This is a genomic window from Mycobacterium sp. E1386 (assembly GCF_001672745.1).
Classification (GTDB): Bacteria; Actinomycetota; Actinomycetes; order Mycobacteriales; family Mycobacteriaceae; genus Mycobacterium.
The window spans coordinates 1-45,341 of sequence record NZ_LZKH01000029.1; the positions used below are offsets into that span (position 1 = coordinate 1).

Consider the following 45,341-nt stretch of genomic DNA (forward strand, 5'->3'; position numbering starts at 1 on the left):
CCTCACCTTCGCCCACCCAAAGCGATTTCAGGGATGTCGACCAGGTGGGTCCCCACGCCAGCTCCATGTCGGCGAAGGTGTCGAACAGCTGCTGCGGACGGGTCCGGTTCAACCGCTCGATCGCCGCCTCGACAGGTTCCGCCGAGTCAACGTCCGGCTCTTCGCCGACACCGGGGAGGACGGCGCCGTCGGCGTTCAGCGCCCACTCGGCATCGCGGACGCCGAAGGGGCGACTGTGCACTTGGAAGGTCCAGCCACCGCGGTCCTCGGCGGGATGCAGTGTCAGCTGCACCTCACGAGATTGCTTGTCGGGCAGAATGATCGGCTCGTAGAAGAAGACGTCTCGCACGTGAGCCGGGGTTCCCACCGCCGCGAGGGCCATCGCCGCATACGTCGCGCCCGGAACGACGACGGTGCCATAAATGACGTGATGGGACAGCCACGGCTGCGACTTGACGGACAACCGGCTGGTATAGACGACGTCACCCGAGGCGAGGTCCTTTTCCGCGCCCAAGATGGCGGATACCGCGCCGCCCTGAGCCTCGTTGCCCGCCACCCCGGACGCCTTGGGCCAGAAGTGACGGCGCTGGAACGGATAGGTGGGCAGGTCGAGCCTGCGGCGTGGGAGTCGGTCCAGGGCGGCGAACTCGGGCCGATGCCCGGCGACATACGCGGCGGCGAGCGCTTCGGCCATCTGGCGCCGGGCGCCAGCGCCCTTACGGAGGGAAACGATCGCCCGCGGTGCCGGCATGTGTTCCGGCCAGACCTGCACCGCGGCCGCGGTCAGAATCGGCTGCGGTCCGATCTCCATCAACACCGAGCATCCCAGCGCCGCCAGCGTGCGGACGCTTTCCGTGAACTGCACCGGTTGGCGAGAATGCCGCCGCCAGTATTGCGCGTCCAGCGCGGTTTCCGCCGTGAGCACGGCGCCGGTGCGGTTGCAAACCAGCGGCCGTGTCGGGATGGCGAACTGCAGCCGCGCCGCATACGACTCGAATTCGTCGAGCGCCGGCTCCAGCAGCTCCGAGTGGAATGCGTGGCTGGTGTCCAGCCAGGTGCAGCGGATCCCGTCATCGCTGAAGACCGCGACGATCCTTTCCAGATCGGCGCCCGGGCCCGACAGCACGGTGTTGCGGCCGTTGTAGGCGGCGACCGAAACGCCGGCGGACTGCTTGGCGGCGTTCTCCACCTCCTCGGCGTCGGCGAACACCGCCACCATTCGGCCGCCCTCGGGCAGACTGCCGAAGAGCCGGCCGCGTTCGGCCATCAACCGTGCCCCGTCCTCGAGACTGAACACCTCGGCCACGCACGCCGCCGCGTACTGGCCGACGCTGTGCCCAAGCACCACATCGGGTTCGATGCCCCACGACTGCCACAACCGGGCCAGGCCCATCTCGACGGCGAAGAGCGCCGGCTGAGCAAAGGAGGTGTGCCGCAACGCGTCTCCCCCGCTGCCCCGGTCGGCGTCGAACACCACCTCCAGCAGCGGGCGCGGCAGTAGACCGTCGACCGCCTCCGCGCACCTCGTCACCGTTTCGGCGAATACCGGCTCCGCGTCGAACAATTCGCGAGCCATCCCCGGGTACTGGCTGCCCTGCCCCGTGAAGAGCCACGCCGACTTCGGCGGGTCGGCACACTCGCCGCGCAGCACACCCGGTCGCACCCGGCTCTCGGCCAATTCGGCCAATACGTCACGGGCTCCCTTGACGGAATCGACGACCAGCGCGGCGCGGTGTTCGAAATGCGAACGGCCCACCCCGGCCGTGAAGCACACGTCGGCGATGTCGACCTCGGGATGTGCGTCCAGCCACGTGCCGTAGCGCTGCGCCAACGCCGCCAACGCCTGCGGCGAGCGTGCCGACAAGGGAAGCACGCCGATCCGGTCATCCGAGGCGCCCGGCTCCGGCGCCATCGCATCACCGTCCGGCGGGTCGCCGGCCACCGCTTGCGCAGGTGCCTCCTCGATCAGCACATGGGCGTTCGTGCCGGTGAACCCGAACGAGCTCACTCCCGCCCGGCGGGGCCTGCCGTTGGCCTGCCAGGGGATCGCCCTGTCGACGACCCGCACCGGCAAGGAGTCCCACGGAATATGCGGCGACGGATTCTGGAAATGCAGGTTCTGCGGCAATAGCTCGTGCTGCAGAGACAACACCACCTTGATCAAACCCGCGACCCCAGCGGCCGACTCGAGGTGACCGAGGTTCGTCTTCGCCGATCCAATGAGCAAGGGCCGGTTCGGGTCACGGCCGTCGCCGTAGACGGCCGCGGCGGCCTGCACCTCGATCGGGTCACCCAGCGAGGTACCCGTCCCGTGCGCCTCGAGGTAGTCGATGTCTTTACCGGCAACACCGGCACGACTGAGGGCCGCGGCGATAAGCCGTTGCTGCGCACCCCCGTTCGGTACCGTCAAACCGCTGGAGGCGCCGTCCTGATTGACCGCGCTGCCCCGGATGACCGCGCAGATGCGGTCGCCGCTGCGCTGCGCATCGCTCAGCCTCTTGAGCACCAGAACGCCGCAACCTTCACTGCGCACATAGCCGTCGGCGGCGGCGTCGAAGGTCTTGCACCTTCCGTCCGGTGACAGCATCCGGGCGCGGGAGGCGGCGACGATCGAGGCGGGGCTCAGCAAGACGTTCACCCCGCCGGCCAGCGCGAGATCGCAGTCACCGGAGTGCAACGCCTGGCAGGCCTGATGGACGGCCACCAGCGAGGAGCTGCACGCGGTGTCCACCGCCACGGCCGGTCCTTCCAGCCCGAGCACGAAGGCCACCCGACCCGCGATGGCATTGAGCGCGTTGCCGGTGATGAAGTGAGCTTCGATGCTCTCGACGGAGTCCCGCGACAGCAGGTGGGAATATTCGTTGGCGGCCACGCCCACGAAGATGCCGCTTCGACTACCACGCAGGGCGGCAGGGGAATACCCCGCGCGTTCGAGGCCTTCCCAAGCGATCTCGAGCATCAACCGTTGCTGCGGGTCCATCCACAACGCCTCGCGCGGCGAGATACCGAAGAACTCCGGATCGAATTCGCCTATCCCGTCCAGGAATCCGCCGTTGCGGCTGTAGATCTTGCCCGGTGTCTCAGGATCCGGGTCGTAGTATTCGTCGATCTCGAAGCGGTCATCTGGGATCTCCCGGATCGCATCGACGGCACCGGACAGGACGTCCCAATACGTTTCGGGATCGGGCGAGGCCGGAAAGCGGCACGCCACCGCGACGATCGCGATCGGCTCGTCCGCGGACCCGGTCGACACCGCCGGCGGCTGGGCGGCCGCCTTGGCGGCCGCCTGCGCGGTGAGGCCGAGGACATCGGCGAGCAGATATTCCGCCACGTCGCTGACGCGCGGATAGTCCATCGCCAGGGTTGCCGGCAGTTCCTTGCCCACCGCATGTTCCACGCGGCGCCGCAATTCGACCGCCATCAGCGAATCCATGCCGAGGTCGAAGAATCCGGCCTCCTCGCGAATCTCCGCCGCGTCGATCCGCGTCACCTCGGCAACCACCTCGCGCAGGTAATCGACCAGGAGCTTCTTCCGCTGCTGCGCGGGAGCAACGGTGAGCTGCTCCACGAACCGCGTGGGCCCTGACGAAGGTTCCGGTGCCGTCACCGACTCGGGCACTTCGCGTCCGAGCTCCTCGAGGAAGGACCGCTTGCCCGCCTGCTGATAGAGCGGCAGGAAACGGGACCAGTCGATGCGAGCCACCACCCCTTGTGTCGCAGAAGCGACCATGAGCTCGGCCATTCCGGCCAGAGCGTCCGCGGGCGGCAATGTGCGGACCCCGCGTTGCTCGAGTCGCGCACGCGCGTCTTCGTCGGCCATGCCGGCCGTCCACGGACCGAAGTTGACGCTCACCGCAGCGACACCCTGCTCGCGGAGCCGCCACGACAATCCGTCCAGGAAGGCGTTGGCCGCGCCATAGGCGGTCTGGCCGAAGCTGCCCCACACCGAGGCGATCGAGGACGTGCTGAGGAAGAAGTCGAGCGGCAGGTCCGCAGCGGCTTCGCTCAAATGCCAAGCGCCCCAGACCTTTCCCGCGAACACGCGATCCACTTCGGCATCGTCCAACTGGCGCAGCGGCGTGTTTCCGATCTCCCCGGCGGCATGGACGATCCCGGCGAGCGGCGGTAGTTCTGCCTCCACGGTGGCCAGCAGGCGGGCAACGTCGTGCGGATCGGCGACATCGGCTGTGATGACCCGCGTTTGGCATCCGTACAGTTCGCGCACGGCATCGATGCGCCGTTGCACTGCATCGCTGGGCGAGCGCCGGCCCGTCAATACCAGATGCCCGGCACCGTGCGCGGCCAGGTATCCGGCGATTTCGAGTCCCACCGCGCCCAATCCACCGGTGACCAAATAGGTGGCGTCGGCACGCAACTCGAGCGGGGCCGCGATCGGCCGCCCTTCGCGCCGGCGCAGCCGGGCAACAAAGACACCTTCGCCCCGCAGCGCGACTTGGTCTTCGCCCCGCGGCGCCGCGGCCACCTGGGCGATCAACCGGGTCCACTCATCGGCAGTACCTTCGGACAGATCAGCCAGGCCGCCCCACAACTGCGGATGCTCCAGGGAAGCGGCGCGGCCGAACCCCCACAGACAGGACTGCGCGGGCCGTACGCTGTCGGCCGCGGTGACGCGTTGCGCGCCACGGGTTATCAGCCAGATGGGTGCGCGGATTTCGGCGGCGGCCGCGGCGCGGAAGAGGCGCCGCGTTCCACCCAGAACATGGTGTTGCATCCGCAACAAGGAGCGCATCGATGGCGCATTGCCCCGATCGAGGCCTGCGCAGTGCAGGATGCGTAGCGCCGATTGCTCTGCCGCAGCGGCGCGCAGCGTCGATTCGAGCCGTTCCTCGTCGGCGTCGGATACCGGGAGCCCGACGATCCGGAACGGCTGACCCTGCGCGGTCAGCGAGTCGACCAGCGGTGCGACCGCTTCGGCGTCATCGCCGATCAACAGCCAGGAGACGGTGTCGGCGCGCCCGGCCACGGCAACCGACTTCTCCCAACGGATCTCGTACCGAGCGTCCGCGATGGACGTGGTTTCCCGCTGTTGATTGTGTTGTTGCGCAAGCCTGGTCAACACCTCGGTGGTCTGCCGGCTGGCGTTCGCACCGTCGATCAGCGCGGCAAGTTCCTCGATCCGGCCGTCCTCGAGGAGCTGGACGGCTTCGGTGCGCGTGGCATCGGTTTTCCCGGACGCCTGGCTGGGCGCAACGTCGGTGTCCCGGAACCAGTACCGGCGATGCTGGAACGGATACGTGGGCAGATCGAGCTTGCGCGTCGGCCCCTGCTGCAGAGCGCCGAAGTCGGGCAGGTGACCGCCGGTGTAGGCGGTGGCGAGGGCCTCGATGATCTGGCGGTGGTCGCCGCCGTTTCGGCGCAACGACGCGATCGCCCGCGGCGGCGCCGCCGGGTCGGGCCACGCCCGCACCGCCGCGGCGGTGAGCACCGGTTGCGGACCCACCTCCAGCAGCATGGCGCAGCTCAGATCGGCCAGGGTGGCCACACTCTTGGCGAATTCGATCGGCTGGCGCGCATGGCGGCGCCAATACGGGCCATCGAGTTTCGCGTTCCGGCCGAGGGCGGCGCCCGTGCGGTTGCACACCAGAGTCCGTTGTGGTGAGCGGAATTCGAATCGGCCGGCGTACGACTCGAATTCATCGAGGGCCGGGTCCAGCAGCGCCGAATGGAACGCGTGGCTGGTGTCCAGCACCTCGCAGCGAACATTATCGGCGCTCAACGTGACCACCGCCCGGTCCAGATCCTCCGCGGGTCCCGACAGCACGGTATTGGCACCGTTGTAGGCGGCCACCGAGAGCCGCGGGAACTCGTCGGTGAAGCCCTCGACACGCTCCGCGTCGGCGAAAACCGCCACCATCCGACCGCCCGGCGGCAAACCGCCGAAGAGGCGGCCGCGTTCGGCGAGCAACAACGCTCCGTCCTCGAGGCTGAACACGCCGGCGACGCATGCGGCGGCATACTGGCCGACGCTGTGACCAAGCACCACGTCGGGTTCCAGGCCCCACGACTGCCAGAGCCTCGCCAGGCCCATCTCCACGGCGAACAACGCGGGCTGGGCGTAGTTCGTCTGCCGGAGATCTTCCGAACCGGAGTCGAAAATGACGTCCAGCATTGGCTTTTCGAGCACGCTATCAACAACCTGCGCGCATCGGTTCATCGTTTCGGCGAACACCGGCTCGGTCTCGAACAACTCCCGGGCCATGCCGACGAACTGGCTGCCCTGACCCGGGAACAACCACGCCGTCTTCGGCCTGTCATCGGACGTTCCCCGCACCAAGCCCGGCGCGGGACGGTCGTCGGCGAGCGCCCCGAGCAGTTCGGCGGCGGACTCCGTCGAATTGACCACCAACGCGGCGCGGTGCTCGAAGTGGGCTCGTCCGACGCCCGCGGTGAAGCACAGTTCCGACAGGCTGGTTTCCGGGTGCGCGCTCAACCAACTGCGGTATCGCTCGGCGAGCTGCGCCAAGGCCGCGGGCGTGCGCGCCGACAGCGGCAGCACGCCGAACCTTCGGTCCTCGGTCGCGACGGGTCCCGCGGACACAGCGAGCTGGGGCGCTTCCTCGAGGATGACGTGCGCGTTGGTCCCGGAGAATCCGAACGAACTGACCCCCGCAACGCGGGGCCGCCCGTTGCGCTCCCAGCTGGTGGCCTCGTCCACCACCCGCACCGCAAGCCGATCCCACGGAATGTAGGGCGATGGATTCTCGAAGTTGAGGTGCTTCGGCAAGACCTGGTGCTCGAGCGACAGGACGACCTTGATGATCCCGGCGATCCCCGCGGCGGCTTCCAGATGCCCGATATTGGTTTTCACCGATCCGATCAGCAGCGGGCGAGCCGCATCGCGGCCCTCGCCGAGTACCGCGGCCGCGGCCTGGACTTCGATCGGGTCGCCCAGCGACGTCCCGGTGCCGTGCGCCTCCAGATATCCGACGTCGCAGGCTGAGACGCCGGACCGCTTCAACGCCTCGGCGATGACGCGCTGCTGGGCCACACCGTTCGGGACGGTCAATCCGCCCGACGCGCCGTCCTGATTCACCGCGCTGCCGCGGATCACGGCCCGAATCCGGTCACCGTCGCGGATCGCGTCGTCGAGCCGTTTCAGGACGACGACACCGCAACCCTCACCGCGCACGTAGCCGTCCGCGGCCGCGTCGAATGTCTTGCAGCGGCCATCCGGCGCGAGCATGTGCGCCCGCGAAAAGGTCATCATGGTGGCCGGGCTGAGCAGGACATTCGCACCGCCGGCCAGTGCGAGGTCACATTCCCCCAGCCGCAGCGCTTGGCAAGCCTGATGGACCGCCACCAACGACGAACTGCACGCGGTGTCGACCGTGACGGCCGGGCCCTGCAGCCCCAACCGGTAACTGATCCGGCCGGCCGCCGCGGCAGCCGCCGTCCCGATCGCCATGTAAGCGTCGATCGCGTCGTAGTTCAGCTCGTCCGAGACCATCGCCAGGTAGTCATGGGTGGATAGACCGATGAAAACCCCGGTGTTGGTATTCGCCAAAGCCGTTGGGGCCGTGCCCGAATGCTCCACCGCCTGCCAAGCCGTCTCCAGCAACAGCCGATGCTGCGGGTCCATCAGCATGACCTCACGCGCCGACACCCCGAAGAACGGCGCGTCGAACCCCACTACGTCGTCGACGAAGCCCGCCCGGCGGCTCACAATCTTTCCGGGCGCGTCGGCATCGGGGTCGAAGAATTCCTCGACACCCCAGCGGTCCCTGGGCACCTCTGACACCGCATCACGCCCGTGCCGCAGCACGTCCCAGAATTCCGACGCGTCGGCAGCACCCGGAACACGTGCTGCGTAGCCGACTATTGCGAAACCCGATGCCTTCTCTGCTGAAGCTTCGGCGGTTCCCATGCATCTGTCCTCTCGCATCGACCCGCGTAGGTAGATCCCCGGGGCCGGCCTCCGGCGACGGGTCCGTAGCTCCGGACCAGACCGAGTGACCCGACCACTGCACCACATGCCGACCCGATACGCAGGAGAATCGTTCCCCCCGCGGCGAGTAGTGTCGCCGGATGCCAGACTGCGTCCCACGCCGGGCCGCCCAACACCCTAGTCGGTAGCCCCACCCGTCGCTGAGCACCTCCGGCCCGGCATGTCGGGGACGGTGGGTGCCAAAGAAGCTATCTTGGTCTCGCCACCGGCCGGCCGGAACTGCAGGCCCTCCGGAACGAGGAGAAAACATTGCGCATCGGGAAAATCACCATCGGCTCAATCCGTGATTGGAGGCCGAGCCCAGGCGTTGTCATCTCCTGGCACCCGACGCCCGCCGCCCGCGAAAGGGCCCGGCTAGCGCCGGTCAGCCCGGTGCCCGTCAGCTACATGCAGAGCCAGCATCTTCGGGGTTATCACCGGCAAACGACCTCGGGTCTGGACTATTCGCGGCAAATCATCGCGACCTGCGAAGTCCCCGGACGGTGCGACATCTCCGCCATGAATGACGCGCTCAACGCTTATTTGCGCCGGCATGACACGTACCGCAGCTGGTTTGAACACACCGACGCCGGAGACATCATTCGGCATACCATCGACGATCCCGCCGATATCGAATTCGCGCCCACCGACCACGGCGAAATGGCCGTTGACGACTTGCACGACCATGTGGTGGCCACGCCCGATCCGCTGCAATGGGAGTGCTTCAGCTTCGGGATTATTCAAAACGAGAATCACTTCACCTTCTACGCGAGCATCGACCACGTCCACGGGGACGCGGCGCTGATCGGCATCACGATGGTGGAGTCGCACGCGATGTACATGGCGTTGACGGGCGGCGCCGGGCCCCTTGCGCTGCCCGCCGCCGGCAGCTTTGACGATTTCTGCGCCGAAGAGCGCCGGTACACGTCAGAATTGACCCTGGATTCCCCGCAGGTACGCGCGTGGATCGACTTCGCCGAGAATAACGATGGAAGCCTGCCGGAGTTCCCTTTGCCACTGGGTAATCCGTTGGAGCCCACCAAGAGTGAGATGATCACGGACACCCTGATGGACGCACAACAAACCGCGAGATTCGAAGCGGCGTGCTCGGCGGCGGGTGCGCGCTTCGTCGGCGGCTTGTTCGCCTGCCTCGCCCAGGTGGAGCACGAATTCACGGGTGCTACCACGTATTACGGACTCACCCCCAGAGATACACGAAAGACTTCGGACAACTTCATGACCCAGGGTTGGTTTACCGGCCTGGTTCCGATCACCGTGCCGATTGCCGCCGCGTCCTTTAGTGACGCCGCCTGGGCGGCGCAGAGTTCTTTTGACTCGGGACTGAACATGGCGAAAGTCCCGTACTACCGCGTGCTGGAATTGGCACCGTGGCTCAGCAGGCCCCGCCCTAACTTTCCCGTGACAAATTTCTTGCATGGGGATGCCGCTCCGATGAACGCAGTGCTCGCGGCAGCGGAGATGGGCTACACCAACAACATTGGGATCTACTCCGACGGAAGATATTCGTATCAGCTAACGATCTATACCTTCCGCTACGAGGAAGGCACCGTCATGGCGATAATGTTTCCAGACAACGCGGTTGCCCGAAAATCAGTCGCCCGGTATGTCGCAGCGATGAAGTCCGTATGCATGCGGGTCGCCGATAGCGGGCATTGGGGGCGCGTTGCCTAGCCGGGAGCAGTACGGTGGCTACTGATTTTCTCCGGGCTCGGCCTGCGCACGCGGCCGGGTGCGCAGAGAGGTCGATGTGCGACGGCTAGCTGATCTTGTGGTGCGTTGGCCCGGGGTCGTCATAGGGCTCTGGGTCCTGATCGCGGTCGCACTACCGCTGACGTTCCCGCCCCTGAACCAGATGGCGCAGAAGCACCCGCTCGCGATGCTGCCGAGCGGCGCGCCCTCGAGCGTGGCCGCCCGGAAGATGACCGAGGCGTTTCACGAGTCGGGCGCCGAAAACCTGCTGCTGGTGGTCCTCGCGGATGAAAAAGGCCTTGGGCCCGCCGACGAAGCCACCTACCACAAGCTGGTGACCGCCCTGCACGACGACCGGCGAGACGTGCTGATGTTGCAGGATTTCGTCAGCACGCCGCCCTTGCGTCCGGTGGTGACCAGCAAGGACCGCAAATCCTGGGTGCTGCCGGTCGGCCTCGCGGGCGAATTGGGCACGCCAAAGTCTTATGCCGCCTACCTCCGCGTTGCCGACATCGTCAAACACAACGTCGCCGGATCCCCGTTGACCGCGAACCTGACCGGACCCGCGGCCACCGTCAGCGACCTCACCATCGCGGGCGAGCGGGATCGCCTTCCGATCGAACTTGCGATCGCCGCCCTGGTGCTGGTCGTCCTGCTGGTGGTCTACCGCAACCCACTCACCATGCTGCTGCCGCTGCTCGCCATCGGGGCGTCGATGGTGATCGCGCAGGCCGTCGTCGCCGGCATCTCGGAGATCGGCGGCCTGGGCGTTTCGAACCAGTCCATCGTCTTCTTGAGTGCAATCATCGCCGGCGCGGGAACCGACTACGCGGTCTTCCTCATCAGCCGCTACCACGACTATCTGCGGCGGGGGGCGGACTTCGACGAAGCCGTGCGGCGAGCGCTCAGCTCGATCGGAAAAGTGATCGCCGCATCGGCGGCCACGGTCGGAATCACCTTTCTCGGAATAAGTTTCGCTCGGATGGGCGTGTTCTCCACGGTGGGTGTCTCGTCGGCCATCGGGATCGGTGTCGCCTTCCTCGCGGCGATGACCTTGCTGCCCGCCATCCTGGTGGTGGCCGGGCCACGCGGCTGGGTCAAGCCCCCACGCGAACTGACCGCCCGGTTCTGGCGACGTTCGGGGATACGCATCGTGCGCCGGCCCAGGGTTCATCTGGTGGCCAGCGTGCTGGTGCTGATCATCCTCGCCAGCTGTGCGGGCTTGGTGCGCTACAACTACGACGACCGCAAGGCCCTGCCGTCCTCGGCGCCGAGTTCGATCGGGTATGCCGCGCTGGATCGTCACTTCCCGGTCAATCAGTCCATTCCCGAATACATCCTTATCCAGTCACCGCACGACCTGCGTACGCCGCGGGCGCTTGCGGATCTGGAGCAGATGGCCGACCGAGTTAGCCAAATGCCGAACATCGCCGCGGTCAGCGGCGTGACCCGCCCGGCGGGCACGGTGCCGGAACAGTTCAGGGCCACCTACCAGGCCGGCGCTATCGGCGCTCGCCTGGGTGCCGGTTCGGCTCTGATCAGCGATCACGCCGATGATCTCAACCGACTGCTCGCCGGGGCCAACACGCTGGCCGACAACCTCGGCGATGTGCGAGGCCAGGTCAACCAGATGGTCGCCGGGATGCAAGGCCTGACAGAGGCTTTCACTTCGATGAGGAGCCAATACGGCGGCGACAAGTTGGTCAAGGAGGTCGTCACCGCCGCCAAGCTCGTCAGCAGCATCAATTCCCTCGGCCATACCATCGGCGTCAACTTCGCCGCCGTCAAAGACATGTTCGCCTGGGTGGCCCCGGTGCTGGCGGCGCTCGAGGGCAACCAGGTTTGCGATGCCGATCCCTCCTGCAGCGCCACCCGAGCCCAATTCGAGCGTGTGGTCAATGCGCGTGGTGACGGAAGCCTCGACCAGATCAATGATCTGGCGGGACAACTCCAGGCGTTCCAAGACCGGCAGACCCTCAACGCGTCGGTGGATCACCTTCGTGGCGCGCTCGCCAACTTCGTCAAGGCGCTGCATGCCATGGGTCTGGACCAGCCCGGTGGCCTGCAGGCCGACCTGAACCACCTGCAACAAGGCGCTGACCGGTTCGCCAGCGGAAGCCGGCAAGTGGCTGACGGGGTGGACCAACTCGTCGACCAGATCAAACAGATGGGCACGGGGCTCGGCGAGGCGTCGGCGTTCCTCCTCACGCTGAAACGCGACGCGGCCGAACCGTCCATGGCGGGGTTCAACGTTCCGGCGCAGCTGCTGCACATGGAAGAGTTCAAGAAGGCCGCCAAGGCGTTCATTTCGCCCGATGGGCATTCGGTGCGGTATTTGGTGCAGACCAAACTCAACCCGTTCAGCGCCGAGGCGATGGATCAGGTCAGTGCGATCAGCGATACCGCCCGCGGAGCCCAACCGAATACGTCATTGGCGGATGCGTCGATATCGATGGTCGGATATCCGGTCACGCTGCGGGACACGCGAGACTTTTATGAACACGACATCAAGTTCATCATTGTCGTCACCATCATCGTCGTGCTGATGACGCTGGTCGCGCTGCTGCGTGCGGTCGTCGCGCCGCTGTATCTGGTCGCTTCCGTCGTTATTTCGTACTTGTCGGCGGTAGGTATCGGCGTCCTGACGTTTCAATTCCTACTGGGCCAGCAATTGCATTGGAGCGTCCCACCATTGGCCTTCGTGGTATTGGTCGCCGTCGGAGCCGATTACAATATGCTTTTCGTCTCGCGAATGCGTGACGAATCCCCGCACAGCATGCGTTACGGCGTCATTCGCGCGTTGAGTTCGACCGGCGGCGTGATCACCGCGGCGGGTTTGATCTTCGCCGCCTCGATGTGGGGCCTGGTGTTTTCCAGCATCGGCACCGTCGTCCAGGGTGGCTTCGTGATCGGGATCGGAATCTTGCTCGACACCTTTCTGGTCCGCACCATAACGGTGCCCGCCTTGGCTACGCTGGTCGGGCGGGCCAGCTGGTGGCCGTCACGACCGGGAGCGCGGCGGTCGCGATCCCGCTCACCGGCCGGAAGCGCGGACTAATACCCGTCAGCCGCGAGGCCGACGAGCGATATGCGACACTACGAGACCAAGTCGGGCAGGCGGGACGTGGCGATGCAGAAACTACTCGCAGGGGCTACCGCTGTGGTAACCCTCGGCGTCACAGGATATTTCGGCCTCGGGATGGCGGCGGCCGATGACGCGCCAGGCGACGGTACGCCCGGTGACGGCACCGCGTACGCGCTGGGCGGCGCTCACGTTCCTGGAATTCCCTACGATGAGTACGGCAGACGCCTGGGTGCCGGCTGGTTTCCCAGCCTGAAGCGAGAAATCGTGGCCTACCCGGCGGGGCAGGTCCAGGGCCACGTGCTCGAACGGCTCTTTCCGGGGATTGGCCGGCTGGATGAAGCCTTCCCGGGGCTAGGCGTGGACGGCCCCAGCGTCGGCGAGTCGGTCGCCGTCGGGACCGAGAACCTGGATGCGGCGATCCGCAGGGGTGGGCCCGGAGCCGCCATCGGCCTGTCCGAGGGTTCGCTCGTGGTTGACGCCGAGCAGGCCAGGCTGGCGAACGATCCGACCGCTCCCCCACCAAACCAATTGGTGTTCAGCACATTTGGCAACCCGGTCGGGCATCACGCCTTCGGCGAGAGCTTTTTGACCTCCTTCTTTCCGGTCGGCGCCGTCGTTCCCGCAATGGACTACCGCATACCGCCCCCCGTGGAAAGCCAATACGACACCAAGGCCTTCGTCGCCGCATACGACATGATCGCCGACTTTCCGGACCGGCCGGACAACCTGTTAGCGCTGGCCAACACGCTGGTGGGCGAAGCAACCGGTCATACCGCCGTCGCGTTCACCGACCCGAGCATGGTGCCGCCGCAGAACATCAGGACGACCGTCAACTCCAGGGGCGCGAAGACAACGACGTATCTGATCCCCGAAAGGCACCTCCCGCTGGTACTGCCCCTAAGCTACCTGGGCGTGCCGGAAGACGTGCTGAACCAACTCGACGCGGAGCTGACCCCGATGGTGAACGCGGGTTACTCGCGCAACGACGACCCGCTCACCGCTCCGCTTCAAGTGGATCCGGTGCGGGGCTTCGACCCCGCGGCCGTGATCGCACCGGCCAGTCAGGCCACCTTCGGCGGGGGCGGCGATCCCTTTTCGCAGCTGATGTCCAGCGCCATGGCCGCGCTGAACCCCGGCAACCGCTGACCTCCAAGGGTGTAGACACGCCCGGGCGCACGGCGGCGATAATGACCCAAATCCGCCCACGTCAAAGGAGACGCGATGAGCAAGCCCCCGACAGACCGCCCGCTGCGCGTCATCCAGTGGACGACGGGGAACATCGGGCGACGTTCGCTGCATGCCATCATCGGCAGGCCGGACATGGAATTAGTCGGGGTGTACGCGCACGGGGCGGACAAGGTCGGCGTGGATGCCGCCGAACTGGCCGGGTGGCCGGAACCGACCGGCGTGCGCGCGACGAACGACATCGACGCGCTCCTCGCCCTGGGCGCCGACGCGTGCTGCTATAACCCGTTGTGGCCCAACATCGATGAGCTGGTGCGCTTGCTGGAAGCGGGCGTCAACGTGTGTTCCAGCGCGGCCTGGATTACCGGCGGCAAGCAGACGCCCGCGGACCGCGAACGCATCGCGGATGCGTGCAAACGAGGCGGTTCGACGATCTTCGGCAGCGGCGCGCACCCGGGCATGACGAACATGGTGGGCATGGTGCTCAGCGGCGCGTGCGAACGCGTCGACGAAATCCGGATCACCGAGTCGGTGGATTGCTCCACCTACGAATCAGCGGAAACGCAGACGGCGATGGGCTTCTCGCAGGATCCCGAAACTCCGGGGCTGGCGGAAAGCGTGCGGCGCGAAAGCGAGGTCTTCGCCGAATCGGCCGCCATGATGGCCGACGCGATCGGGGCGAAGCTGGACCGGATGACCTTCGACGTGACCTTCACCGCGGCCACCGGGGATTCGGATCTGGGCTTCATGACAATCCCCGCGGGAACGGTCGGCGGTGTCTATGGATACCACCGCGGCTGGCAGGGCGACCGCAACGTGGTCAGCGTGGGGTTCAACTGGACCATGGGCAATCATGTGGTGCCGCCCAAGCCGCTGGAGCACGGCCACGTCATCCAGGTGTACGGGCTGCCCAACATGCGGACCGTGCTGCACTGCCTGCCGCCGAAGGATTGGACGGAACCCGGCTTCATGGGGTTGGGAATGATCTACACGGCGATGCCGGTGACCAATGCGGTCCCGGCTGTGGTCGCGGCCGAGCCCGGGATCGTGACGCTTGCCGATTTGCCGCCGGTCACCGGCCGGGTGGCCCGGTAAGGGCCCGAACCATATGCGGTTCGCCACATCGGAGGCACCCGGAGGAACGCTTGCGTGCACTAAGGTTTAGAGTGCTTAGCTGAGCAAATTGTCGAGGGACATCGGTGTCGTCGGCGACGTAGGTGAGCTTTGCGGCAGCGCCGGGGTGGCGGTAATGCGGAAGGCGGTCAGGTGGTGGCTAGTCCAGAATCGGGTCCACGTACCGGCACCGTAACCCGCGTCCTGAAACGGGTGTGGATACCGCTGCTTTTGGTGGTGGTCTTGGCCCTTTCGGCGTTGATCGTGTCGCGGCTCCACAAGATTTTCGGCTCGCAGGATCTCAACGCGAACGCCGGCAAGGGGATCGAAATCGTGCAGTTCAACCCGAAGGTCGTGGTGTACGACATCACGGGGCCGCCCGGGGCCACCGCCAACATCAACTACTGGGACGAGAACGCCAACACCCATCAGGTCAACGCGGCGCCGCTGCCGTGGTCGACCACCATCTCGACCACCTTGCCCTCGGTGAGCGCCAACATCATGGCGCAGAGCGACAGCGGTGAGATCAGCTGCAAGATCACCGTCGACGGCGTCGTGCGCGAACAGCGGAGTTCCGACGGCCACAACGCGCAGACCTTCTGCCTGGTGAAGTCCGCATGAGCAACGCGAGCAACGAGACCCAGCGCGACGTGAGCGCGGCCGACACCGGCCCCATCAACGTCAAGGGCCTGTCCAAGGCCGAGCGGGGCCACCGCCCGTACCTGCCGCATGCGATCCGGATCTTTGCGGTGCCGATCATTTTGGTTTGGTTGTTCGTCACGGTCCTGGTGAATGTCATCGTTCCGACACTGGAAAAAGTTGGTGAGGCTCACTCGGCGCCGATGACCCCGCTGGATGCGCCGTCGATGAAGGCGATGATGCGCCTGGGCCACAACTTCCACGAATTCGATTCCAACAGCACGGTAATGATCGTGCTGGAGGGCCAGCAACCGCTCGGCCCCGACGCGCACCAGTACTACGACAAGCTGATTCGGCAACTCCGCCAGGATCCCAAGCACATTCAGCACATTCAGGACTTCTGGGGCGACCGGCTGACGGCCGCGGGCGCGCAGAGCGCCGACGCCAAGAGCGCCTACGTGCAGGTGAACCTCGCCGGTAACCAGGGCACGACGCTGGCCAACGAATCGGTGGACTCGGTGCGCAAGGTGATCGAGGAGAACAAGGCGCCACCCGGCGTGAAGGCCTACGTCACGGGCCCCGCCGCGCTGTCCGACGATATGCACATCATCGGTAACGCCAGCCTGGCCAAGATCACGCTGTTCACCCTGGGCGCCATCGCGATCATGTTGCTGCTGGTCTACCGGTCGATCGTCACCACGCTGGTCCAGCTGTTCATGACCTTTGTCGCCCTGGCGTGTTCGCGGGGGGTGGTCGCGGTTCTCGCGTACCACAACGCATTCGGGCTCACCACCTTCGCCGCCAACATCCTCACCATGTTGGCGATCGCCGCGGGGACGGACTACGGCATCTTCCTGATCGGCCGCTATCAGGAGGCGCTGGCCGCGGGCGAGGACCGAGAAACCGCGTACTACACCACATTCAAGGGCGTCGCCCCGGTCGTGTTGGGGTCGGGCCTGACGATCGCGGGCGCGACCTATTGCCTCAGTTTCTCGCGGCTACCGTGGTTCAACACCATGGGGGCGCCCGTGGCGATCGGCATGATTGTCGTGGTGCTGGCCGGCGTCACGCTGGGGCCCGCGGTGGTCTTCGTCGGCAGCCGCTTCCACCTGTTCGAGCGGCAGGCCAAGCGTGGCCGGCTGTGGCGCCGGGTGGGTACCGCCGTAGTACGTTGGCCGGCAGCGGTTTTGGCCGTGAGCGCCGCGGTCGTGCTGGTCGGCATGATCGCCCTGCCGAGCTTCCACACGAGCTACAACGACCGCCATTACCTGCCGTTGTCGGCCCCGTCCAACCAAGGACAAGAGGCCGCGAACCGGCATTTCTCCGAGGCACGGATGAACCCCGACCTGTTGATGGTCGAATCCGACCACGACATGCGAAACCCGGCCGACATGCTGGTGCTGGACCGGGTGGCGAAAAACGAGATGCGCACGCTGGGCATCGCCATGGTCCAGGACATCACCCGGCCGCTGGGCATTCCGATCCAGCACAGCTCGATACCGTTTCAGAACAGCGTCCAGAGTCAGACGACGATGCAGAACATGAGCTTCCTCAAGGAGCGCATCGCCGACATCCTCCGGATGGCCGACGATCTGCAGACCCAGATCGACACCACGCAACGCCAATACGAGGTGTCACAGGACCTGGCCAACGCCGCGGACGACAGCGCGAAGACCACGGCGGTGACGTCGCAGATCACCGATTCCCTGCGTGATCACATCGCGGATTTCGACGACACCTTCCGGCCGGTACGCTCCTACTTCTACTGGGAGCGGCACTGCTACGACATTCCCGTGTGCATCGGGTTGCGGTCCCTGTTCGACACGTTCGACGGGTTCGACCAGCTCGCCGAGCAGTTCCATTACCTGACGACCGATATCGCCCACACCGCCAAAGCCTCACGCGACCTGACCGCGCTCTTTCCCACGCTGATCACCACGCTGAAGACCACCAGGGGCATCACGCTCACCCTGTATCAGACGTTCAAGGCGATGATCGACCAGATGGAGGCGATGAGCAACACCGCGATCGTGATGGGTCAAAGCTTCGACGCATCGAAGAACGACGACTTCTTCTACCTGCCGCCCGAGGCCTTCGACAACCCGGATTTCCAGACCGGCCTTCGGATGTTCTTGTCGCCGGATGGAAAGTCGGCGCGGTTCTTCATCACGCATCAAGGCGATCCGATGTCGCCGGAGGGCATCGCGCAAGTCGACGCCGAACGCACCGCCGCGCAGGAGGGTCTCAAGCAATCGTCGCTGTCCGACGCCCGGGTCTACCTGGGCGGAACCGCCGCGACGTTCAAGGACATGGCCGACGGCGAGAAATACGACTTGATGATCGCCGTGGTGTCCGCCCTGACGTTGATCTTCATGATCATGCTGATACTTACCCGCAGCGTGGTGGCCGCGCTGGTGATCGTGGGCACCGCGGCCAGCTCGATCGCGGCGTCGTTCGGCCTCTCGGTGCTGATTTGGCAGGACCTGTTCGGCATCAGGATCCACTGGATCGTGATGGCGCTGTCGGTCATCATCCTGCTGGCCGTCGGGTCCGACTACAACCTGTTGCTGGTCTCCCGGTTCAAAGAAGAGATCCATGCCGGCCTCAAGACGGGAATCATCCGGTCGATGGCGGGTACCGGCGGCGTCGTGACGGCGGCGGGTCTGGTGTTCGCGTTCACCATGGCGGCCATGTTGGGCAGCGACTTGCGGGTGCTGGGTCAGTTCGGTTCGACGGTGTGCATCGGTCTGCTGCTCGACACGCTGGTGGTGCGCACGTTGCTGATGCCGTCCATCGCGACGCTGCTGGGACGGTGGTTCTGGTGGCCGCAGGTGGTACACCCTCGCGGCGACAACGCCCGGCGCCCGGTGCCCGCTTAAGTCGGCAGCTGCACGACGACCGCGACGGCTCCGGCACCGACGTGCAACGCCAGCACCGGCCCCAGCGGGGTGATGATCGCCGGCTCGCAGGCCGGTAGTCTGCGCGCCAGCTCGGCCGCCACTTCCTTGGCGCCGTCCGGGTTGGCGACGTGATGCACCGCCAGCGCGGCCGGACTGTCGCCGACGACCCCGCAGACCCGGTCGATCATCGCCTCCGTCGCGTGGGTGACGGTGCGTACCCGTTGGGCCAGAACGAGTTTGCCGTCGTCGATGCGCAGCAGCGGCTTGAGTGCCAGCGCGGTGCCCAGCCATGCCTTGGCGCCGCCGATCCGCCCACTGCGGCGCAGGTTGTCCAGCCGGTGCACCACCATGAACGCGTGGCTTTGTCGTACGGCCGCGGTCGCCGCGGCGGCGACGGCGTCGAGGTCACCGCCGGCGGCAGCGGCCCGCGCGGCGGCCAACGCGATGAAGCCCGTGCCCATGGCGGTCGACTTCGAGTCGACGACCCGTACGTGGGCGTCCAGGTCGGCCGCGGTCCGCTCCGCCGCGCCGCAGGTGCCCGACAGTGCGGACGAAATGTGCACCGCCACCACGCCGTCCCCGCCGCTGTCGGCCAGCGCCTGCTGGTAGGCGTCGGCCAGTTCGGCCGGCGTGGCCGCCGCGGTGGTCGCGTGACGCTTGTAGATGTCTTCGGGGATCTGGTCCACACCGTCGCGCAAATCGACGCCGTCGAGCAGAATGTGCAGCGGCACAACCCGTATCGCCCACTGCTCCAGCAAATCGGCCGGCAAGCGCGCCGACGCGTCGGTCACCACCATGACGGTCACGGGCGTGGCTTCTCTGTCACTACGCCGGCTTCGGCGAGCGCCTTCAGCATCAGCTCGGCAACCGCCTGGTGCGCTTCGAAATTCCAGTGAATGCCGTCGGGATTTCCTCGTCCACTCATGATGTGCTCGGCGACAGCCGCTTTGAGGTCGACTAGGGGAACGTCATGGGTTTGCGCCCACTCGGTGATCGCCGCGGCGGTCGCCGGGCGGCCATGGTGGGCCCTGCCGTAGGTGTCGGCGATGTGCACCGACGGCAGCGAGGCCACGACCGGGATGCCCGGGCGGTTGAAATCGATTGCGCTGCGAGTCTGTTCGAGATAGTCGGCGCTCAGGCGCGCAGGCAGCGCGGACCGGGCCACCGGCGAGAGCCTGGGCTGCAGCCAGCCGTATCCGTCACGTACCCAGCGCCGCACTCGCGGCGGGCGGACGTAGCGGATCAGTTCGCGCAGCGCGGTCGGCAGCACCGACGGCAGCGAATCCATGCCGCCGGTCGCGAAAATGACGGCGCCGGCCCTGGGCAGCGCTGCCCAGGCACGCGGGTCTTGGGTCGCCGCCCACCAGATGTCGCGGCAGGTCCAGCCGATGCGACCAATGAGTTCCACATCCCAACCCAATTGCGCGGCAACGATATTGGGCCAGATGCGCGGATCGTCGGCGGGCAGGCCGCCGGTCGGCCCGTAGTAGGCCAGCGAGTCGGCGAAGATCAGCAGGGTGGGCCGTGCATCAGAGGACATCGTTGGACACCTGCGCCGAAGCGTTCCACACATCGAGGCGCCAGCGGATGCTCTCGAAAGCCGCCCCCGAGTCGTCCGAATGGCCGGAAAGCTGCACCCAGCTGGCATTGCCCATGCCGCCCAGCGTCGGCCAGTTGGCGACCGGAAGCCTCAGCAGCGCGGCAGACAGCGCGGCGATCAGCCCGCCGTGGGCCACCAGCACCACCGGCCGATCGGCGTGCTGGGGTCCACCCCATTCCGGCTCACCGCAGACCAGTTCGGTAACCAACGGCACGCTGCGGGCGGCGACGTCGACCCGGCTTTCGCCACCATGGGGCGCCCAGGTGGCGTCTTCGCGCCAGGCCAGCCGGGCACCAGGGGCCTGCATGTCGACCTCGGTGTGCGTCAATCCCTGCCAGTCGCCGAGGTGGGTTTCCCTCAACCGCGGATCCACCCGGATCGGCAGGCCGGTCCGCTCCCCGAGCCGGATCGCCGTGTCGTACGCGCGATGCAGATCCGACGACACGATAAGCAATGGCTGTAGCTTGCCGAGCACCTCGGCGGCGGCGATCGCTTGCGCCCGACCGAGCTCACTGAGTTGGGAATCCAGTTGCCCCTGCATGCGGCTGCCTGCGTTGAACTCAGTTTGCCCGTGCCGCAACATGATCAGGCGGCGAATCGTCATTGCGTGCCCGCCGAGTCGTCGGGAACCGCGGCCAGATCCACCGGCACGACCGGGCAGTCACCCCACAACCGGTCCAGGGCATAGAAGTCGCGGTCGTCCTGGTGCTGGATGTGCACGACGATGTCGCGGTAGTCCAGCAGCGTCCAGCGGCCCTCCCGGGTGCCCTCCCGGCGCGCCGGCTTGTAGCCCGCCCTGCGCATCTTCTCCTCGACCTCGTCGACGATGGCATTGACCTGCCGCTCGTTGGACGCCGAGGCGATGACGAAGCAGTCGGTGATCACCAGTTGGCCGGACACGTCGATCACGACGACATCGTCGGCCAGTTTCGAGGCGGCCGCGCCGGCGGCCACGGTCGCCATGTCGATCGCCTCCTGCGTGGCGGTCATGTGTTCTTCCCGGCGGGCAGGGTCGATCGGCTCACGGTGTCCTTCGATTGTTCGCCGCGATAGAGCCGGCGCTTGGAGACGTACTGCACGACGCCGTCGGGCATCAGGTACCACAGTGGCCGATGTTGTTCGGCGCGCAAACGGCAGTCGGTCGACGAGATCGCCAGCGCCGGGATCTCAACGAGCGTCAGCACGTCCTCCGCCAGCTCGCCCAGCACGCCGGTGATGTGTTCGCGGCGCAGCTCGTAGCCGGGCCGGCTGACGCCGACGAACCGCGCCAGCTCGAAGAGCTCCTCCCAGCCCTGCCAGGACAGGATCGAAGCGAGCGCGTCGGCCCCGGTGATGAAGTACAGCTGCGAATCGGGGTTGAGGGCGTGCAGGTCCCGCAGCGTGTCCTTGGTGTAGGTGGGCCCGGCACGGTCGACGTCGACCCGGCTCACCGAGAAGCGCGGGTTGGACGCGGTGGCGATCACCGTCATCAGGTATCGGTCCTCGGCAGCGGAGACGTGGCGGTCCTTCTGCCAGGGCTGACCGCTGGGCACGAACACCACTTCGTCGAGGTCGAACAGGTCGGCGACCTCACTCGCGGCAACCAGGTGTCCGTAATGGATGGGATCAAACGTCCCGCCCATCACTCCCAGCCTGCGCAGCTGCTTTTGCACGATTTGCCAGCTTACTTGAGGCGGCGATCCGGCCTGATTCCTCAGTCCGCGGGCCGGCCCGCATCCCGGGACCTCCGGCGAGCGTCACACCGGCGCCCGAGCGTGACGCAGGGACGAAGAACGTCCTCAGACCGGCAGCAGCTGGTCGATCACGGCGGCGAGCTGCTTGGCCGACCGGCATTCATGCATCGTGATGACTTCTTGGTAGCGCGGCACCGCCGAGTCGCCGCTGCCCCACAGGTGCTTGGGCTCGGGATTCAGCCAGTGCGCGTGCCGGCTGGCGGTCACCATGTGGGCCAGCAGCTCGGTCTCCGGATTGCGGTAGTTGGTGCGGCCGTCACCGAGCACCAGCAGCGAGCTGCGCGGCGAAAGGACGTTGGGGAACGCCTGCACGAACGACGCGAAGGCGTTGCCGTAGTCGGAATGCCCGTCGCGGCTGTACACGCCGGCCTCCCGCGTGATCCGCTGGATCGCCACGGCCAGGTCGGCTTCGGGCCCGAACATGTGGGTCACCTCGTCGGTGGTGTCGATGAACGCGAACACCCTGACCCGCGAGAACTGTTGGCGCAGCGCGTGTACCAGCAGCAGGGTGAAGTGGCTGAACCCGGCGACGGAACCGGACACGTCACACAGCACCACCAGCTCCGGTCGCGCCGGACGGGGTTTGGCCAGCACCACGTCGATCGGCACGCCGCCGGTGGACATCGACTTGCGCAGCGTCTTGCGCAGGTCGATCACGCCGGCGCGGCTGCGCCGCCGCCGGGCCGCGAGCCGGGTGGCCAGGGTCCGGGCCAGCGGCGCCACCACCCGTTGCATCTGGCGCAGCTGTTCGCCGGAGGCGCGCAGAAACTCGACGTTCTCGGAAAGCTGTGGGATGCCGTACATCTGGACGTGGTCACGGCCCAGCTGCTCGGCGGTCCGTCGCTTGGTCTCGGCGTCGACCATCTTGCGCAGTTGCGTGATCCGCTGCGCCGCCATGGCTTTGGCGATCTGTTCCTGGGTGGGCGTGGGTTCGTCGCCGTACGGGGCGAGCAGCCCCGCCAGCAGCTTGCCCTCCAATTCGTCCAGGGCCATCGCCTTGAGCGCCTGGTACGACGAGAACGACGGGCCGCGGCTGGAACTGTATTTGCCGTAGGCCTCCACGATGCGCGCGATCATCGCGACCAGCCGCTCGTCCATGCCGGCAAGGTCGGGGTTCTCGGTGAGCAGATCCAGCAGCATCTGGCGCATCGCCTCGACGTCGTCGGGCGGCAAGGAGTCGCCCGACGTCGCGTCGGCCTCCTCGTCGGTCACCACCGCGCGTGTGCCCAGCGCCGCGGGGAACCACAGGTCGAACATGGCGTCGTAGGTCTCGCGGTGTTCGGGACGCCGCAGCACGGCGCAGGCGATGCCCTCGCGTAACACCTCACGGTCGCCCAAACCCAGCGTGGCCATCACCCGGCCGGCGTCCACCGTCTCGGATGGGCCAACCGAAATGCCAACTCCGCGAAGTGCTTCCACGAAACCCACCAGGTGCCCGGGCAGCCCGTGCGGGGCGAGCGGCCGGGTGGGGCGGATGCGGCGGGGGGCCATCGGTGCGTCCCTAGTTCAACCGGAGCTCGCCGGTTGCGCGCTGCTGGTCGGACTGATGCTTGAGGACCACGCCCAGGGTGGCGGCGACGACGGAGTCGTCGATGGTGTCCAGGCCCAGCGCGAGCAGCGTGCGTCCCCAGTCGATCGTCTCGGCGACTGACGGGAGCTTCTTGAGTTGCATGCCGCGCAGCACGCCGATGATGCGCACCAACTCATCGGCGAGATGCTGCGGCAGCTCCGGCACCCGCGACAACAGGATGCGGCGCTCCAATTCGGGACTGGGAAAGTCGATGTGCAGGAACAGGCACCGACGCTTGAGGGCCTCCGACAGTTCGCGGGTGGCGTTGGAGGTCAACACCACGAACGGCGTCCGCTCCGCGGTGATCGTGCCCAGTTCCGGGACGGTCACGGCGAAGTCGGACAACACCTCGAGCAGCAGGCCCTCGATTTCGATGTCGGCCTTGTCGGTTTCGTCGATCAACAGAACCGTGGGCTCGGTGCGCCGGATGGCGGTCAGCAGCGGGCGCTGCAGCAGGAACTCCTCGCTGAACACGTCGTCCTTCGTCTGGTCCCAGTCACCGGAGCCCGCCTGGATGCGCAGGATCTGCTTGGCGTGGTTCCATTCGTAGAGCGCGCGCGCCTCGTCCACGCCCTCGTAGCACTGCAACCGGACGAGTCCGGAACCGGTCGCCTGGGCGACGGCGCGGGCCAGCTCGGTCTTGCCCACCCCGGCGGGGCCCTCCACCAGCAGCGGCTTGCCCAGCCGGTCGGCCAGGAACACCGCGGTCGCGGTGGCGGTGTCGGGCAGGTAACCGGTCTCGGCCAACCGTCGCGAGACGTCGTCGATGTCGGCGAACAGCGGCTTGGGCCGGGCGGGCACGCTCACTATGTCGGTTCTCCTAAAGCACTTTTCGTCGCGGTCAGGCTGGACGGATCTGCCCGTCGCCCCACGCGATCCACTTGGTCGAGGTCAATTCCGGCAGCCCCATGGGGCCCCGCGCATGCAATTTCTGGGTGGAGATGCCGATTTCGGCGCCGAAACCGAACTGCTCACCGTCCGTGAACGCCGTCGACGCGTTGATCATCACTGCGGCGGCGTCGACGCCGTCGCTAAACCGTTGCGCCGCAGCCATATTGCTGGTGACGATGGCCTCGGTATGCCCGGTGCCGTACTCGTTGATGTGGGCGATCGCGGCATCGATGCCGTCCACCACCGCGACCGCGATGTCCATCGACAGGTACTCGCGGCGCAGGTCGTCCTCCCCCGCATCCGCCGAGGATCCGCCGTGCACGGTCACGCCAGCGTCCTCCAGGGCGGCCACCAACCGGGGCAGCGCCTTCTTGGCGATGGTGGCATCGACCAACAGCGTCTCGGCGGCGTTGCAGACGCTGGGCCGACGGGTCTTGGAGTTCAGCAGGATCCGTTCCGCGACGTCCAGGTCGGCGCCTTCGTGGACGTAGACGTGGCAGTTGCCCACGCCGGTTTCGATGGTGGGCACCTGCGCGTCGCGAACCACCGCGTTGATCAGACTGGCTCCCCCGCGCGGAATCACCACGTCGACCAGGCCGCGGGCCTGGATCAGGTGCGTAACCGTGGAGCGATCGGCGGCCGAAAGCAGTTGCACCGCATCGGCGGGGAGGTCCTCGCTGACCAGCGAAGCGCGCAGCACCTGCACCAGCGCCTGGTTGGACCGCGCGGCGGAGGAACTTCCGCGCAGCAACACGGCGTTGCCCGACTTGAGCGCCAGACCGAAGGCGTCGACGGTGACGTTGGGCCGGCCTTCGTAGATCATGCCGACGACGCCGAGCGGCACGCGCTGCTGGCGCAGATGCAATCCGTTCGGCAGCGTGTAGCCGCGCAGCACCTCGCCGACCGGGTCGGGCAACCCGGCGACCTGACGCAGGCCGGCGGCGATTCCCTCGACCCGTTTGGGGTCTAGCGCCAGCCGGTCGAGCATGGCGGTCGGGGTGCCGGCGGCCTCGGCGGCGCGGAGGTCTTCGGCATTGGCCGACAGGATCAAGTCGGTGTGGGCCGCTACCGCGTCGGCGGCCGACCGCAGCGCCTGGTCCTTGGCGACCGTCGGGAGCAACGCCAGGACGCGGGAGGCGACGCGGGCGCGGCGAGCGGCATTGTGCACCTCCCGGCGCAAGTCAGACTCCCGCTGTTGAGCCCCACCGCTGAGGAATGGTGCTTGCAGACTCATTGAACCAGGGTATCGGGCCTTAACCGGCCAGGTGAGGCGGCCCGGGTATTACGGCTTCCGTCCCGCGCGTAACGCGCCGACTATCAAGTCGCGGTCTCCGGCGGGTCAGCCGAGCGTTTTTGCCGCCGCCGGCGCCCCGATGCGGGTCAGGCTGATCCGTTCACGGTGCGTCACCTGTCGCACCTTGGCTTGTCGCTCCTCGATGAGTCGTCCTAAGTCTTGGAGCAGCAACGGCTTACGCATCACCAGATGCTCGAGGTGCTCGCGATCGATCTGCAGCGCCGTCACCTCGTCCAGCGCGTACGCGCCGGCGAGGTTGGGCTGGCGGGTCAGCGCGGTCAGGCCCAGGAACGATCCCTCGTCCAGGGTGGTGACCGGCACCACCGAGCCGTCGTCGGTCGTCGCCGTCAAGCGCACCCGGCCGGCCACCAGGAAGGTCATGCCGGGCGAGACCTGGCCTGCGGATTCGAGGATTTCGTCGGCGCCGTAGCGGACGAGCTTCGCGTACGGGACGAGCGATTGCTGATCGGTATGGCTCAGCCGCAACGCCGGCGCGACGACCGTGCGTAAGGCTTTTTCCACGCGTTGTTTGGTGGAGTAGTTGTCGTCGGCACCGTCGAGATGCAGGCGCGCCCGCCGCGCCGCATACCAAACCCAGCGCAGGAAGGTCGCTTCGGTGGCTTCGGCGTCGGCGGGGGACGCCAACCGGATGGTCGTGCGGTACTGGGCGCCGCCCAAGGAGACTGCGGTGGGCAAGATTCCGGGTCTGCGGGCCGGCAACGCCGCAGCGACCCGCGTGAGCATCTCGCACACCTTGTCCGGGGAATCGCCGGGCGCGAACTTGGTTGTGATCGCGCAGTCGTACGCGCGCGACGGGCGACTGAGGTTGGTGAACGAGGTGCTGGCGAGCATCGAGTTGGGCATGATGCGGATGCCGCTGCCCGTGTCGATGTGCACGGACCGCCAGTTCACTTCGACGACACGCCCTCGCGCGGTCCCGGTGTCCAGCCACTCATCGATCCGGAATGGCTGCTCGAACAGCACGAACAACCCGGACACCACCTGGCCGACGGAGTTCTGCAGCATCAGGCCGATGACAACCGAGGTGACGCCGAGCGCGGTGAACAGGCCACCGATCCGGACGCCCCAGATCATTGACAGCATGACCGCCAGGCCGACGCCGATGACTCCGAAGCGGGCGACATCGATGAAGATGGCGGGCAGCCGTTTGCGCCAGCTTTTGTCGGGCGCGCCCTCGAACACGGTGGCGTTCAGCGCGGACAAGACCAGCACGAGCACCAGCAGGCCGAACAGCGTGGTGAGGATCCGCACCGAGCCGTCTTTGGCGGGCACCTGCGAAGCCTCGACGAGCAGCAGCAACAACGCGCCCAGCGGCAGCAGGTAGTTGCGCAGCAGGCTGACCTGCCGGGCCAGCTGGCTGTCTCGGCGGACCAGCGTGCGGTGCAGCTCGGTAAGCAGGATCAAGGCAATCGGGAATCCGACCGCTACGCCGATGGCCCAGTAGAACCACGATGAGTCGAACAGGTTCATGATCGCTCCGACAACCGGTAGATCTCCTGGTCGGTTCCGCTGACCGAAATGGTGCCGGCCGGCGTGAACTGCCGCACGTCCCGCATCGCCTCGTACACCTGGGAGGTGACGTAGATGCCCGATTGGTTTGCGCCGCTTTGCATCCGGTAGGCAAGGCTGACCGCGGCGCCCCACATGTCGTAGACGAGCCCCGAGCGACCCACCAGTCCGCTGATGACGTCACCGGTGCTGATGCCCACTCGAAGGCGCAGCTGGTGGCCGGTCTGGCCGTTGAACCTATCGATGATTTGGCGCATTTCGATGGCAAAGTCGACGCTGCGGTGGATGCTGTCCAGGCGCCGCGTGACCACACCGCAGCTGGCGAGATAGCCGTTGTGGAAGGTGCGAATCCGCTCGACGCCCAGAGATTCGGCCGCCGAATCGAACTGCCGGAACAGTTCGTCGACCATCCCGACGAGCTCGTCGCCGGATACATCCACGGAAACTTCGTCGAGCCCGACGATTTCGGCGAAGATGACGGCCACGCCCTGGTGTTCCAGCGCGATGGTCTCCTGCCCCTCGCGATATCGCTGAACAACGGACTCGGGCATCAGCGCCAGCAACAGGCGGTCGTTCTCCCGGCGCTGCTCGTTGAGAAGTTCCTCCTTGATTGCCAGGCTGCGACTCATTTCGTTGAAAGCCGCGGTCAGGTCGCCGATCTCGTCGCGGGTGGTGACCGGGATGTTGACCTCGTAGTTGCCGGAGCTGATCTTCTGCGTGCCGGCCTGCAGCCGACGGATCGGCCGCAACATCAGCTGGGCCAGCACCATCGACGCGACGCAGATGGCGAAGATCATGATCGCCACCGCCAGCACCACCGTCCTGCTAAACCTGCCCAGGCGCGCGAAAGCGTCGGAGTTGTCCCGTGTCGCCAGGATCGACCAGTGCAGATCGGAGTTCGGCACGATCAGCGGCGCGTAGGCCTCCAGCTCCCGGTTGCCCAGATAGTCGGTGGCGCTGATTACTCCGGTCTGCCCACGCTGAGCGGCGCGAAGACCCGCGGTGGGCACCGGCTGGACCAGGGTCGTGCCACCCAGCCGGATCGCTTCGTCGACCACGTCGGGCGGGGTGCCCGATGCCACCGCCTCACGCCGGTATTCAGCCGGATCCTCCAGGAAAAGCCTTGAGTCGGAACGCATCAGGTTGTCGGCTCCGGCGAGATAAGTCTCGGTCGACGGACCCATTCCCGCGGCATCCCAGTGTTTGTCGGCGGTCATGATCCTGTTGATCTTCGAGATCGGCAGTGGCAGGGCCATGACGCCGTTGAATTTTCCGTTCATTCCCACCAGCGACACCGCCCAGGCCGTGGGGGTGTCGAGCTCCGGCTGGTACGGCTGGAAGTCGGTGATCCAGACGAAGCTGAGATCGTTTGAGCGCAAAGCCTTTTGGTACGCATCGCGCAACTTGGATTCCCGGTAAGGCCCGGTCAGAATGTTGGTGCCCAAGTCCGGGCCCTTGTTCACCGAATAGACGACGTTGCCCTGCATGTCCAGCAACAGCGCATCGGGGTACTCGAAGCGGGTGACGATCTCGCGCATGTAGAAGCCGTAGCGAGCGTTGGCCGCCGACCACGCGCTGCCGTCGCCGGCGTCGTCAACCTTCCTCGCCTCGGAGATCGAACGGTAAGGCGCGGTGTAGTAGGCCTGAAGGTACTTCTGCGCGTTGGAACTCGGCAGGATCGCGTTGCGATCGAGATCTTCACCGGTGATCCGTTTGATCGGCTTGATCATGTTGTCGTCGTAGTAGTTGAAGATTGCCTGCTGCTGCGCCGGGTTGATAGTCGCATTGGACAATTGGGCGAATCCATCGGTGAACGCCGTCGTCGCCTCGACGATGCTGAAGCCGCCGCTGTAGACGATCAGGGAGTTGGTCACCTCCCTGAAGAGCGACTGCACCTGCCGCGCCTGGGACTCGCGCAGTTCGGTGAGTCGCTCGGATTCGACTTGGCGCAGGGCGTTGCGGCCCGACGACGCCCCGATGAAGCCGATCACCCCGATAGAGAGGATGCTGCAGAGGAGCAGCGTCAGCAAGAGCTTGGATTGCAGGCCGATCCGGAAAAGCCGACGGCGGCGAAACTTACGGGTCTTGCGAGGCTCGCCTTCCTCAATGGCGGCCGCAGCCTGGTCCGAAGCGTGTTCGGGTGCGGTCTTGGAAGCCGGCTCAGCGTTTTGCAGCTCGCTCGATGTCACTCGACTTCGCCCTTCCTCGGACACGCAGCATCGCTCACGCAGCACATTAGCGCGCGTGTCTCAAGATATGGGCGATTGCGCCAAAGCGTTCGAGGCTGACGCTGCCCGCGCCTTTATTCAGCTAATGGAGTCAACTTATTCTTGGCGTCATGAGCGATGGGTACGCGGAGGGTTGCGGTTGCGGGGCGACCGACGTGACAACCATCCAACGCTCGGAGCGCGACGCGCGATGGGTACGGGCTGCGCGCTTGGCGCGATGGCTCGCGTGGGCGAGCCTGGCGTGGATGTGCGCGGAGGGCGCGCTCGGCCTGTGGCAAGGGTTTGCCGCCGGATCCGTCTCCCTGATCGGATGGGCGCTGGGTAGCGCGGTCGAGGGCCTGGCGAGCGTGATGGTCGTGTGGCGGTTCACGGGTTCACGCACGCTCTCGGAGACCTCGGAGCGCCGGGCGCAACGCGGGGTGGCCATCTCGTTCTGGCTCATCGCGCCCTACATCGCCTTTGAATCGGTCCGTAGCTTGCTCGCGGGGGCCCGCCCCGAGACGACATGGATCGGCATGGCCCTGACCGCCGCGGCGCTGGTTTTGATGCCGCTTCTCGGCTGGGCCAAGCAGAGGCTCGGCAGACGCCTGGACTCGCGCGCCACGGCCGGGGAGGGCACACAAAACTATTTGTGCGCCGCGCAATCCGCGGCGGTGCTACTCACACTGGCCGTCATCGCCGTGTGGCCGAGCGGCTGGTGGCTGGACTCGGCGGTCGGACTCGTCATCGCCGGCTTTGCGGTCCGGGAGGGTCTCACGGCGTGGCGTGGCGAGGAATGCGCATGCTGACGCGAGTGCCAAACCCAGGTCACGGCACACGATTTGGCCCTGGTTACCGACTAACGTCAACGTAATGGCCCGAGTCTGTGTGGTCGGCAGCGTGAACATGGATCTGTCGCTTCGCGTCGATGCCCTCCCCTCTCCCGGCGAGACGGTGCTGGCGTCGTCGCTGACCTACGCGCCGGGCGGTAAGGGCGGTAACCAGGCGGTGGCGGCGGCGCGCGCGGGCGCACGCGTGCAATTCGTCGGCGCGATCGGCGATGACCCGGCCGCCGCGGAATTGCGCGCCCACCTGCTGGGCAACGGCGTGAGCCTGGACGCCACCGCCGAAACGCCCGGACCGAGCGGCACGGCGATCGTGGTCGTCGACGCCCACGCCGAGAACACCATCGTGGTCGCGCCGGGCGCCAACGGCCGGCTGGCGCTGGATGCCGCCGCCGCGCGAAGCGTCATCGCAGGCTGTGACGTGTTATTGACGCAGTTGGAAATTCCGGTGCAGGCCGCGGTGGTTGCGGCGCAGCAGGCCCGTTCGGTCGGGGCGGTCGTCATCGTCAACGCCTCGCCGGCCGGCGGAGACCAGGGCTCGCTGCCCGCCGCGGCGGCCGCGGCCGACGTGGTGATTGCCAACGAAGCCGAGTCCGACGAATGGCCTTGGCGCCCAACACACTTGGTGACCACACTGGGTGCGCGCGGCGTCCGGTACGTGGGCGTCGACGGCGACTTTCTGGTGCCCGCCCCCGCGGTAGCCGCGGTGGACACCACCGGGGCCGGCGACGTGTTCGCGGGGGTGCTGGCCGGCAGCTGGCCGCCCCATCCCGGATCGCCCGCCCAGCGGCTGCGCGCGTTGCAGCGCGCCTGTGCCGCGGGCGCGCTGGCGACGCTGCTGCCGGGCGCAGGTAACTGCGCACCGGACGCCGAAGCGATCGACGCGGCGCTGCGCGACGCCCGCTAGCCGATGCGTCCGCCCACGTCGTGGGCGATCCTCAGGCCGTCGCCGGTCTCCATCTCCTCGGCCGTCTGGCTGAGCAGGACGCGGCTACGGCTCGGCGACAGCACGGTCGAAACGTAGTGATGCGGCGCCTCGGCCACGAACGCCAAGCGGTTGACGCGCAGCAGCGCGGCGCCGATGGCCGTGCCGAGCAGGTGCGCGTGGCGCGGTCCGGCGATCTCGGCCGTGATCTCGTGCAGCACACGGTCCACGACGACGCCCTCGTCGGATAGCAGCTCGTAAAGCGGCCTGCGCCGCAACTCCCGTTCGGTCAGTACGTCGGCCCATTCCGGCGGCAGCCAGGCTTCGGTCACCATCAACGGCTCATCAGTGCGGCGTTGGCGCCGCACCCGCACGATCTGCAGCAGCTCGCCGGAACTTTCCAACGCCTCCCCGATGGCCCTCGGTGGACGGCGTTTTCCCAGCTCGACGACGTCGACCTTGGTTTCGAATTGCGTCTGTCGCAACCCCTGCATGAAGGAACGCCCGGCCGCCAAAACACCCGAGACGTCCGCTCGTCCGTGCGGCCGTACGAACGACCCGACGCCGTGCCTGCGCTCGATGTACCCCTGCTCGGCCAGGTCCGCCAGCGCCCGGCGCACGGTGATGCGCGATACGCCGAACTGATCGCACAGGGTCTGCTCGGTGGGCAATGCGTCGCCCGCGGCGATGACGCCACGGTCGATCTCGTCGTGCAGCACCAAGAACAGCTGCCGGTGCAGCGGCACCCCGGCCGCCGCCGAGACCGGCCCACCCTCGCCTTGTTGCATGGTGGTCAATGCTTCCACACGGCCCCCCTTGCGTAGCCCGATCGGTTGTTATATGTATATAACAACTACTCATTGGCCAGGGAGATTCGATGAACACGCCGGCCGCCACCGACCCGGACGGGCCGACGGGGCGGCTCGCCACCTGGGTCGCCGGCCTCACGCTCGACGACGTCCCGCGTCCCGTCCTCGACCGTGCGAAACACCTGCTCCTCGATGGCATCGGCTGCGCGCTGGTAGGGGCGCAACTACCGTGGTCACGCACCGCGACCGACGCCGTCCTCGCGCTGGAAGGCGCCGGCGACACCGTCGTCATCGGCACCGGACGCACCACGGGGGCGCCTGCCGCGGCGATACTCAACGGCACCTTCATTCAGGGCTTCGAGCTCGACGACTTTCACCCGCTTGCCCCGCTGCACAGCTGCTCGTTGTTGATTCCCGCCCTGCTGTCGACGGCGTCCACGCGGCCGCACCCCTCGACGGGCGCCGACCTGTTGCTGGCCGCGGTCGCCGGCTTCGAGGTGGGCCCGCGCGTCGGCTACACGCTGCACGGCACCCAGATGCTCGACCGCGGCTGGCACTCGGGCTCGGTTTTCGGCACGCATGCCGCGGCGATGGCGTCCGGAAAGTTACGCGGGCTGCCGCCGGCGCAATTGGAGGACGCCCTCGGTCTGGCCGGCACGCAGTCGGCGGGTCTGATGGCCGCCCAGTACGAGGCCATGAGCAAGCGCATGCACCACGGCTTGGCGGCGCGCAACGGCTTCTACGCGGCGGGGCTGGCGGCGGCCGGTTACACCGGCATCAAGCGGGTTTTCGAGCGCGAATACGGCGGGTTTCTCAGTGTTTTCGGCGAGGGCCACGACCCCGACGCCGCGCCGCTGACCGGCGAACTCGGACAGCGATGGGAGACCACCATGATCATGGTCAAGTCCTACGCCGCGATGGGTGGGGTGCACGCCGCGATCGACGCCGCCCGTCGGGTGCGTGAATCCGTTGCACCCCAGGATATCTCGAAGATCGACATCACCGTCGGCGAGACCATCTACAAGCACGGCTGGTGGCAACCGGAGAGACCGCTGACCGCGATCGGCGCCCAGATGAACATCGGCTATGCGACCGCCGCGGCACTGCTCGACGGCAACGTGCTGCCCGAACAGTTCACCGCCGCCCGCCTCGATTCCGACGACATCTGGTCGCTCATCGCGGCGACGACGGTGCACCTGGACGAATCGCTCACCCACGCCGATTTCACCGAAAAATTTCGTACCGACGTCGCGGTGACCACCCGGGACGGCGCGGTCCATCGCGCCCGCGTGGCCTTGCCGCACGGCGCGCCCAACGACCCCGTCACCAACGACGAACTCGTCGACAAGTTCCACTCGCTCGCCGACCGGGTCACCAGCCGGTCGCGCGCCGAAGCCATCGAGCGGGCGGTGGTCAATCTCGACGGCCTCGACGACGTCGAGCGACTGACGGATCTGCTCGCGGCCTCGGTCGCGGGCGCCCTGGACTAAAGGAGAGAGTCATGCCCACTACCGCGGCGCGGCAACGGCTGAAGGACTTGCTCGGTGCCCGCGAACTCATCGTCGCGCCAGGCGTTTTCGACGGAATCTCCGCGCACCTGACGAAACGCACCGGCCACACCGCGGCCTACATGACCGGCGCAGGCGTGGCGGCCTCGGGCTTCGGCTTACCCGACATCGGGCTGGTCACCGCGACCGAGATGGCCGGCAGGGTCGCGATGATCACCGAAGCGTTGGGTGACATCCCCCTGATCGCCGACGCCGACACCGGCTACGGCGCGCCCATGAACGTGGTGCGCACCGTTCGCTCGTACGACGCGGCGGGAGTGGCCGCGATTCAGTTGGAGGACCAGGTCTTTCCGAAACGTTGCGGCCACCTGCCCGACAAGCAGGTGGTGGATGTGGCGGTGTTCGAACAGACTCTGGCCGCCGCGCTGGACGCCCGCTCCGATGACAACCTGCTGGTGGTGGCGCGCACCGACGCGCGGGCGCCCCTAGGCCTGGACGCTGCCATCGAACGCGCCAACCGGTACGCGCAGGCAGGCGCGGACATCGTCTTCGTCGAGGCGCCGCAGGACGACGGCGAGATCGAGCGCATCGCGCGCGAGGTCGACGCTCCCCTGCTGATCAATTTGGTGCTGGGTGGCCTCACGCCGCTGCAGTCGGCCTCGCGGCTGCAAGAGTTGGGCTACGCCATCGCGATCCATCCGAGCACCCTGTTGATGCAGGCGACTTTTGGTATGTTGCAAAGCCTTTGCGAACTGAACGGCACCGACATCGCCGGCCACCTGCCCAGCACACCCGCCGATTTCTTCAACATGGTGGGAATGGCCGACTGGCTGGAGCGCGACGCCCGCTACGCCCGCAAGGACCCCTCATGGGCATGACGATCATCGAGAAGATCTTCGCCCGCAAGGCCGGTCTGGATGTGGTGTCCGCGGGTGACACGGTCGTGGTCGACGTCGACATGACCGTGCTCATCGATTTGCAGTTCGCCACGATGTGGATTACGCCCAACCGGATCCATGACCCCGACAAGCTGGCGGTCGTCATGGACCACGCAGTGCCCGCACCGACAATCAAGGACGCCGCGGGCGGTCCGCGGGCCCGCGAATTCGTCGCCGATTTCGGCATCCAACGGTTCTATGACGTCGGCCGGCACGGCATCTGCCACCAGGTGATCGCCGAGAACGGGCTGGCGCGACCCGGAGAAGTCTTGGCCTGCACCGACTCTCACACCTGCGCGGCGGGCGCCTACAACACCGCCGCGCGGGGCCTCGGGCCCGCGGAGATCTATTCGATCATGTGCACCGGCATGACATGGTTTCAGGTCGCGCCCACGATCCGATATGAGCTCGAGGGCGCCAAGCCGGAGACCGTCAGCGGAAAAGACATCTTCTTGCATATCGCCAACGAGTACGGCGATGCGCCGAACCGCAACCTGGAATTCGGCGGCACGGGCCTGGCCGGCATCCCGATGCATGACCGGCGCACCGTGGCGACCCAGTGCGCCGAGGTTTCCGCCGACTTCGCCACGTTCGAGCCCGACGAGGTATTGACCTCGTTTCTCGAGGACCGTGGCGTCACCGAATACCGTGCCGTTACGCCGGATTCCGATGCCGCATACCAAGAGATCCGCCGCGTCGATTTGGCGACGCTGGAGCCCTACGTGGCGCGGCCGGGAACGGTCAGCCGCAATGGTCTGCCCGTCTCCCAGCTGGACCGCCGCAAGGTCGACCAGGCCTTCATCGGCTCGTGCGCGAACGGACAGCTCGAAGACCTCGCGATCGCCGCACGGGTGGTGCGCGGCAAGACCGTCGCGCCCGGGGTGCGCCTGTTGGTCACGCCCGCCTCCCAGGCGGTGTACCGGGACGCCATGCGGCTGGGGTACCTGCAGGATCTGGCCGACGCGGGTGCGGTCATCACCAACTCCACCTGCGGCGCCTGTTTCGGCTACCACATGGGCGTGGTCGGTCCCGGGGAGGTATGCATCACCTCGAGCACACGTAACTTCACCGGACGCATGGGCAGCACCGAGGCCGAGATCTTCATGGCATCACCGGCGACCGTCGCCGCGTCGGCAATCACCGGCTACATCACCGACCCGAGGAGTGTGACGGCATGACCGTGCAGTTTCGCGGCAAGGTCTGGCTGTTCGGAGACAACCTCAACACCGACGCCATGTACCCGGCCTTCGCGATGAAGATGGATCCGTCGGAGGCGGCCAGGCACATTTTCTACGAGGTTCGCCCGGGTTGGACCGACGAGGTGTCCCCGGGTGACATCGTGGTGGCGGGCAAGAACTTCGGTCTCGGATCCTCGCGGCCGGTGGCGGCCCTCTTCGTCGAGCTCGGCGTCGCGGGACTGGTCGCCGAGGAATTCAACTCCTTGTTCTTTCGCAATGCCGTCAACGCCGGCCTTCCGGCCATGACCGTGCCCGATGCCACCAGCGTTTTCCACGAAGGCGACACGGCCACCTTCGACCTGACCGGGGGCACCTGGCGCAACGACACCACGGGTGCGTCCGGACGCGTTCCCAAACTCCCCGGACTCATCCTCGACATCATCGAAAGCGGCGGCGTGCTGCCGCGGTTGGTGGAGCAGGGTTATCTTCCCAGCGAATTGGGCGATCTCCTGCGGTCGCCCACCGTCGCGATTCGCGGCGCGGGCAGCGGCGCATGACGGCGCTGCCGGGCCGGCTGCTGCGCCGCGTCCGCGCCGGCGCGCACCGAAGTCCCCTTGCCGGGCCGGCGTTCGATGCGCCCGCCGCCATCAGCCTCAGCAGCACCGCTTTCACCGATGGCGGCGGGATGCCGACCTCCAGCGCGGGCACGGGCGTCGGGGACAATGTCTCGCCACCCTTGCGGTGGAGCGCGCCGCCGCCGGGGACCCGGCAGCTGGTGCTCATCGTCGACGACGTCGACGTGCCGCTGCCCCGCCCGCTGTTGCACACCGTCGCCGTGATCGAGCCGACGCTGGACGGCCTCGAGGCGGGCGGCTTGCAACCGCATGCGGCAGGCGTCCGGTGCCTGCGGGCGGATCTGGGCCATCGCGGCTACGCCGGGCCGCGCCCGATCCCCGGCCACGGCCCGCACCACTACCGATTCCACGTGTTCGCGATCGACCGGGCCGTGCCGGACAGCATCGCCACGGCCAAGGCGCTGCTGGCCGCGATCCGTGGGCACGTGCTGGCCCGCGGCGCGCTGACCGGAACCTACGAACGCTGAGGCGGCGGGCCGACGCGACCCTCCTGGCCTGCGCTTGGCAGTGATTGGCAGCGTCTGGCGTCGATCTGGCAGTGGTCTGCGAGCAGCGTGAGTGGCGACCGTTCAGCCACCACGAAAGGAACATCAATGTCCGCCACCACCATTGACCGCACGGGCACCCGCGACGGGCTGCTCCGCCTCGCCATGCGCGCCGACGCCGCCATCAGCGGGCTGGTCGGCCTGGCCGGTATCCCGCTGGTCGGCCGGCTCGCCGAGCTTTCGGGAACCACGAAGGCGTTCGAATACAGCATGGCCGCGTTCTTGATCGGCTACGGCGTGCTCGTGTTCGGGCTCGCCAGGATGCGATCGGTGCTGCGCGCCGGTATGGCCGTCATCATCGCCAATGTGGCCTACACGGTGGCCGCCGTGGTGCTGGTGCTCGCGGATGTCTTCCCGCTGACCTCGGCCGGCGTCGCGTTGAATCTGGCGGCGGGCGCCTACACGCTGGTGTTCGCGGAGCTGCAGTACCAGGGCTGGCGCCGCGCGAGGGCGTGAGCGGACGTTCCGGGCCCGTCCGGCGATGCCGGGCGGGCGCCGAGCGTGCTACTCCTCCGGTATTTGCCGCTCGATCTCGTCGAGCCAGATGCGCGCCGACATGTCCGACGGGGCACGCCAATCACCGCGCGGTGACAGCGCACCGCCGTGCGACACCTTGGGGCCATTGGGCAAGGCCGAGCGCTTGAACTGGCTGAACGAGTAGAACCGCTGCACGAAGATCCCGAGCCAATGCCGAATCTCCTTGAGCGAGTAGACCGGTCGCTTGTCGGCGGGAAATCCCGGTGGCCAGTTCCCGCGCTCGGGATCGCTCCACGCGTGCCACGCCAGAAACGCGATCTTCGACGGCCTGAACCCGTAGCGCAGCACGTGGAACAGCGAGAAGTCCTGCAGGGCATACGGTCCGACCTTGTCCTCGCTGCTCTGCAGCTCTTCCTCCTCGCCTTTCGGCACGAGCTCCGGGGAGATCTCGGTATCCAGCACCGACTGCAGCACGTCGGTCACGTCGGACTCGAACTGGCCCGACGAGATGACCCAACGGATCAGGTGCTGAATGAGCGTCTTCGGGACGCCGCCATTGACGTTGTAGTGCGACATCTGGTCGCCCACCCCGTAAGTCGACCAGCCCAGCCCGATTTCAGAGAGGTCGCCGGTGCCGAGCACGATGCCGCCGCGCTGGTTGGCCAGCCGGAACAGGTAGTCGGTGCGCAGGCCCGCCTGCACGTTCTCGAAGGTGACGTCGTAAACCTTCTCCCCGCGCCCAAACGGATGGTCGATCTCCTTGAACATGACCATTGCCGTCTCGGTGATATCGATTTCGGAAAAGGTGACCCCGAGTGCGCGGCACAGCTCGATCGCGTTGCGTTTGGTGCGATCGCCCGTCGCGAACCCCGGCAGGGTGAACGCCAAAATGTCACTGCGCGGCCGTTCCTCGCGGTCCATCGCCCGTGCGGCGACGATCAACGCGTGGGTCGAGTCCAGGCCGCCGGAAATGCCGATGACGATCTTCGGATAGTTCAGCGCGCGCAGCCGCTGCTCGAGTCCGGACACCTGGATGTTGTAGGCCTCGTAGCAATCCTGTTCCAGGCGTTGCGGATCGGCGGGGACGAAGGGGAAGCGCTCGATGTCGCGGTGCAATCCGATATCGCCGTCGGGCGGGTCCAGCCGAAACTCGATGCGCCGGAACGACTCGGCCGACCCGCGGTGGTGGCGCCGGTTGTCGTCGAAGGTCCCCATGCGCAACCGTTCCGAACGCAGCAGGTCGATGTCGACGTCGGCGATGCTGCGCCGCTCCCCCTTCGGAAAGCGCTCGGATGAGGCCAGCAGTTCACCGTTCTCCCACACCATGGTCTGACCGTCCCAGGCCAGGTCCGTGGTCGACTCGCCCTCGCCCGCCGCGGCATACACATAGGCGGCCAGGCAGCGCGCCGACGCCGAACGCGCCAACAGGCAGCGGTCCTCGGCGCGGCCGATCGTGATCGGGCTGCCGGACAGGTTCGCCAGCACCGTCGCGCCCGCCAGCGCGGCTTCCGCGCTGGGCGGGATCGGCACGAACATGTCCTCGCAGATTTCGACGTGCAGCACGCAATCGGGCACATCCGAAGCGGCGAACAACAGGTCGGGGCCGAAGGGGACGTCGGCGTCACAGATCCGGATGGTGCCGCGCTCGTCGTCTCCTGCCGCGATCTGCCGGCGCTCGTAGAACTCTCGGTAGGTGGGCAGGTACGACTTCGGCACCACCCCGAGCACCGCGCCCCGATGGATGACCACCGCGGTGTTGTAGATGCGATGGCGGTACCGCAGTGGGGCACCGACGACCAGAACCGGCAGCAGATCGGTCGAGGACCCGACGATGGTCTCGATGGCGGCTGCGACGTCGTCGAGCAACAAGTCCTGCATCACGATGTCCTCGATGGAGTACCCGGACAACGTCAGCTCCGGGAACACGGCCAGCGCGACGCCGTCGTCGTGACAAGCCTGCGCCAATCGCAACACCGACTCCGCGTTGGCCGCCGGATCGCCGAGCGTGGTGTGGTGCGTGCACGCGGCGACCCGGACAAAGCCCTGGCTGTAAGCGTTGTAAAAGTCCATCGCCCTTCCATTGTCGCCTGACCTGTGTCAACCCGCGGCCGCCGGGTATCCCTTCCATCATGAGCGATACTGCCGTGGTCGTGGTCGACATGATGAACACCTACCAGCATCCCGATGCTGAAGAACTAATACCCAATGTCGCCACCATCATCGACCCGCTGGCCGATTTGGTCCGGCGCGCACGCGAATCCGACGACGTGGACCTGGTCTACGTCAACGACAACTACGGCGATTTCGCGGCCCAGTTCTCCGACATCGTCGGCTCCGCGCTCGACGGCGCGCGCCCCGATCTGGTGAAGCCGATTGTGCCGGCCGGGGACTTGCGCGTGATGACCAAGGTCCGGCACAGCGCCTTTTATGCGACCGCGCTGGCCTACCTGCTGAACCGGCTGGAGACCAAGCGATTGGTGATTGCCGGACAGGTCACCGAACAGTGCATCCTCTACACCGCGCTCGACGCCTATGTGCGGCACTTTCCCGTCGTGATACCGACCGACGCGGTCGCGGGCATCGACGCCGAGTTGGCCGCGGCGGCGCTCAAGATGATGGAGAAGAACATGTCGGCGGAGCTCACCACCGCCGCGGAGTGCCTCGGTTAACCACGTCATGGCCGTACGCTGGACGGGGTGACCGCCCGACGCGCAGAATCGCCGGAGTTGGTCGCGTTGCTGGCCGGCCGCCGGATTGCGGTGCTGACGGGCGCGGGGCTGTCCACCGACTCCGGCATCCCCGACTACCGGGGTCCTGATTCCCCGCCCAGCAATCCGATGACCATCCGCCAGTTCACCTCGGATCTTGCGTTCCGGCAGCGGTACTGGGCGCGCAACCACGTCGGCTGGCGGCACATGGATGACACCATGCCCAACGCCGGCCACCGAGCGTTGGCCGCCCTCGAGCGCGCGTCGGTGGTGACCGGGGTGATCACCCAGAACGTCGACCTGCTGCACACCAAGGCCGGCAGCGAGAATGTCGTCAATCTGCACGGCACCTACGCGCGGGTGATCTGCCTGGGCTGCGGGTACACCATGAGCCGCGCCGCGCTGGCCGAACAACTGGAGGCGCTCAACCCAGGATTCGCCGAGCGCGCCGAAGCGGTCGGCGGCCTCGCGGTGGCCCCCGACGCCGACGCCGTCGTCGCCGATACCACGTCGTTCCGCTATCTGGACTGTCCGCGCTGTGGCGGAATGCTCAAGCCGGACATCGTCTACTTCGGTGAAAGCGTCGCCAAAGAGGTTGTCGACCAAGCATATTCACTGGTGGACGAGGCCGACGCACTACTGGTCGCCGGCTCGTCGCTGACGGTGTTCTCCGGCTACCGGTTCGTGCGTCACGCCGCCGCGCTGGGCAGGCCCATCGCCATCATCAACCGGGGCCGCACCCGCGGGGATGACCTGGCCACCGTCAAGGTCGACGGCGGCTGCTCGGAGCTGCTGGCGCTGCTGGCCGACGAGTTATCGCCGATAGCAGCGGGTTAGAACCTGCACGGCATGCTGCGCACGGCGTGAATGAAGTTGCCCGCCACGTATATGGGCTCACCCGCCTGAATGTCCGGCAGCTGCCGCAGCAACTCGCCGAAGATGGCTCGCAGCTGCGCCCGGGCCACGTGCGCGCCGAGGCAGAAGTGCACCCCCCCGCCGCCGAAGCCGACGTGCGGGTTGGGGTCGCGGGCCAGGTCGAAACGTTCCGGATGGTCGAAAGCCTCGGTGTCCCAGTTTCCGGACGGGTAGAACATCACCACCTTCTCCCCCGCGCGGATGGTCTGGCCGCCCAGCTCGACATCCGTTGCCGCCGTGCGCCGGAAGGTCATCACCGGTGAGGCCCACCGGATGAACTCCTCGACCGCCATGGGAATCCGGTTGTCGAAATCATCGAGCAGCCAGGCGCGCTGATCGGGAAAGTCCGTGAGCGCCTTCATCGCATGGCTGGTGGTCTGGCGGGTGGTGTCGTTGGCGGCCACGGCGAGCAACACGAAGAACGCGGCCACGTCGGCGTCGGACAACCGGTCGCCGTCCACCTCCGCGTTCACCAGACCGCTGAACAGGTCGTCACCCGGCCGCTCGCGGCGCTCGGCGGCCAGCGCGCCGGCGACCTGGTGCAGATACATCTGATTCTCGACCAGGACCTCCAGCGGATTGCGCCCGTCGAGGTAGACGGGGTCCGCCCATGACACCAGCGCATCGGCGGCCCGCGCCACGTGCTCACGCTCGGATTCTTCGATCCCGACCATGTCCGAGAGTGTGCGAATGGGCAGCTGTTTCGAACACTGCTCGACGAAATCTACGCCGCTGCCCGCGGCCCGCAGCTCTTCGACGATGGTCTTGGCGTTCGCCTTGATCGAGTCCTCGATGCGGCGGACCTGCCGCGGGGTGAACGCCGCGCTGACCAGCTTGCGCAGCTTGGTGTGCCGCGGTGGGTCCATCGCCAGGAAGGACTGCGAGGCCTCGAGCAGTTCCACGGGGACGTTCTCGAAAATCACCCCCTTGCCGGACAGGAACACCTCGTTGTTGCGGCTGACCGAGACGATGTCCGCGCGCCGGGTGACCGCCCAGTAGCCGGGATCCTCGGGATCGGACATCAGGGCGTCTTCAACCGGAGGGTGCCAGCTCACCGGGCGTTCGGCCCGTAGCACCGCGAACGAACGCTCCCGGTCGGCCGCGGTGGTCGACCAAAACGCGCGCGAGGACAGGTCGATGGGGTCGTAGGCACGCCCGGGCTTCTCGGTGCCCGACGTCCCGGTCATCACGGTCATTGGCGATCCCTCCGTTGCGTATGACCTCGGTCACAGACTGCCTGCGACACTATTCCTAGACATAGTGTCTAGTCAAGCCGTCACAAGACGCTCTATGCTGGGCATATGCCATCGGTCACCCGGAAGCCGCAGGCCAACCGCGAACAGGAACGTCAGCAGCGGCGAGAGCAGATCGAACGCCGGCTGCTGGACGCCACCGAGCGGCTGATGCGCGACGGCGCCAGTTTCACCGAGCTCAGCGTGGACCGGCTGTCCAGCGCGGCCGGCATCTCCCGCGCGAGCTTCTACATCTACTTCGAGGACAAAGGGCACCTGCTGCGCCGCCTGGCCAACCAGGTGTTCGCCGACCTCGCCGAGAGCGCGGATCGCTGGTGGAGCGTGGCCGGCCGGCACGATCCGGCCGACGTGCGCGCCGCGATGGACGGCATCATCGCCAGCTATCGGCGGCACCAACCGGTGTTGGTCGCGCTGAACGAAATGGCCGGCTATGACCCGCTGGTCGCGGCGACCTACCGCAACCTGTTGACCGCGGTCAGCGGGCGGATGACCCGGGTCATCGAGGAAGGGCAGGCCGACGGCTCGATCCGACCGGAATTGCCCGCGGCCACCACCGCCAACGCCCTGACCTGGATGGTCGAGCGATCCTGCCAGCAGAACCTCCCGGTGAACCCGCGCGACTATGACGCGGAGCTGGCCGCCACGCTGACCGAGATCGTCTGGGGCGCTCTGTATCTCAAATCCACTTCGGTGCACTAATGCACGGGCCGTGGCTGTGACGAGGACGACATAGTTAGCACGTTAACTATTGGGATACCATGTAATTATGTCGCCGCTGACCGCACCGGAGCTCGACGCGCTTTCCCTCGAACAGCAGGTGTGCTTCGCGCTGAGCGTGACCAACCGCGCCGTTTTGGCCGTCTACCGGCCGCTGTTGGAGCCGTTGGGGCTGACCCACCCCCAGTACCTGGTGATGCTGACGCTCTGGGATCACCAGCGGGCCGGAACGGGGCAGCGAAAAGCTTTGTCGGTCAAGGAAATTGCGGCTACGTTGCAGATGGATCCGGCCACATTGTCGCCGATGCTCAAGCGCTTGGAGGCACTCGGCCTGATCACCCGTACGCGAAGCACCGTCGACGAGCGCTCCACTGACGTCAAACTCACCGACAGCGGCACAGCCTTGCGGCGCCGTGCGCTCAAGATTCCACCCGCCGTGGTCGCGCGTCTGGGCGTCGACATCGGCGAACTTCAGCACCTGCACCAGGTGTTGACCCGCATCAACGCGGCCGCCCTGGCGGCGGGCGCATTGCAGTCCTGAAACCGCCCGCCATAGGAGCCACCGTGACCGAATCCAAGACCCTCACCAAGCCCAACGTCTGGCAGTACATCGCCTACTCGTACGGTCGGTGCCTGCCCAGCTCGATGCGCGACTGGGTCGCCAACGATCTGGCCGGCAAGGGAGCCGTGCGCCGGCACATGATCCGGTGGGCCATCCCACCCCTGTTGGTTCTCGCACCATTCTGGCTGCTGCCCGCTTCGCTGTATGTGCACACCGAGATGACCGTGCCGCTCTATACCTGGGCCCTGCTGATTTCGCTCGCATTGAACAAGGTCTGGCGCCGGCACCGGCTGGCGCAGCACGGCCTGAACCCGAACCTCGTCGACGTGCTCAAGAACAAGAAGCAAGCGAAGATGCACGAGGACTACGCCCTGCGTTACGGGCCGCGTCCCGAATCGGCGGCGTGGCAGGACAACAGCAACCCCTTCAGCTAGCCGCCCTAAACCGCCACCAGATCGTCGGCATGCACCGCGGGCCTGCGCAACTCCCCCGGCAGCTCGGAGGTTGACCGGCCGATCATGGTCGCCAGTTCGGTCGCGTCGTAGGCCACCACGCCGCGGGCGACCATGGCCGCGTCCGCGCCGCGCAGTTCGACGACGTCTCCGGCATAGAACCGGCCCGACACCGCGGTGACGCCGGCGGCCAGCAACGAGCGGCGCTGGGATACCACCGCACGCACCGCGCCCTCGTCCAGGGTCAGCGTGCCGGCCGCTTCGGCGGCATACCGCACCCAGAACCTGCGCGCCGACATTCGAACGGGCCGGGCGGCAAACACCGTGCCGACCGAAGCATCGGTCAGGGCGGTCGCGGCGTCGGCCGCGGCGGCGAGCAGGACCGGCACTCCCGCGTCGGCGGCCAGCAATGCCGACGACATCTTGGACACCATCCCCCCGGTGCCCAAGTCGCTGCCCGGTCCGGCAACCACACCGGTCAGGTCCGCCGAGCCGGAGACCTCCGCAATGAATCGGGCGCCCTTGGTTTTTCGGGGATCCGAGTCGTACAGACCGTCGATGTCGGAGAGCAGCACCAGGGCCTCGGCTCCGACCAGGTGAGCCACCAGCGCCGAAAGTCGATCATTGTCGCCGAACCGAATCTCGTTGGTGGCCACCGTGTCGTTCTCGTTGACGATCGCCACCGCATGCAGAGCCCGCAGCCGGTCCAGGGTGCGCTGGGCGTTCGTGTGCTGGGCCCGCATGGAGATATCGTGCGCGGTCAGCAGCACCTGCCCCACCGTGCGGCCATACCTCGCGAACGCCGCGCTCCACGCGTTCACCAGCGCGACCTGCCCGACGCTGGCCGCGGCCTGCTTGGTCGCCAAATCCTTGGGGCGACGGGCTAATCCGAGTGGCTCGATGCCGGCGGCGATGGCACCCGAAGAGACGATGACGACGTCAGTGCCCGCCTTCATCCGTGTTTCGATGGCGTCGGACAGCCCGGCCAGCCGGCCCGCGTCGAACACCCCGGACGGTGTGGTCAGCGCGTTGGTCCCGACCTTGACCACGAGGCTGCGCGCGGCCCGGATGGCGTCGCGCTGAGCTATCACGATGCGCCGCTCCTGCTCATCGCTTCGTCCCCCGCAAGCGGGCGGTGCCCCCACTGCATCGTCGCCGGCGCTCACGACTCGTCACCGCGTTCGCGGCGCTGACGGCGGGCCGCCTTGCGCTCCGCCGCCCCGGTGCGCTCGCTGCGTTCCAGCCGCACGTCGGTGCCTCTCCCAGACATCGGGGCGTTCATCGCAACCTGTTGTCCCGCAGGCGTTTGCGGCTCCCAGTCGAATGTCATGTCCCCGATGGTCACGGCGCACCCGGGTTGCGCGCCCAGCCGCAGCGTTGGGTCCGGCAGACCAACTTCGACAATGACGAAGCGGTGGGCTACCTCGCCGACCGCCTGGCCCGGTTGGGTGTCGAGGATGAGCTGCTGCGGC

General features: G+C 67.0%; 34 protein-coding genes and 1 pseudogene. 20 read left to right on the top strand and 15 right to left on the bottom strand.

Annotated features, from left to right (window positions below; genetic code table 11):
• The coding region (locus A5709_RS03300) for a type I polyketide synthase (protein WP_068117953.1) at positions 1-7,885 on the bottom strand (7,885 nt) is incomplete at its 3' end.
• Positions 7,886-8,215: 330 nt separating this feature from the next.
• Here A5709_RS03300 and A5709_RS03305 point away from each other — a divergent pair.
• The 6 genes from A5709_RS03305 (at position 8,216) to A5709_RS03330 (ending at position 18,556) form a co-directional block, all read left to right on the top strand.
• A complete protein-coding gene (locus tag A5709_RS03305) occupies positions 8,216-9,637 on the top strand; it encodes a condensation domain-containing protein (protein ID WP_067944278.1) in 1,422 nt (473 codons plus the stop codon).
• Between the two features lie 76 nt (positions 9,638-9,713).
• A complete protein-coding gene (locus A5709_RS03310; protein ID WP_068117995.1) occupies positions 9,714-12,713 on the top strand; it encodes an RND family transporter in 3,000 nt (999 codons plus the stop codon).
• 72 nt (positions 12,714-12,785) lie between these two features.
• On the top strand, positions 12,786-13,886 hold the full coding sequence (pe, locus tag A5709_RS03315) for an acyltransferase PE (RefSeq protein WP_068117992.1): 1,101 nt from the start codon (positions 12,786-12,788) through the stop codon (positions 13,884-13,886).
• 75 nt (positions 13,887-13,961) lie between these two features.
• Positions 13,962-15,020 carry a dihydrodipicolinate reductase gene (locus tag A5709_RS03320; RefSeq protein ID WP_067944274.1) on the top strand — a complete coding sequence of 353 codons (1,059 nt, stop codon included), beginning with the start codon at positions 13,962-13,964 and terminating at the stop codon, positions 15,018-15,020.
• A 171-nt stretch (positions 15,021-15,191) separates the two neighbouring features.
• Positions 15,192-15,659: an MmpS family transport accessory protein gene (locus A5709_RS03325; protein WP_197501034.1), complete on the top strand. Its 468-nt coding sequence runs from the start codon at positions 15,192-15,194 to the stop codon at positions 15,657-15,659.
• Entirely contained in the window at positions 15,656-18,556 is a 2,901-nt protein-coding gene (locus tag A5709_RS03330) for an RND family transporter (protein ID WP_067944272.1), read from the top strand. The genes A5709_RS03325 and A5709_RS03330 overlap by 4 nt, the downstream gene beginning before the upstream one ends.
• Here the strand turns inward: A5709_RS03330 and A5709_RS03335 are convergent.
• From A5709_RS03335 to A5709_RS03380, 10 genes are all read right to left on the bottom strand, one after another.
• Positions 18,553-19,383 carry a DegV family protein gene (locus A5709_RS03335; protein ID WP_068011418.1) on the bottom strand — a complete coding sequence of 277 codons (831 nt, stop codon included), beginning with the start codon at positions 19,381-19,383 and terminating at the stop codon, positions 18,553-18,555. The two genes, A5709_RS03330 and A5709_RS03335, sit on opposite strands and share 4 nt — an antisense overlap.
• Positions 19,380-20,117, bottom strand: coding sequence for a diglucosylglycerate octanoyltransferase (gene octT, locus A5709_RS03340; RefSeq protein ID WP_067944267.1), 738 nt, complete (start codon positions 20,115-20,117; stop codon positions 19,380-19,382). Before octT ends, A5709_RS03335 begins: the two co-directional genes overlap by 4 nt.
• The gene (gene gpgP, locus A5709_RS03345; protein WP_067944265.1) at positions 20,107-20,781 is read right to left on the bottom strand and encodes a glucosyl-3-phosphoglycerate phosphatase; all 675 of its coding nucleotides are present in this window, start codon (positions 20,779-20,781) and stop codon (positions 20,107-20,109) included. The genes octT and gpgP overlap by 11 nt, the downstream gene beginning before the upstream one ends.
• Positions 20,778-21,167, bottom strand: a complete 390-nt coding sequence (gene rsfS / locus A5709_RS03350; RefSeq protein WP_067944263.1) for a ribosome silencing factor — start codon at positions 21,165-21,167, stop codon at positions 20,778-20,780. Before rsfS ends, gpgP begins: the two co-directional genes overlap by 4 nt.
• Positions 21,164-21,817 (bottom strand): nicotinate-nucleotide adenylyltransferase, encoded by a 654-nt coding sequence (gene nadD, locus A5709_RS03355; protein WP_255395923.1) that lies wholly within the window; start codon positions 21,815-21,817, stop codon positions 21,164-21,166. The genes rsfS and nadD overlap by 4 nt, the downstream gene beginning before the upstream one ends.
• Before the next feature lie 138 nt (positions 21,818-21,955).
• On the bottom strand, positions 21,956-23,401 hold the full coding sequence (locus A5709_RS03360) for a VWA domain-containing protein (RefSeq protein WP_067944260.1): 1,446 nt from the start codon (positions 23,399-23,401) through the stop codon (positions 21,956-21,958).
• Between the two features lie 10 nt (positions 23,402-23,411).
• Positions 23,412-24,287 (bottom strand): MoxR family ATPase, encoded by an 876-nt coding sequence (locus tag A5709_RS03365; RefSeq protein ID WP_067203379.1) that lies wholly within the window; start codon positions 24,285-24,287, stop codon positions 23,412-23,414.
• 34 nt (positions 24,288-24,321) lie between these two features.
• Positions 24,322-25,605 (bottom strand): glutamate-5-semialdehyde dehydrogenase, encoded by a 1,284-nt coding sequence (locus tag A5709_RS03370; RefSeq protein WP_068117956.1) that lies wholly within the window; start codon positions 25,603-25,605, stop codon positions 24,322-24,324.
• Between the two features lie 105 nt (positions 25,606-25,710).
• Positions 25,711-27,156, bottom strand: coding sequence for a mechanosensitive ion channel domain-containing protein (locus A5709_RS03375; RefSeq protein WP_068117960.1), 1,446 nt, complete (start codon positions 27,154-27,156; stop codon positions 25,711-25,713).
• Positions 27,153-29,384: an adenylate/guanylate cyclase domain-containing protein gene (locus A5709_RS03380; protein ID WP_068117964.1), complete on the bottom strand. Its 2,232-nt coding sequence runs from the start codon at positions 29,382-29,384 to the stop codon at positions 27,153-27,155. The genes A5709_RS03375 and A5709_RS03380 overlap by 4 nt, the downstream gene beginning before the upstream one ends.
• Before the next feature lie 149 nt (positions 29,385-29,533).
• Here A5709_RS03380 and A5709_RS03385 point away from each other — a divergent pair, with 149 nt between their 5' ends.
• Both A5709_RS03385 and A5709_RS03390 read left to right on the top strand, forming a co-directional pair.
• Positions 29,534-30,211 carry a cation transporter gene (locus tag A5709_RS03385; RefSeq protein ID WP_082973761.1) on the top strand — a complete coding sequence of 226 codons (678 nt, stop codon included), beginning with the start codon at positions 29,534-29,536 and terminating at the stop codon, positions 30,209-30,211.
• 64 nt (positions 30,212-30,275) lie between these two features.
• A complete protein-coding gene (locus tag A5709_RS03390; RefSeq protein WP_068117967.1) occupies positions 30,276-31,154 on the top strand; it encodes a PfkB family carbohydrate kinase in 879 nt (292 codons plus the stop codon).
• Here A5709_RS03390 and A5709_RS03395 read toward each other — a convergent pair.
• Positions 31,151-31,960 carry a GntR family transcriptional regulator gene (locus A5709_RS03395; RefSeq protein ID WP_067944283.1) on the bottom strand — a complete coding sequence of 270 codons (810 nt, stop codon included), beginning with the start codon at positions 31,958-31,960 and terminating at the stop codon, positions 31,151-31,153. The genes A5709_RS03390 and A5709_RS03395 overlap by 4 nt on opposite strands.
• Before the next feature lie 89 nt (positions 31,961-32,049).
• Between A5709_RS03395 and A5709_RS03400 the strand changes: the two genes are divergently transcribed.
• The 6 genes from A5709_RS03400 (at position 32,050) to A5709_RS03425 (ending at position 37,241) form a co-directional block, all read left to right on the top strand.
• Positions 32,050-33,471: an MmgE/PrpD family protein gene (locus A5709_RS03400; RefSeq protein ID WP_068117970.1), complete on the top strand. Its 1,422-nt coding sequence runs from the start codon at positions 32,050-32,052 to the stop codon at positions 33,469-33,471.
• A gap of 11 nt (positions 33,472-33,482) precedes the next feature.
• On the top strand, positions 33,483-34,367 hold the full coding sequence (locus tag A5709_RS03405) for an oxaloacetate decarboxylase (protein ID WP_067944250.1): 885 nt from the start codon (positions 33,483-33,485) through the stop codon (positions 34,365-34,367).
• Positions 34,358-35,605 (top strand): aconitase/3-isopropylmalate dehydratase large subunit family protein, encoded by a 1,248-nt coding sequence (locus A5709_RS03410; RefSeq protein WP_068011412.1) that lies wholly within the window; start codon positions 34,358-34,360, stop codon positions 35,603-35,605. Before A5709_RS03405 ends, A5709_RS03410 begins: the two co-directional genes overlap by 10 nt.
• Positions 35,602-36,162 carry a 3-isopropylmalate dehydratase gene (locus A5709_RS03415; RefSeq protein ID WP_067944246.1) on the top strand — a complete coding sequence of 187 codons (561 nt, stop codon included), beginning with the start codon at positions 35,602-35,604 and terminating at the stop codon, positions 36,160-36,162. The genes A5709_RS03410 and A5709_RS03415 overlap by 4 nt, the downstream gene beginning before the upstream one ends.
• Complete coding sequence (locus tag A5709_RS03420; RefSeq protein ID WP_068117972.1) at positions 36,159-36,707, top strand: YbhB/YbcL family Raf kinase inhibitor-like protein; 549 nt, start codon at positions 36,159-36,161, stop codon at positions 36,705-36,707. Before A5709_RS03415 ends, A5709_RS03420 begins: the two co-directional genes overlap by 4 nt.
• Positions 36,708-36,833: 126 nt before the next feature.
• On the top strand, positions 36,834-37,241 hold the full coding sequence (locus A5709_RS03425; RefSeq protein ID WP_067944242.1) for a hypothetical protein: 408 nt from the start codon (positions 36,834-36,836) through the stop codon (positions 37,239-37,241).
• A 48-nt stretch (positions 37,242-37,289) separates the two neighbouring features.
• On the opposite strand, the gene A5709_RS03430 is transcribed toward A5709_RS03425, so the two are convergent.
• Entirely contained in the window at positions 37,290-39,332 is a 2,043-nt protein-coding gene (locus tag A5709_RS03430; RefSeq protein WP_067944240.1) for an NAD(+) synthase, read from the bottom strand.
• A 59-nt stretch (positions 39,333-39,391) separates the two neighbouring features.
• On the opposite strand from A5709_RS03430, the gene A5709_RS03435 reads away from it, so the two are divergent.
• Positions 39,392-39,931 carry a cysteine hydrolase family protein gene (locus A5709_RS03435; RefSeq protein ID WP_067944238.1) on the top strand — a complete coding sequence of 180 codons (540 nt, stop codon included), beginning with the start codon at positions 39,392-39,394 and terminating at the stop codon, positions 39,929-39,931.
• A gap of 27 nt (positions 39,932-39,958) precedes the next feature.
• On the top strand, positions 39,959-40,807 hold the full coding sequence (locus tag A5709_RS03440; protein WP_068117975.1) for an NAD-dependent protein deacetylase: 849 nt from the start codon (positions 39,959-39,961) through the stop codon (positions 40,805-40,807).
• Here A5709_RS03440 and A5709_RS03445 read toward each other — a convergent pair.
• A complete protein-coding gene (locus A5709_RS03445; protein WP_068117978.1) occupies positions 40,804-42,081 on the bottom strand; it encodes a cytochrome P450 in 1,278 nt (425 codons plus the stop codon). The two genes, A5709_RS03440 and A5709_RS03445, sit on opposite strands and share 4 nt — an antisense overlap.
• A gap of 105 nt (positions 42,082-42,186) precedes the next feature.
• Here A5709_RS03445 and A5709_RS03450 point away from each other — a divergent pair, with 105 nt between their 5' ends.
• The 3 genes from A5709_RS03450 (at position 42,187) to A5709_RS03460 (ending at position 43,851) form a co-directional block, all read left to right on the top strand.
• Positions 42,187-42,837, top strand: coding sequence for a TetR/AcrR family transcriptional regulator (locus A5709_RS03450; RefSeq protein ID WP_068117982.1), 651 nt, complete (start codon positions 42,187-42,189; stop codon positions 42,835-42,837).
• Positions 42,838-42,904: 67 nt separating this feature from the next.
• The gene (locus tag A5709_RS03455; RefSeq protein WP_068117985.1) at positions 42,905-43,396 is read left to right on the top strand and encodes a MarR family winged helix-turn-helix transcriptional regulator; all 492 of its coding nucleotides are present in this window, start codon (positions 42,905-42,907) and stop codon (positions 43,394-43,396) included.
• Between the two features lie 23 nt (positions 43,397-43,419).
• A complete protein-coding gene (locus tag A5709_RS03460; protein WP_068117988.1) occupies positions 43,420-43,851 on the top strand; it encodes a DUF5313 domain-containing protein in 432 nt (143 codons plus the stop codon).
• Positions 43,852-43,856: 5 nt separating this feature from the next.
• Here the strand turns inward: A5709_RS03460 and proB are convergent, their stop codons facing one another.
• Positions 43,857-44,960, bottom strand: coding sequence for a glutamate 5-kinase (gene proB, locus A5709_RS03465; RefSeq protein WP_068117989.1), 1,104 nt, complete (start codon positions 44,958-44,960; stop codon positions 43,857-43,859).
• A gap of 242 nt (positions 44,961-45,202) precedes the next feature.
• Between proB and cgtA the strand changes: the two are divergent.
• Positions 45,203-45,341, top strand: a pseudogene (gene cgtA / locus A5709_RS27165) (Obg family GTPase CgtA); the annotation flags it as partial.

What these genes read in the sequence shown, in the direction of transcription:
- pe (WP_068117992.1), top strand. Translation starts at nt 12,786, where the DNA reads ATGCAGAAACTACTCGCAGGGGCTACCGCTGTGGTAACCCTCGGCGTC.
- A5709_RS03320 (WP_067944274.1), top strand. Translation starts at nt 13,962, where the DNA reads ATGAGCAAGCCCCCGACAGACCGCCCGCTGCGCGTCATCCAGTGGACG.
- A5709_RS03330 (WP_067944272.1), top strand. Translation starts at nt 15,656, where the DNA reads ATGAGCAACGCGAGCAACGAGACCCAGCGCGACGTGAGCGCGGCCGAC.
- octT (WP_067944267.1), bottom strand. Translation starts at nt 20,117, where the DNA reads ATGTCCTCTGATGCACGGCCCACCCTGCTGATCTTCGCCGACTCGCTG.
- gpgP (WP_067944265.1), bottom strand. Translation starts at nt 20,781, where the DNA reads ATGACGATTCGCCGCCTGATCATGTTGCGGCACGGGCAAACTGAGTTC.
- rsfS (WP_067944263.1), bottom strand. Translation starts at nt 21,167, where the DNA reads ATGACCGCCACGCAGGAGGCGATCGACATGGCGACCGTGGCCGCCGGC.
- A5709_RS03360 (WP_067944260.1), bottom strand. Translation starts at nt 23,401, where the DNA reads ATGGCCCCCCGCCGCATCCGCCCCACCCGGCCGCTCGCCCCGCACGGG.
- A5709_RS03370 (WP_068117956.1), bottom strand. Translation starts at nt 25,605, where the DNA reads ATGAGTCTGCAAGCACCATTCCTCAGCGGTGGGGCTCAACAGCGGGAG.
- A5709_RS03375 (WP_068117960.1), bottom strand. Translation starts at nt 27,156, where the DNA reads ATGAACCTGTTCGACTCATCGTGGTTCTACTGGGCCATCGGCGTAGCG.
- A5709_RS03385 (WP_082973761.1), top strand. Translation starts at nt 29,534, where the DNA reads ATGAGCGATGGGTACGCGGAGGGTTGCGGTTGCGGGGCGACCGACGTG.
- A5709_RS03390 (WP_068117967.1), top strand. Translation starts at nt 30,276, where the DNA reads ATGGCCCGAGTCTGTGTGGTCGGCAGCGTGAACATGGATCTGTCGCTT.
- A5709_RS03395 (WP_067944283.1), bottom strand. Translation starts at nt 31,960, where the DNA reads ATGCAACAAGGCGAGGGTGGGCCGGTCTCGGCGGCGGCCGGGGTGCCG.
- A5709_RS03400 (WP_068117970.1), top strand. Translation starts at nt 32,050, where the DNA reads ATGAACACGCCGGCCGCCACCGACCCGGACGGGCCGACGGGGCGGCTC.
- A5709_RS03405 (WP_067944250.1), top strand. Translation starts at nt 33,483, where the DNA reads ATGCCCACTACCGCGGCGCGGCAACGGCTGAAGGACTTGCTCGGTGCC.
- A5709_RS03410 (WP_068011412.1), top strand. Translation starts at nt 34,358, where the DNA reads ATGGGCATGACGATCATCGAGAAGATCTTCGCCCGCAAGGCCGGTCTG.
- A5709_RS03415 (WP_067944246.1), top strand. Translation starts at nt 35,602, where the DNA reads ATGACCGTGCAGTTTCGCGGCAAGGTCTGGCTGTTCGGAGACAACCTC.
- A5709_RS03420 (WP_068117972.1), top strand. Translation starts at nt 36,159, where the DNA reads ATGACGGCGCTGCCGGGCCGGCTGCTGCGCCGCGTCCGCGCCGGCGCG.
- A5709_RS03425 (WP_067944242.1), top strand. Translation starts at nt 36,834, where the DNA reads ATGTCCGCCACCACCATTGACCGCACGGGCACCCGCGACGGGCTGCTC.
- A5709_RS03430 (WP_067944240.1), bottom strand. Translation starts at nt 39,332, where the DNA reads ATGGACTTTTACAACGCTTACAGCCAGGGCTTTGTCCGGGTCGCCGCG.
- A5709_RS03435 (WP_067944238.1), top strand. Translation starts at nt 39,392, where the DNA reads ATGAGCGATACTGCCGTGGTCGTGGTCGACATGATGAACACCTACCAG.
- A5709_RS03445 (WP_068117978.1), bottom strand. Translation starts at nt 42,081, where the DNA reads ATGACCGTGATGACCGGGACGTCGGGCACCGAGAAGCCCGGGCGTGCC.
- A5709_RS03450 (WP_068117982.1), top strand. Translation starts at nt 42,187, where the DNA reads ATGCCATCGGTCACCCGGAAGCCGCAGGCCAACCGCGAACAGGAACGT.
- A5709_RS03455 (WP_068117985.1), top strand. Translation starts at nt 42,905, where the DNA reads ATGTCGCCGCTGACCGCACCGGAGCTCGACGCGCTTTCCCTCGAACAG.